General features: G+C 41.0%; 47 protein-coding genes, 2 tRNA genes and 5 pseudogenes (2 of these 54 only partly in view). 36 read left to right on the top strand and 18 right to left on the bottom strand.

What is annotated here, in order from left to right:
- The 9 genes from DTA23_RS14260 to DTA23_RS14225 all read left to right on the top strand — a co-directional run.
- On the top strand, positions 1-2,504 hold the 3' portion of the coding sequence (locus DTA23_RS14260) for a DUF8487 domain-containing protein (protein WP_112375097.1). It extends 280 nt beyond the left edge of the window; only the last 2,504 of its 2,784 coding nucleotides appear in the window; its start codon lies beyond the left edge, outside the window; the stop codon is at positions 2,502-2,504.
- Between the two features lie 131 nt (positions 2,505-2,635).
- Entirely contained in the window at positions 2,636-3,214 is a 579-nt protein-coding gene (locus tag DTA23_RS14255; RefSeq protein ID WP_112375096.1) for an RNA polymerase sigma factor, read from the top strand.
- A gap of 204 nt (positions 3,215-3,418) precedes the next feature.
- Positions 3,419-4,591 (top strand): FecR family protein, encoded by a 1,173-nt coding sequence (locus DTA23_RS14250; protein ID WP_112375095.1) that lies wholly within the window; start codon positions 3,419-3,421, stop codon positions 4,589-4,591.
- A gap of 180 nt (positions 4,592-4,771) precedes the next feature.
- On the top strand, positions 4,772-5,887 hold the full coding sequence (locus tag DTA23_RS14245) for a SusC/RagA family TonB-linked outer membrane protein (protein ID WP_172462421.1): 1,116 nt from the start codon (positions 4,772-4,774) through the stop codon (positions 5,885-5,887).
- Complete coding sequence (locus DTA23_RS14240; RefSeq protein WP_172462420.1) at positions 5,841-8,090, top strand: SusC/RagA family TonB-linked outer membrane protein; 2,250 nt, start codon at positions 5,841-5,843, stop codon at positions 8,088-8,090. Before DTA23_RS14245 ends, DTA23_RS14240 begins: the two co-directional genes overlap by 47 nt.
- Positions 8,091-8,104: 14 nt before the next feature.
- Positions 8,105-9,793, top strand: coding sequence for a RagB/SusD family nutrient uptake outer membrane protein (locus DTA23_RS14235; RefSeq protein WP_218565388.1), 1,689 nt, complete (start codon positions 8,105-8,107; stop codon positions 9,791-9,793).
- Entirely contained in the window at positions 9,771-9,944 is a 174-nt protein-coding gene (locus DTA23_RS27760; protein WP_218565387.1) for a RagB/SusD family nutrient uptake outer membrane protein, read from the top strand. The genes DTA23_RS14235 and DTA23_RS27760 overlap by 23 nt, the downstream gene beginning before the upstream one ends.
- Before the next feature lie 25 nt (positions 9,945-9,969).
- Complete coding sequence (locus DTA23_RS14230; RefSeq protein ID WP_112375092.1) at positions 9,970-11,313, top strand: BT_3987 domain-containing protein; 1,344 nt, start codon at positions 9,970-9,972, stop codon at positions 11,311-11,313.
- Positions 11,314-11,643: 330 nt separating this feature from the next.
- Positions 11,644-12,711, top strand: coding sequence for an IS110 family RNA-guided transposase (locus DTA23_RS14225; protein WP_112374335.1), 1,068 nt, complete (start codon positions 11,644-11,646; stop codon positions 12,709-12,711).
- A gap of 113 nt (positions 12,712-12,824) precedes the next feature.
- On the opposite strand, the gene DTA23_RS14220 is transcribed toward DTA23_RS14225, so the two are convergent.
- Positions 12,825-12,895: transfer RNA gene (locus DTA23_RS14220), tRNA-Glu, on the bottom strand.
- A 110-nt stretch (positions 12,896-13,005) separates the two neighbouring features.
- On the bottom strand, positions 13,006-13,647 hold the full coding sequence (locus DTA23_RS14215) for a 4'-phosphopantetheinyl transferase family protein (RefSeq protein ID WP_112375444.1): 642 nt from the start codon (positions 13,645-13,647) through the stop codon (positions 13,006-13,008).
- Positions 13,648-13,766: 119 nt separating this feature from the next.
- Here DTA23_RS14215 and dcd point away from each other — a divergent pair, with 119 nt between their 5' ends.
- The 3 genes from dcd to DTA23_RS14205 are packed head-to-tail and all read left to right on the top strand — an operon-like array spanning position 13,767 to position 15,372.
- The gene (dcd, locus tag DTA23_RS14210; protein WP_046673098.1) at positions 13,767-14,303 is read left to right on the top strand and encodes a dCTP deaminase; all 537 of its coding nucleotides are present in this window, start codon (positions 13,767-13,769) and stop codon (positions 14,301-14,303) included.
- Positions 14,303-14,587 carry a hypothetical protein gene (locus tag DTA23_RS29210; RefSeq protein ID WP_256603793.1) on the top strand — a complete coding sequence of 95 codons (285 nt, stop codon included), beginning with the start codon at positions 14,303-14,305 and terminating at the stop codon, positions 14,585-14,587. Before dcd ends, DTA23_RS29210 begins: the two co-directional genes overlap by 1 nt.
- On the top strand, positions 14,572-15,372 hold the full coding sequence (locus DTA23_RS14205) for an MBL fold metallo-hydrolase (RefSeq protein ID WP_256603791.1): 801 nt from the start codon (positions 14,572-14,574) through the stop codon (positions 15,370-15,372). Before DTA23_RS29210 ends, DTA23_RS14205 begins: the two co-directional genes overlap by 16 nt.
- A gap of 47 nt (positions 15,373-15,419) precedes the next feature.
- Here DTA23_RS14205 and DTA23_RS29205 read toward each other — a convergent pair whose 3' ends face one another.
- From DTA23_RS29205 to DTA23_RS29195, 3 genes are read right to left on the bottom strand one after another with little or no spacing between them, the layout of a single operon-like run.
- Entirely contained in the window at positions 15,420-15,722 is a 303-nt protein-coding gene (locus tag DTA23_RS29205; protein ID WP_256603789.1) for a hypothetical protein, read from the bottom strand.
- Positions 15,652-16,332, bottom strand: a complete 681-nt coding sequence (locus DTA23_RS29200) for a glycosyltransferase family 4 protein (RefSeq protein WP_256603788.1) — start codon at positions 16,330-16,332, stop codon at positions 15,652-15,654. Before DTA23_RS29200 ends, DTA23_RS29205 begins: the two co-directional genes overlap by 71 nt.
- Positions 16,274-16,657, bottom strand: a complete 384-nt coding sequence (locus DTA23_RS29195) for a hypothetical protein (protein ID WP_256603786.1) — start codon at positions 16,655-16,657, stop codon at positions 16,274-16,276. The genes DTA23_RS29200 and DTA23_RS29195 overlap by 59 nt, the downstream gene beginning before the upstream one ends.
- Positions 16,658-16,781: 124 nt before the next feature.
- On the opposite strand from DTA23_RS29195, the gene DTA23_RS14195 reads away from it, so the two are divergent.
- The 6 genes from DTA23_RS14195 to DTA23_RS14170 all read left to right on the top strand — a co-directional run bounded on the left by DTA23_RS14195 (position 16,782) and on the right by DTA23_RS14170 (position 23,846).
- On the top strand, positions 16,782-19,376 hold the full coding sequence (locus DTA23_RS14195) for a phosphatidylglycerol lysyltransferase domain-containing protein (protein WP_112375091.1): 2,595 nt from the start codon (positions 16,782-16,784) through the stop codon (positions 19,374-19,376).
- A 21-nt stretch (positions 19,377-19,397) separates the two neighbouring features.
- Positions 19,398-20,066 (top strand): AcvB/VirJ family lysyl-phosphatidylglycerol hydrolase, encoded by a 669-nt coding sequence (locus DTA23_RS14190; protein WP_112375090.1) that lies wholly within the window; start codon positions 19,398-19,400, stop codon positions 20,064-20,066.
- 171 nt (positions 20,067-20,237) lie between these two features.
- Positions 20,238-21,278 carry an LLM class flavin-dependent oxidoreductase gene (locus DTA23_RS14185; protein WP_112375089.1) on the top strand — a complete coding sequence of 347 codons (1,041 nt, stop codon included), beginning with the start codon at positions 20,238-20,240 and terminating at the stop codon, positions 21,276-21,278.
- Between the two features lie 71 nt (positions 21,279-21,349).
- Positions 21,350-21,931 (top strand): MiaE family protein, encoded by a 582-nt coding sequence (locus tag DTA23_RS14180; RefSeq protein ID WP_046673102.1) that lies wholly within the window; start codon positions 21,350-21,352, stop codon positions 21,929-21,931.
- Positions 21,932-22,005: 74 nt separating this feature from the next.
- Positions 22,006-23,106, top strand: a complete 1,101-nt coding sequence (gene rlmN / locus DTA23_RS14175) for a dual-specificity RNA methyltransferase RlmN (protein WP_370445105.1) — start codon at positions 22,006-22,008, stop codon at positions 23,104-23,106.
- 41 nt (positions 23,107-23,147) lie between these two features.
- Positions 23,148-23,846, top strand: a complete 699-nt coding sequence (locus tag DTA23_RS14170; RefSeq protein WP_112375087.1) for a ComF family protein — start codon at positions 23,148-23,150, stop codon at positions 23,844-23,846.
- A gap of 130 nt (positions 23,847-23,976) precedes the next feature.
- On the opposite strand, the gene DTA23_RS14165 is transcribed toward DTA23_RS14170, so the two are convergent.
- Positions 23,977-24,363 (bottom strand): VanZ family protein, encoded by a 387-nt coding sequence (locus DTA23_RS14165; RefSeq protein WP_083295776.1) that lies wholly within the window; start codon positions 24,361-24,363, stop codon positions 23,977-23,979.
- A 154-nt stretch (positions 24,364-24,517) separates the two neighbouring features.
- On the opposite strand from DTA23_RS14165, the gene DTA23_RS14160 reads away from it, so the two are divergent.
- The 3 genes from DTA23_RS14160 to DTA23_RS14150 all read left to right on the top strand — a co-directional run bounded on the left by DTA23_RS14160 (position 24,518) and on the right by DTA23_RS14150 (position 29,098).
- Positions 24,518-24,889 carry a PadR family transcriptional regulator gene (locus tag DTA23_RS14160; protein ID WP_046673104.1) on the top strand — a complete coding sequence of 124 codons (372 nt, stop codon included), beginning with the start codon at positions 24,518-24,520 and terminating at the stop codon, positions 24,887-24,889.
- Entirely contained in the window at positions 24,882-26,552 is a 1,671-nt protein-coding gene (locus tag DTA23_RS14155; protein ID WP_112375086.1) for a PspC domain-containing protein, read from the top strand. The genes DTA23_RS14160 and DTA23_RS14155 overlap by 8 nt, the downstream gene beginning before the upstream one ends.
- 137 nt (positions 26,553-26,689) lie before the next feature.
- On the top strand, positions 26,690-29,098 hold the full coding sequence (locus DTA23_RS14150) for a TonB-dependent receptor domain-containing protein (protein ID WP_112375085.1): 2,409 nt from the start codon (positions 26,690-26,692) through the stop codon (positions 29,096-29,098).
- A gap of 83 nt (positions 29,099-29,181) precedes the next feature.
- On the opposite strand, the pseudogene DTA23_RS14145 reads toward DTA23_RS14150, so the two are convergent.
- The 5 genes and pseudogenes from DTA23_RS14145 to uxaC form a co-directional block, all read right to left on the bottom strand.
- Positions 29,182-30,696, bottom strand: a pseudogene (locus DTA23_RS14145) (NADP-dependent glyceraldehyde-3-phosphate dehydrogenase).
- 176 nt (positions 30,697-30,872) lie between these two features.
- A pseudogene (locus DTA23_RS14140) lies at positions 30,873-32,314 on the bottom strand (MFS transporter).
- Positions 32,315-32,509: 195 nt separating this feature from the next.
- Positions 32,510-33,076 carry a bifunctional 4-hydroxy-2-oxoglutarate aldolase/2-dehydro-3-deoxy-phosphogluconate aldolase gene (locus DTA23_RS14135; RefSeq protein ID WP_256603781.1) on the bottom strand — a complete coding sequence of 189 codons (567 nt, stop codon included), beginning with the start codon at positions 33,074-33,076 and terminating at the stop codon, positions 32,510-32,512.
- Positions 33,073-34,098: a sugar kinase gene (locus DTA23_RS14130; RefSeq protein ID WP_239468776.1), complete on the bottom strand. Its 1,026-nt coding sequence runs from the start codon at positions 34,096-34,098 to the stop codon at positions 33,073-33,075. Before DTA23_RS14130 ends, DTA23_RS14135 begins: the two co-directional genes overlap by 4 nt.
- A 9-nt stretch (positions 34,099-34,107) precedes the next feature.
- Positions 34,108-35,508 carry a glucuronate isomerase gene (gene uxaC, locus DTA23_RS14125; RefSeq protein ID WP_070561475.1) on the bottom strand — a complete coding sequence of 467 codons (1,401 nt, stop codon included), beginning with the start codon at positions 35,506-35,508 and terminating at the stop codon, positions 34,108-34,110.
- 384 nt (positions 35,509-35,892) lie between these two features.
- Between uxaC and DTA23_RS14120 the strand changes: the two genes are divergently transcribed.
- The 3 genes from DTA23_RS14120 to DTA23_RS14110 all read left to right on the top strand — a co-directional run bounded on the left by DTA23_RS14120 (position 35,893) and on the right by DTA23_RS14110 (position 40,052).
- The gene (locus tag DTA23_RS14120) at positions 35,893-37,194 is read left to right on the top strand and encodes a UDP-N-acetylmuramoyl-tripeptide--D-alanyl-D-alanine ligase (protein ID WP_112375083.1); all 1,302 of its coding nucleotides are present in this window, start codon (positions 35,893-35,895) and stop codon (positions 37,192-37,194) included.
- 330 nt (positions 37,195-37,524) lie between these two features.
- On the top strand, positions 37,525-38,280 hold the full coding sequence (truA, locus tag DTA23_RS14115) for a tRNA pseudouridine(38-40) synthase TruA (protein ID WP_112375082.1): 756 nt from the start codon (positions 37,525-37,527) through the stop codon (positions 38,278-38,280).
- Positions 38,281-38,288: 8 nt separating this feature from the next.
- Positions 38,289-40,052 carry an ABC transporter ATP-binding protein gene (locus DTA23_RS14110; RefSeq protein WP_070561471.1) on the top strand — a complete coding sequence of 588 codons (1,764 nt, stop codon included), beginning with the start codon at positions 38,289-38,291 and terminating at the stop codon, positions 40,050-40,052.
- On the opposite strand, the gene DTA23_RS14105 is transcribed toward DTA23_RS14110, so the two are convergent.
- A complete protein-coding gene (locus tag DTA23_RS14105) occupies positions 40,053-40,574 on the bottom strand; it encodes a PglD-related sugar-binding protein (RefSeq protein ID WP_070561469.1) in 522 nt (173 codons plus the stop codon).
- 233 nt (positions 40,575-40,807) lie between these two features.
- Here DTA23_RS14105 and DTA23_RS14100 point away from each other — a divergent pair, with 233 nt between their 5' ends.
- From DTA23_RS14100 to DTA23_RS14090, 3 genes are all read left to right on the top strand, one after another.
- On the top strand, positions 40,808-41,983 hold the full coding sequence (locus DTA23_RS14100) for an IS4 family transposase (RefSeq protein WP_112374126.1): 1,176 nt from the start codon (positions 40,808-40,810) through the stop codon (positions 41,981-41,983).
- A 140-nt stretch (positions 41,984-42,123) separates the two neighbouring features.
- Positions 42,124-42,606 carry a DUF4293 domain-containing protein gene (locus tag DTA23_RS14095; RefSeq protein ID WP_112375080.1) on the top strand — a complete coding sequence of 161 codons (483 nt, stop codon included), beginning with the start codon at positions 42,124-42,126 and terminating at the stop codon, positions 42,604-42,606.
- A 67-nt stretch (positions 42,607-42,673) separates the two neighbouring features.
- On the top strand, positions 42,674-43,138 hold the full coding sequence (locus DTA23_RS14090; RefSeq protein ID WP_239468775.1) for a hypothetical protein: 465 nt from the start codon (positions 42,674-42,676) through the stop codon (positions 43,136-43,138).
- Between the two features lie 68 nt (positions 43,139-43,206).
- On the opposite strand, the gene DTA23_RS14085 is transcribed toward DTA23_RS14090, so the two are convergent.
- Positions 43,207-43,746, bottom strand: a complete 540-nt coding sequence (locus DTA23_RS14085) for a tetratricopeptide repeat protein (RefSeq protein ID WP_046673115.1) — start codon at positions 43,744-43,746, stop codon at positions 43,207-43,209.
- Between the two features lie 228 nt (positions 43,747-43,974).
- Here DTA23_RS14085 and ung point away from each other — a divergent pair, with 228 nt between their 5' ends.
- Positions 43,975-44,649 (top strand): uracil-DNA glycosylase, encoded by a 675-nt coding sequence (gene ung / locus DTA23_RS14080; protein WP_070561461.1) that lies wholly within the window; start codon positions 43,975-43,977, stop codon positions 44,647-44,649.
- Positions 44,650-44,797: 148 nt separating this feature from the next.
- Here ung and DTA23_RS14075 read toward each other — a convergent pair whose 3' ends face one another.
- Positions 44,798-45,268: an Lrp/AsnC family transcriptional regulator gene (locus tag DTA23_RS14075; protein WP_046673117.1), complete on the bottom strand. Its 471-nt coding sequence runs from the start codon at positions 45,266-45,268 to the stop codon at positions 44,798-44,800.
- 332 nt (positions 45,269-45,600) lie between these two features.
- Here DTA23_RS14075 and sufB point away from each other — a divergent pair.
- The 3 genes and pseudogenes from sufB (at position 45,601) to sufD (ending at position 49,238) form a co-directional block, all read left to right on the top strand.
- A pseudogene (gene sufB, locus DTA23_RS30440) lies at positions 45,601-47,050 on the top strand (Fe-S cluster assembly protein SufB).
- A 62-nt stretch (positions 47,051-47,112) separates the two neighbouring features.
- Positions 47,113-47,871: a Fe-S cluster assembly ATPase SufC gene (gene sufC / locus DTA23_RS14065; protein WP_046673119.1), complete on the top strand. Its 759-nt coding sequence runs from the start codon at positions 47,113-47,115 to the stop codon at positions 47,869-47,871.
- Between the two features lie 59 nt (positions 47,872-47,930).
- The gene (sufD, locus tag DTA23_RS14060; RefSeq protein ID WP_070561457.1) at positions 47,931-49,238 is read left to right on the top strand and encodes a Fe-S cluster assembly protein SufD; all 1,308 of its coding nucleotides are present in this window, start codon (positions 47,931-47,933) and stop codon (positions 49,236-49,238) included.
- A gap of 518 nt (positions 49,239-49,756) precedes the next feature.
- Here the strand turns inward: sufD and DTA23_RS14055 are convergent.
- Positions 49,757-49,829: transfer RNA gene (locus DTA23_RS14055), tRNA-Gly, on the bottom strand.
- 59 nt (positions 49,830-49,888) lie between these two features.
- A complete protein-coding gene (locus tag DTA23_RS14050) occupies positions 49,889-51,433 on the bottom strand; it encodes an NAD(P)/FAD-dependent oxidoreductase (RefSeq protein WP_070561455.1) in 1,545 nt (514 codons plus the stop codon).
- Positions 51,434-51,598: 165 nt separating this feature from the next.
- Between DTA23_RS14050 and DTA23_RS14045 the strand changes: the two genes are divergently transcribed.
- The 5 genes from DTA23_RS14045 (at position 51,599) to DTA23_RS14025 (ending at position 55,708) form a co-directional block, all read left to right on the top strand.
- On the top strand, positions 51,599-52,177 hold the full coding sequence (locus DTA23_RS14045; protein ID WP_046673163.1) for a LemA family protein: 579 nt from the start codon (positions 51,599-51,601) through the stop codon (positions 52,175-52,177).
- Positions 52,178-52,332: 155 nt separating this feature from the next.
- On the top strand, positions 52,333-52,761 hold the full coding sequence (locus DTA23_RS14040; RefSeq protein WP_070561453.1) for a TPM domain-containing protein: 429 nt from the start codon (positions 52,333-52,335) through the stop codon (positions 52,759-52,761).
- A gap of 199 nt (positions 52,762-52,960) precedes the next feature.
- On the top strand, positions 52,961-53,722 hold the full coding sequence (locus tag DTA23_RS14035; RefSeq protein ID WP_046673124.1) for a TPM domain-containing protein: 762 nt from the start codon (positions 52,961-52,963) through the stop codon (positions 53,720-53,722).
- A gap of 74 nt (positions 53,723-53,796) precedes the next feature.
- Positions 53,797-54,936 carry a TlpA disulfide reductase family protein gene (locus DTA23_RS14030; protein WP_070561522.1) on the top strand — a complete coding sequence of 380 codons (1,140 nt, stop codon included), beginning with the start codon at positions 53,797-53,799 and terminating at the stop codon, positions 54,934-54,936.
- Positions 54,937-55,261: 325 nt separating this feature from the next.
- On the top strand, positions 55,262-55,708 hold the full coding sequence (locus tag DTA23_RS14025) for a hypothetical protein (RefSeq protein ID WP_070561451.1): 447 nt from the start codon (positions 55,262-55,264) through the stop codon (positions 55,706-55,708).
- Positions 55,709-55,943: 235 nt separating this feature from the next.
- Here the strand turns inward: DTA23_RS14025 and DTA23_RS14020 are convergent.
- Positions 55,944-57,482: pseudogene (locus DTA23_RS14020) on the bottom strand (IS1182 family transposase).
- A gap of 140 nt (positions 57,483-57,622) precedes the next feature.
- Positions 57,623-57,671 (bottom strand): annotated as a pseudogene (gene pfkA / locus DTA23_RS14015) (6-phosphofructokinase) (it continues 926 nt past the right edge of the window).

The following is a 57,671-nucleotide window of genomic DNA, read 5'->3' as shown; positions in this document are numbered from 1 at the left end:
CATGGTATACGCGGGAACTTTCAATTCCGGCAGGTTGGGCTGGTAAGGAGATGATCTTAACCCTCGAGCGTGTTCTTTGGGAGTCCATGGTTTGGATCGACGGGGTAGCAGTGGTACAAAAGCAACGTAGCCTTGTCAGTCCGCATGAGTTTGACCTAAGCTCACTTCTGAAAACTGGGAAGAAACATCGGTTGACAATCCGCGTAGATAACAGAAAGAAGCTTCCAATCAGCGTTGATGATATGGCGCATGCTTATACCGATCACACCCAAATTATCTGGAATGGTATTCTTGGAAAGATTGCTATTCAGGCCTATGATGCGGTGCGTCTGAAGTCGGTGTACGCTAGCCCTAAACTAGCGAAGAAGGAAATCAATCTGCAGATCAATCTCCGTAATAAACTAGCAAAAGGCATTGTCGGTAAACTGAAAATAGCGGTAAAAGACAATAGGGGTTCCCTACCACCGGTTGAAAAAACTATTCAGCTCTCGCCAGGGGATTCAACGATCAACCTAAGCTACCTTCTTGGGGATAGACTGAAACTTTGGAGCGAATTTTCGCCGCATTTGTATGACATCGGTCTGGAATTGGAAGCTGCAGATGCCGTATCAACGTTGTGTACCTCAATAGGTATGCGTGAGCTTTCTACTGATGGGACAATCCTAAAAGTCAATGGTGAGCCTTTATTTTTGAGAGGAACATTGGAATGCAGTATTTTCCCGTTAACGGGACATCCGCCAATGGATAAGGCCGGTTGGCGGAAAGTCTTTCTGACAGCGCGCGAATGGGGACTAAATCATCTCCGGTTTCATTCATGGTGTCCTCCGGAGGCGGCCTTTGCTGTTGCCGACGAATTGGGATTCTATCTTCAAATTGAGTTGCCAATCTGGGAGAATAATATTGGTAAAGATGAAGGAGTGATGAGTTTTCTCTATGAAGAGGCCGATCGAATAATGCAGACTTACGGAAATCATCCGTCCTTTTGTTTTTGGAGTATGGGTAATGAGTTGAGTGGTGATTTCAATGCGCTGAATACTTTGGTAAAACACCTAAAGCAGAAAGACAGACGGCATCTTTATACGGCAACTTCTTTTACATTCCAGCAAGGGCATGGTGTGAAGGAAGAACCTTATGATGATTATCTGATTACCCAGTGGACAGCTAAGGGCTGGGTACGGGGACAAGGTGTATTTAATAGCGAAGCACCCACATTCAATAAAAATTACAGCAATTCTTTGGAAGGAATTTCGATTCCGGTCGTGACGCATGAAATTGGACAATATGCTGTCTATCCAAATCTCGCCGAAATCAAAAAATATAAAGGTGTTTTAAAACCGCTAAACTTCATTTCTGTAGCAGAAGATCTGAAACAAAAGGGATTATTACATAAGGCCAAAGCATATACGATGTCTTCAGGAAAATTGGCTGCTATTCTATATAAGGAGGAGATGGAAAGAGCGTTGAAGACACCTGGTATCAGCGGGTATCAGCTCCTTGATCTTCACGATTTCCCTGGTCAGGGAACGGCGCTGGTAGGCTTATTAGATGCTTTTTGGGACAGTAAAGATATACTTCCTGCGGCAGAATTTCGACAATTTAGCGCTCCAGTAGTGCCTTTGCTCCAGTTTGCGAAAGCTGTATATACCAACAATGAAACGTTCGAAGCTTCTATCGATGTGAGTAATTACGGCCAAGAGGTTTTGAAGAATCAGGGGATTAGCTGGTTCCTGAAGGATGGGGGGAAAATAATCGAACAAGGACATTTCCAGTCGACCATTGGAAAGGGACATCAAGGGCATGTGGGGCATTTAGAAGTGCCATTACAAGCAATTGGACAGGCGAAGAAATTGACAATTCAACTTAAACTGGAAGGTACATCCTATGAAAATCATTGGAATATTTGGGTATACCCTCAACAGCTCGCTGTTGATTTTGGGGACGTGAGTTATACGCGCGATCTGGCGGAAGCGATGCGCTTGCTGAAAGATGGGAAAAAGGTGCTTTTAAATCCCGATTGGAAGAAAATAAACGGTATTGAAGGGAAGTTCGTTCCTGTTTTTTGGAGCCCCGTACATTTTCCAAAACAGGCCGGTACCATGGGATTGCTTTGTGACCCTAAACACCCTGTATTTGCCGATTTCCCAACAGATAATCACACAGACTGGCAATGGTGGGATCTCCAAATTAAATCGACTACGCTAATTACGGATGAGATCAAAGGCGGAAATGCAATTGTAGAGCTCATTGACAACTTTGCTAATAATAGGAGATTAGCATCTCTTTTTGAAGGGACAGTCGGAGCGGGCAAACTGATGATTGCTTCGTTTGATCTGGAGGCAGATCTAGCCAACAGACCCGTTGCAAGACAGCTGTTGGGCTCTATCTTAACGTATATGAACAGTACAAAGTTTAGGCCTAAAGTGATCGAAAATCCAGCTATACTATCGCAGGTATTACGCTACAAAGAAGCACAGGAAAAATCCGAACCTAAAGCGATCTATTAACGATAAGATCGCTTTGGAAAAATTTAATATGCTTGATTAATATGTAGAAATAATTGTTAACTTGGCCTTGTAATCTAATTGTTACCTGAAAAGCACAATGACCAATAAACTGAAGATTGGGAGCTTTAGTTATGAGAAAAGAAAATGATGAAGCCAATTTGATCCAAGCGCTCTCTATAGGGAAGCAGGCTGTTTTACCAAAACTTTACGAACGATATGCAGACCGCATTTTCGATGTATCTTTTCACTTGCTTAAAGATACAGGTTGGAGCGAGGATGTTGTGCAGGAAGTTTTCGTGAAACTGTGGACCAATAGAGAAACTATAAAACAGGATGTGGATCTCTGGCCGTTCCTCTATGTATTGACTAAAAGAGAGTGTCTCAATAAACTAAGAAGCATCAAACGTTCTCATTCGGCCTTTGAGCTTCTATATTACCATATTGAACATCATTCGGATAGGGCCGATGGTTTAATAGAACGAAAGGAACTTGCCGATGAAATAGAAAATTACCTTGCTCAACTTCCTGAACAACAAAAACTTGTTTTTACATTAAGCCGAATTGAAGGAATACCCCACAATCAAATCGCAGCGGAACTCAATCTTTCTAAGAACACAGTAAAAAACCATCTTGCGAGAGCATCGAAACATTTAAAACAAGTCCGTTCTGGACGAAATCGGCTATTATCCTTATTTTTCTATTTTTTTTGAAAAGGATTTCATGGATTGATGGAATCCTCCTAACTGCTTATCGATATGCTAAACAGTTGGACTGAAGTTCCATTGGAAATTTTATACCTATAACAATTTCATAAGGATCTAAAAAAAAATAAAAAAAATATCTCTTCCTGTAGTCCTTTTCTGTTTTGGCGGTGTACTGAAATAAATACTTAGAAAGTACGAACCAATTTGACCATGCAAGAAGAAAGACTACGCTATTTGCTAACCCATTATTTTAGGAATACAATCTCTCGTTCGGAATTGAAAGAGATGCTCGATCAATTAGATCAGCTGGAAGAAGCTGAGTTCTCCGATCTTTTTGAACGTATGGGCGAAAGAGTTCCTGAACGCTCGGAGCTATTTAACAGGGATCAGGTTTTAAATCAGATCTCAAGTCGAATAGGCGGACATCATAAAGAGATAGGAGATGGAAGAAAATCAAAGCTGCGCTACATCAAATGGGGGGGGATTGCTGCCGCAATTGTTGTCTTTTGTTTTTCAATTCTGTTTCTGGTCCAACAAAGCGCGAAGGAAGGAACTTCTCAACAAGCCGTCTCACCAAGGGAAATCGCCTTGCCAGAAAACGGTGCGCCTATACTTAAACTTTCCAATGGTGACCAATATTCAATTTCAGAAGATCATCCTGAAACCTTGGATAAAAACGGTCTGAGCATCATTAAAGCAACAGATGGTACAGTGGTATATCAAGTTAAAAATAATGTCGAGGGCAAATCTGAGATGAGAACTTTCCTGAGTCCAAAAGGTAGCGCATTGACCGTGAAGTTGGTTGATGGCACACAGGTTCAACTAAACTCGGGCGCGAGCTTGACCTATCCAACACATTTTGATGAACATACCAGAACGGTATTCTTGGATGGTGAAGCTTATTTTGATGTCACTCATGACAGTAGAAAACCATTTATTGTTCAGACGAAACAAACCCAGGTCAAAGTGTTGGGAACACAATTCAATATTGCCTCTGATCTCAGCAAAACTAAAATCCTGACCACTTTAATCAAAGGTAAGGTTGCTGTAAGTGCGGGGCATAATCAGCAGATTTTAAGCCCTGGAATGCAAGCACAAACCAATCTGCATACGAAACAAATTTCCGTACAGGAAGCCGACCTAAAAGAGGTTCTCGCTTGGCGGGATGGCTTCTTCCGCTTTACAGAAGATAATATCGAGACTGTCTTGCAAAAAGTGGGCGAATGGTATGATATCAAAGAAGTGAAGGTGAATTCATCGTCCACCGATAAATTTACGGGGATGATAAAGCGGACCAAAAAGCTCTCGGATTTACTCCGGCAGCTGGAAAAAATATCCAATTATAAATTTAAAATTCAGGATGGGAGGGTCCTTGTTATGTAACAATGAGACTTTGAGCTAAAAGTAATCGGAAGTGCTCGCAACACTCCCGATCGTAGTTTAGCAATTAAATAAACCTAATTGAGTTATAAACCATTTAACACCAAACCTATACAAATGTATAAAAGGAATAGCAAAAGTTGCTTTTTTACACAAAAATTCTTTGTAAAAGCATTTATCAGGATGAAAGTATGCATACTAATCCTCATCATCTCCATGGTGCATGTTCATGCATCTAGCTTTGGTCAACAAGTGACATTGGATATAAAAAATGGACGTTTGGTGGACGTCCTGGATGAGATTCAAAAACAAACGGGGTACGAGTTTTTGTACAATAACAGTTTGATTAATAAACAGAAAAGAGTGACCATTAAAGCAAATCACAAAAACTTTAAAGAGGTCCTACAAGAGTTTCTGTCGGAAAGAAACCTGACTTACGAATTGAATCTGAACACGGTATTGATTATGGCCAAAGTGGGTTCTCCGCAAGTTGCTTCCAGCACCGCGGTGTTCTTGCAGCGGCGTAGAATAACAGGAGTTGTGTCTGATACGAAGGGAGCGCCATTGGAAAGTGTCACGGTTTCGGTTAAGGGGACAACTATTGGAACGAAGACCGATGCGCAGGGGCAATTTGCCTTGGAAATTGAAGATCAGCATAAGGTGCTGCAGTTTTCGCTCGTAGGATTTCAGTCGTTTGAGCGGAATATTAGTGCGTCAAATCAGCTGAAGATCACTTTGGAGCCTGCGGTAAGCGATCTGGAGGAAGCTGTAGTTGTTGCTTATGGAAAGCAACGTAAAATTAGCGTAGTGGGTGCAATTAGTAGCGTTTCCCCGCAACAATTAAAAACTCCCGTTGCTAAGATCAGCAGCGCATTGGCGGGACAGATGGCGGGCGTTGTTACGGTTCAAGGTTCGGGAGAGCCCGGCTCTGCAACGTCATTTTGGATACGTGGGGTGAGCAGTTTTGCGGGGGGGACCGGTCCACTGGTATTGGTGGACGGGATCGAACGTCCCATGGACCTCGTAGACCCCGAGGATGTCGAGTCATTCTCTGTCTTGAAAGATGCAACTGCCACAGCCGTGTATGGCGTAAGGGGAGCAAATGGTATTGTGATCATTACAACAAAAAGGGGAAAGAAAAGTGTTAAACCGAGTATCAATGCACGTGTTGAGCGCGGTATGTTGGAACCTGTTGTCCTACCGAAATTGGCAAATGCTGCTCAATGGTTAGATTATTATAACGATATCAATTTTGAAGCTTCTGGAAAAGCCCCCATTGACACAAGAAGAGATAAATAAATATGTGAATAAAGTAGATCCAGATGTTTATCCAAATGTGGATTGGATGCAAGAGATCTTTAAAAAGAGAACATCAAATGAACGTTTGAATGTAAATGTGACTGGAGGAGGAGATTTTATTAAATATTACGTTTCGGGTTCTTATATGAAAGAGAATGGGATCTTTCAGCCTCGAAAAACATCGAATTATGATCCATCTGTGAATTTCGACCGGATTAATTTTAGATCGAATGTTGATATTAGACTGTCTCGATCGACTGAAGTAAACCTAAACCTCTCCAATCAATACGAAACAAAAAACCGATTAGGTGTAAATTTGGGTGATATGTATGATATTGTGCTCCACACCACACCAGTGGCAACACCTACCCAGTTTTCAAATGGCGCCTATGCGCAGCCACAAGGAGGACAAAATCCCTATTATTCGCTCAATACTACTGGATTCTCGAAGGATTTCTGGAATAATGCGCAGTCGTTGATTGGTATCACTCAAGATTTTTCGGAGTTGATAACTCCCGGTTTAAAAGCGAATGTTAAATTTTCCTGGGATGCAAAGAACTCTTCGACATTAGACAAAAGAAAGGCACCAACCACCTATTATGTTGACAAAACAAAACCGCGGGACAGCGAAGGGAATCTTATTTTAAAAGATAACGGTAATGGCAGCGATTATCTTGCTTTAGCCGACTATCATTCGGGAGAGCGTGCGACTAATTTTGAAAGTTCCCTGATGTATGACCAGTTGTTTGGAAACAAGCATCGCGTCGGAGGACTATTTTTATTCTCCATGCGCGAGCGGACAAATAACTTTCCAGAACGGGATTATATCGCAGCATTCCCCTATCGTAATACGGGGATTGCTTCACGTTTGACCTATTCCTACCAGGACCGCTATTTTATCGAAGGTAACTTTGGCTACAATGGATCTGAGAACTTTGCGCCAAAGAAACGTTTTGGTTTCTTTCCTTCCCTGGCTATGGGCTATGTTATTAGTAATGAAGCGTTCTTTAAGTCGCTATTGCCTGTCGTTAACTTTCTGAAAATTCGGGGATCAATTGGTCGGATTGGTAGCGATAAAATCGGTGGTTCACGTCGATTTGCTTACAATTCAGAAATGAAGCTCGATGGTGGCTATTCTTTCGGCATTGGTGGCAAAAATTATCTTCAGGGTATAGCAACCGGTTATCCGGGGAATCCACTGGTTGCCTGGGAAAGTGCATTAAAGCGTAATATCGGGCTTGAGTTAAGCCTTTTCAACAAATTGACCATACAGGCCGATTATTTTGCGGAGAAACGTGATGGAATTTACATTCTTCAGGAAAGTGTGCCTTCCATCGTGGGAATTAATGTAAAACCCTATGTTAATATTGGACAGATGCAAAATAAAGGGGCCGAAGGATCCTTGGAGTTTAATCATCGCCAGGGAGAAGTTGGCATACAGGTCCGGGGTAATCTAACTTACAATCGAAATAAAAAATTATTTGATGACAAGCCGATTCCAAGATGGGCATATCAGTCTGAAATAGGACAACGCTGGGGACAACAGCGCGGATTAATTGCTTTGGGGCTGTTTGAGTCAGAAGAGGAAATCGCGCATAGCCCGATTCAACGCTATGGCGATGTGATACGTCCCGGTGATGTAAAATATCGGGACATCAATGGAGACGGCGAAATTACAGAAGAAGATAAAGTAGCGATAGGTGATACAGATATGCCGCAATGGAATTATGGATTTGGCGCCAGTGTATCTTGGAAAGGATTTGATCTATCGGCTTTTTTCCATGGCGTTGGACAAATATCCCGGATTATAGCGGGAGGACCTCTATATGGTCAAACTGGCAACATCTGGGGCTATGGACAGATCTATTCGGATGTCGCTGATCACCGCTGGAGTGCAGACAACCCTAACCCAAATGCAACTTATCCACGGCTCTCATTTAATATTGCCAATAACTCTCAGGCTTCCACTTTATGGCAACGCGATATGAGCTTTATCCGTTTGAAGAATCTAGAATTGGGCTATACGTTGCCAAAGCAGCTCACGGAAAAATGGAAAATGTCAATCGTGCGTATTTATGCACAAGGCGTAAATGTGTTCACATTCAGTAAGTTCAAGTTGTGGGATCCTGAACTGGAAACAGTTTCAGGAAGCAGCTATCCCCAAATGCGTGTATTTAATGTTGGTTTAAGTGTAACACTTTAATCTGAAAGATAATAATGAAAAAGTATATATACTCGATTTCCTGCCTATTACTGGTATTTTCCCTCGGGGCATGTAGCAAATATCTCGACGTGGATCTAGAAAATCAAATGACTTTAGAAGAGGTTTTTAATAAACGGAAAACCACGGAACAGTATCTGGCTCAGGTGTATGGCTATTTGCCTATAGAACATGATATGTTCAATGGTGAAGGCGGAAATGTTCCGCTGAGTGATGAAGCCTTATTTTCATGGGTAGCCTGGGTTCCATGGCTTAACTTTGCGAATGGGGCATGGGGCGTGACAACCCAGGATTATACAACTTGGGAACAGAATTATAAAGGGATTAATCAGGCAACCATTTTCATTGAAAATATTGATAGAAATGTGGAATTGAGTGCTGCTACTAAAGATATTATGAAAGCCGAAGCCCGTTTTTTAAGAGCCTATTTTTATTATCTGCTTTTAAAAAGATATGGACCTGTATTTGTATGGGGCGATCGTGCTCCCGATAGTAAAATTGATCCAACAACAGTAGATCGTATGTCTTTGCAGACAAATGTGGATTTCATAGTTTCTGAATTTGATAAAGCAAGTGCCGTATTGCCACAGGAAATAACTGATCAAGCCTGGTATGGTCGATTGACAAAAGGGGCTGTGATGGCCGCAAAATCTGAATTACTGCTGTATATGGCTAGGCCGCTATTTAACGGAGCGAAACTTTATATAGGAATAAGGAATAAAAGCGGTGAATTCTTATTTCCACAAACCGCAGATCCCAATAAATGGGAGCTTGCGGCCAAATCTGCCAAAGCGTTGATTGACCTGAATGTGTATGCACTTTACCAAGATAACAAAGAGACGAACTCTTTTCGACGTGCAATTAAATCCTACATGGGTATTTATTTTGATAAGTGGAATTCGGAAATTATTTGGGGAAGATGGTCTGATGACGGCTTCAATTATAACGTCCGTACGGCTCCACCGCGAGTTGTGACGATGGGCTGGGGCGGTTATGCACCTTCGCTAAAACTGGTCGACAGCTATCCGATGGCAAGTTCAGGACGCTACCCGATTACAGGTTACAGTAGCAATGGACAGCCTATAATTGATGAAAAATCAGGATACCAAGAAACGGGATTTACAGATAACTATGTACATCCGTTAGACAATTTTGCCGCCTTTAAGGCGCACAACAGTTGTGTCGGAAGGGATGCACGTTTCTACGCATCCATTTTGGCAAATGGAATGTATTGGACCAATCCAAAACCTCAACCCAGACAGGTGACATTCTTTGACGGCGGAACATCTTCGTATACGAAAACAGGGGACTGCGTAAAGTCAGGTTACTTGTGGCGGAGAATGAGTGATCCAACAAATGATATCGAAGCAGGTAACTGGGGGCAGTTTGCATGGCCATATTATCGTTTGGCTGAGATCTATCTAAACTACGCGGAGGCTTGCAATGAAAAACCTGCTCGTGATGAAGTGGAGGCGTTAAAATATATCAACCTGGTACGTAAACGGAGCGGCTTGAACGACTTGGAAGTTGCTTATCCAGAGGTTCGGGGAAATAAAGAACTCCTGCGGGTATTGCTGCGAAAAGAAAGAATGGTCGAATTGGCATTTGAAGGCCATCGTTACCCCGATCTGAGAACCTGGATGATTGCAGAGGAAGAAATGAATGAGCCCTATTTATACCCGTAATGTTGCCGCAACTTATTATGAATCCTCTTGGGAACGGAGCAAAGATGTTTTTCCTGGAAAGCGAAGTTTTCAGGCCAAACATTATTTCTTCCCGATACAGCAAAAGCAACTGAGCGAGATGATCAACATTACACAGAACTATGGATGGTAGTACTTATTAAATAATACTGAAAACGATGAGAAATTATATATCCTATTGTGTTCTCCTGTTGACACTTTTCCTGATGAATGGATGTCAAAAGGAGGATCGAATGAACAACATGGTCGACGACACCATTTATTTCAGAGATTTCAAAGAGAATAAAATAACGGTATTTGACTGGGGAAAATTTGATTATAATGTAACTGTTGTTAAGGCTGGAATTGGACAACAGGGAGCAAAGATAAACTTCAAGATTGACGAAGCGTACCTAGCAGCCTATAACGCGCAGCAAGGGACAAATTATAAGCTGCTTCCTGCTGACTGCTATAAAATTGTAAATACAACACTAGCCTTTGAAAAAAAGGATTATCTGCAGGATATTGCAGTTGCTTTTGATACTGAGCGCATAAAAGTGCTGCAAGGAAAATATAAGGAATTATATGTGCTTCCGTGCCGCATTGAAGCAGAGGGAGGGGTGTTACATGCGCTGAAACCTGAAATGGCAACGACATTGTTGATTCCTAACGTTAAAGACCCATTTTTGGAATTCACTTCACCGGGTCTGCAGCTTGATCAGATCAAACTGAGCCCCACAGGAGCTGAACAGGTCGTAGGAAAAGCGACATTGGTCACCAATTATCCCAATCAATGGAATCTTGACTATGAAATTGAAGTGGATCCCGTGATTTTGGATAATTACAACGGAACGGTATCAGACGATAAGAAGTTGAAATTACTACCAAAAGCGGCCTATCAGCTTCTGCCTGCACCGTATAAAATTGCTGCGAAGGAGAATAAAACGAGTTTTTCATACACTATTCTGAAAAAAGGACTTATTGATGGAACAACCAATTTATTTGGGGAGTATGCGTTGCCTTTACGGATTAAGTCTGTTTCAAAAAATGGTATTAACCCCGATGCTTCGACAATATTGGTTCCAGTGTCCTTTCAACCGCCAGATATCCCCCGTAGTGGCTGGAAAGTAATTGCGGCTTCTTCCGAATGGATTGGCGGTGGTGAAAAGGAAAATATATTGGACGGGAATCCCGATACCTACTGGCATAATGTCTGGATGGGAGGAGAACCCCCATTACCGCATTATGTCATAATAGATTTTGGAAAGGAATATAATGTGATGATGATTGAATTAACAAGAAGGTTATGGAATAATGACCTAAAAGTCGTTGAGTTTTCGACTAGTAATGACAATAAAACATATAATCCAATAGGGAAGATTGATTTCGGAACAAACAGTCCCAAATCGACTTTGGCCGTGAATGTTCCGACGACAAAAGCCCGTTATTTAAAATGTACGGTAACAGCAAGTAATCGTCCGCCTTCATCCGCTATAGCAGAAGTATATGTCAAAGGATTATAAAATGCATCCGAGATTAGACGTAATACAACTTCAAGTATAGTCTAGCTTGCAATCTGGTAGAGCTGAAAGTCACTCCATTTTCCGGAGTGCCTTTTATTTTTACTGAGAATTTTAAAAAGGTCATTATATTGTTGTTATGCAAAATATATTGGCTGTTCGTGTGAGGCCAGAAGTGGCTAGGTAAACTTTGAGTTATACCGTAAAAAAGGTTTCGCCCACACGATTTTATTCTCAGGAGTCTGAACAGTACTTAAGGCCGCGAAGCGAGCTTGAATAAAACAAAAGGATAGACGAAGGAGAATTGAGTCAATATGATTTAAATTCTTAATTATGGCTATTAGAAAGCAATGCATTGGGATAGATATCTCAAAATCAACCTTTACAGCTTGTTTATGTCAACAGGCGGAAGATGGCAAATTAACGTTCTCAAAGGTCCTGGACTTTGGTAATGATAGTAAAGGCTTCAATCAATTATTACGTTGGGTGAAAGGTCTGATTGTATCAGATTCGGAGCTAGTATTTCTCATGGAAGCCACAGGCGTTTATTATGAGAACCTGGCCCACCATCTATACAAAATCAAAAAAAGGGTTCATGTTGTGCTTCCCAACACCTCAAAACACTATTTCTCTAGTCTTAATGTGAAAACAAAAACAGATGCAGTTGATGCGCGAATTCTAAGTCAGTTTGGTATTGAGAGAGTTCATAAGTTGTGGTCCCCACCACCAAGCACACTCTTGCAGCTCAGGAATCTAACTCGTTACTATGTTCAGCTTCAGGAACAAAAGACAACACTTGGCAATATTAGTCACAGCAAGGACTGCGCACATGATATCCAAGTATTTATTACCAAGAGCAACAAAAAACTCATTACTGAGATAGATAAGGAAATCGAAAGATGCCTGAAAGAAATTAAGAAAGCTATCGAAAAGGAAGATGTACTGAAGGAGCATGTCAGAAAGGTTTTGACGATAAAAGGTGTAGGATTGATTACGGTAGCAACGATATTAGCTGAAACAATGGGTTTTGAGCAGTTTCATAGTTCAAAACAATTGGTTAGCTATTCAGGCTATGATGTAGTGCAAAGAGAATCTGGCACCTCGATTAAAGGCAAGACTAGGATCTCCAAGAAAGGAAACAGATATATCAGAAATGCACTTTATTTCCCAGCGATGGTGGCCTGTAGGTACAATGAAGCATTAAAAGAAACTTATATCAGAATCAATAAAAACAATAAGGCATCGAAAATGATTGGACAGGTGGCAATACAGCGGAAACTCTTAGTGTTGATTTATACGCTTTGGAAAAACGATACTGAATTTATTGAAAACTACCAAAGAGGTAGTCTCGATCCGAAAACCGAGACTACGCAAGATAGTTCAGTAGCTGAACTTCTTTAGAATACAAAAATACTTTTTTGTCTAAATATTTGGAATTTATAACAGTACCTTTTTTGCTTTTTTAATATTTGTTCCTAAAATAAAAAAAGCGACTCTTTTGAAGTCGCTTTTTGTAGCCCGTAGGGGAATCGAACCCCTGTTTCAAGAATGAAAATCTTGCGTCCTAACCCTAGACGAACGGGCCATATCGTTTTCGATGATGCAAATATAGAAGCTTTTTCAAAAAGCACAAAAAAAAAGTGCTGTCTGTGTGCTAATTCATTGAAATTGAGAAAAATTATTTTTTTAAAGGACCTATTCTACAGCGTAGGCGAGCATATATTCATTGAACTTCTCGTAATGTACGTCATATAGATGTGTATGTTGATCGCTGTGGAGTTCGAGTTTTAATATACCCTGCACCTGATAGTCGAATGGTTGTATGGTCATGTTATTCAAGAAGGAGACCCCTGCATTTCCCTGAAGTTTATAAATCGCTTCTTTAGCGCACCAGCAAGCATAAAGCTGCTCATATCGGTTCTCATCCTGTGCGATGAATGCAAGCTCCGCAGGTTTTAGAAACTTATGTTGGATACGCTCTACTTTTGTTTTGATGATTTCCATGTCGATACCCACCTCTCCTTTTGTACTGATCATAGCTGCGGCATAATCAAATGAGTGTGAAAGTGATATTTTTTGGGGGAAATTGGCGAGATAAGGCTTGCCATTTGCATCAGATGGACATTCTATATAACGGGATGTGTTTAATAAGGTGCGCAACAGCACACGGGTGGCAAGCCAATGTAACCGTCTTTTCCCTTTGTTGAAAGACCCTAATTTCGCTTTTTCACGTTCATCCAATTGAAGTTTCGACAGTAAATCGTCGTCCGATTCCTCAATTCGCCAAATTGCAAATTTGGTTTGGCTATCAATTTCACGTAGATACACTAGACTCATACCCAAATTTAAAAAACAAATCGCAGATTTTTGTTTTGAAAAATGAAGTAAAATTAGTGGGAGAACTGTATTTTTGAATTTGTATAGCATTGCCTGATGCTTTTGCTATTTTGATACACATGATTTTATCTGATAAAAGAATTCTCGAAGAGATTGAAAATGGCAGCATTGTCATTCAACCATTTGATCGTAAATGTTTAGGAACAAATTCCTACGATGTGCATTTGGGGAAATATTTGGCAACGTATGCAGACCGTGTACTTGATGCCAAGAAGCACAATGAAATTCAGCATTTTGAAATCCCGGAAGAAGGTTTCGTCTTGGAACCCAACACCCTTTATTTAGGTGTTACGCAAGAGTATACCGAAACGCATAAACATGTTCCTTTTTTAGAGGGCAAATCGAGTACTGGTCGCTTAGGGATAGATATTCATGCAACTGCAGGAAAGGGCGATGTCGGTTTCTGTAATACCTGGACCTTGGAAATTTCGGTTGCTCAGCCTGTTCGGGTTTACGCGGGAATGCCAATTGGACAATTGATCTATTTTGCTGTAGAAGGCGATATCGAGACATTTTATAACACCAAAGGTAACGCAAAATACAATGGCAAGACCATCCGTCCGGTGGAGTCGATGATGTGGAAGAATAACTTCTAATGAAAACGATTGGATGGATTGTATTAGCGACGCTATTGATTGCGCTCATCAGTAGCGTGCTTTATTATTTTGTTCATCCAATGTTTGGCGGAAGTTTCAAAGGAGCTCGGCTTGAACGTATGAAACAGTCCCCCAATTTTAAAAATGGTATTTTTCATAACCTCGAAGTAACGCCATCGTTGAAAGGCGATGTGAATATGGTCTCTTTGTTGTGGGATTTCCTTTTCAACAAGAATCCCCACTTAAACCTATCAGTGTATTGCCAGCTATGGAATGCGATTTAGCACATCTTCCCGCAGATGACGTACTGATTTGGTTTGGTCACTCCTCCTATCTATTGAAGTTAGATGGAAAATTAATAGTGGTAGATCCAGTATTCAGCTCAAATGCTTCTCCCATACCAGGTAGCAATAAAGCATTTAAGATGTCGGTCGACTATGCGGCGATGGTTTTTCCGAAAATTGACTATTTGTTTATCTCGCATGATCATTACGATCATCTGGACTATGAGACTGTTGTGAAATTGCGGGATAAAGTCGGTCAGGTGATCTGTGGTCTCGGAGTAGGGGCGCATTTTGAATCTTGGGGATACAAGGCCGATCAGATCATCGAGGGTGATTGGTATGACCCAGATAAAACTGGCGCCCGATTTTCAAGTAACCTTCACACCCCGCAAGGCACTTTTTCGGGACGTAGATTTACACGGAATAATACCTTGTGGACATCTTTTGTGTTAAAAACTTCTAAGTACAGCATTTTCTTGGGGGGAGATAGTGGGTATGGTAAGCACTTCAAAAAAATAGGTGACCAATTTGGTCCATTTGATTTAGCGATCTTGGAAAATGGCCAGTATAACGATGCCTGGCATTATATCCATTCTTTACCTGATGAATGGGCTGCTGAAACGAAGGATCTGAAGGCCAAAGCTATTTTACCCGTTCACTCTTCTAAATTCGCGTTGGCGATGGCACGATTGGAAAGAACCCATGGAGAAATTTTACGAGACGGCGAACAAAGAACAGATCACACTGCTTACGCCAAAAATAGGGGAAATGATCCATTTGAATAAATTAGATACCGTATACGCCCCTTGGTGGCGGGAAGTTAACTAAGGATCTATTTATTTTTTTCCTCGATCCATAAAGACATATATTTTGTGCTCTGCATCGTGTGGTGCAATAATATCTGACTAATAAAGTTTTGTTGACGATGCCTGTCAATCTGTACTTTTAATAAAGATAGATTAGTCATAAAATCGGACTGATACTTTCGTTTTTCATAACGTTCGTTGATAATACGGATACCATGTTCTTGGGCCGTTTTCCAAAGATCTTCATTTTCGTAGAGCTCAACAGTCTTTCGGCAGAACGTTTCGGGATCGTCTTCGATAAAGCCATTCCAGTCCAAATTGCCCTTCATGGCTTCTGCACCAACTTTCGTGGTGACAGATGGTGGTACCTGTCTGCATGGCGTCGATAAACTTCCCTTTCACACCGGCACCAAATTGAATTGGAGCCACCAGTAGACGGTAACTTTCCATGGTCAGACGAGCAGATTCCGCTCGGCCCTTGATCAGGAAATTCTCTTTTGGGTTGTTTAACTGAAGTACTTTTTGGGTTGCATAGGCGCCATAAATGTGTAATTCCACTTTGGGGAGCATCTTCCGTAATTGCGGCCAGATTTGTGTTTTTAGGTATTGTACCGTATGCCAGTTCGGCTCATGGATAAAATTTCCGATAAATAATAAGTTCTTGCGCTCTTCGAAGGTGTTCCATTGCTCCACATCTGCAGCAGTGATCTCATCTTCGAGAAAAGGGAGATAATAAAGGATATCGGGTGAAATGCGAAATTCTTCGATCAGAATCTTCATTTCGGATTCGGAAATGATCAACGAGAGGTCACTGCGCAATATCGCGGCAATTTCCCGTTTGGCCGTATCGGTAAATAACTCTTGAAAGGAAAAATCACCGTTATTTTTGACGGATGTCTGGTCTCGCCTGACGCAAAAAATGCAAATCTTCCGTGTCAAGTACGCGGAGTGCATTTGGACAATGCTGTGCAACACGCCAACCATATTGCTCTTCTACCATAAAGCGGTCAAATACAACAATGTCGGGCTTAAGTTGCGCAATAAATTCATCAAAGCTGTTGCTATTCAGCACGATGGTCTGTTCCTGGATCCCGAGAGACTGTAAAGGTGCACTATACGGCGATTTGGCAGCAGCAGAAGCAAATGTAATCTGATAAGAGCGATTAATAAACGTCTCAATTAATTGCATCATACGGAAGCCCGCTGCTGAAGATGTTGGCTCTGGCCACACCAGTCCGATGAACAAAACCTTTTTCTCTTTCATGCCGGAAAATTACTGATTAATGTGAAAAGAATTGACGAAAAATTAACAATTAGTCATTTTCAAACGATTAGCTTTATTTCGTGTTTATACTATATCTCAAGGTTATTCATCATTAAACGATTATATGGCCAAAACTATTGCGCAACGAATTCGACATTTTTCACCAAAGACCTATTGGAAGGAACTAATAGCTGTTTTGGTTATTTTGTTGGCCTTTGTATTTTTTAGAAATGAACGAAAAGAGCTTGCTGCCATCATTCCACATTTGTGTGCGGCCAATCTAACCTGGGTTTTGGTCGGCGTAGGAATTACTCTCGTCTATATTGTACTTCAGGGATTGATGTATGTGCAGAGTTTTAAAGCGATAGGCCTTTCTATTAACCTGAGAATCGCTATTGATCTTTTCCTCAAGCGAAATTTACTCAGTGTGTTTCTGCCTGCGGGTGGGATTAGTTCTTTGGCATATACAACGACGCAGTTGCGAAAAAGAAATTTGAATACGACGCAAATTCATCAAGCAGGGGCGCTGTATGGCTATGTCGGACTACTGACGGTCTTTCTGATCGGTGTACCTGTTATATTGTATACGATTTGGCACAATAAAAATTTTGGTGATGCCTGGATCTCATTGGTGGTTTTGGGGCTGCTTCTGGGCGTCGTATTTTGGCTCGTTTGGTCTTTTAGAACACACAAAGGCGTCTATCGCTGGGTTGAACTAAAATTTCCTGCTGTAGCCTCTAATATTGATGAAATATTCTCAGGAGAGGTCAAGCTAAAATATTTGTTGGGTACCATGCTGGCATCGATGGTCGTTGAATGCTGCGGTATTGCCCATGCTTTTGTAAGTATGTATGCCCTTGGTTTGGACCACTCTTTCGAGGCTGCGGCTATTGCCTATACTGTTTCGGTGGTATTGATGATTGTTTCTCCTTTTCTACGGGGGCTTGGGGCTGTAGAGTTGACTATGCTGTATATTTTTAAAGCGTACGGCTACTCGCAGGCAGAAGGATTGGGCATTACAATTCTCTACCGGGCATTCGAATTTTGGTTACCTTTAGTCCTGGGGCTTCTGGCTTTTGCATGGCGTGGGAAACAATTGCTGGCACGTATTGGCCCAGCGCTGCTTATCTTCTTCTTGGGCATGGTAAATCTCGTATCTGTATTGACGCCTCCTTTGGCCGACCGGATGAAACTTGATCGTTTCTATTTGCCTTTAGAAGCAATTCACGCGTCCAAATTTATGGTGTTAGTGTTAGGCTTAGGGCTGTTGGTGACCTCGGCGTACTTGATCAAAGGTTTCCGAATTGCATTTTGGATCGCCGTGGCGTTTAGCGCCTTGTCGCTTTTTGGGCACGTGTTTAAGGCATTGGACTATGAAGAAGCTTCGGTTGCTTTATTGACCTTGATTTTACTGGCCGTGAGCTATAAGCAATATCGGATCAAGAGTAATATTCGCTGGGTGCGAATCGGGTTTATCACATTTTTTGTTGCTCTCCTAGCCATATGCCTGTTTGACGTATTGAGCTTCTACTTCATTGATAAACAGCATTTCGGTGTCGACTTCACCTGGCGACAATCTATCTATCATACAGCACGAAGCTTCCTCTTGTTTGCTGATGATGACTTGATGCCCCAAACGGCATTTGGACAAGAATTCCTGCGGATTACGCAAGTACTTGGACTTTTTTGTTGGCTCCTACTAATCTACGCGTTAGCTCGTCCCCGTCTCCTCGCAGATGAAGACTCCAGCCAATCTGAATTGGAACGTGCAGAACAATTATTGATTGAGTTTGGTCAGTCTCCCATGGATTTCTTTAAATTGGGAAAAGATAAGAGTTTGTTTTTCTCAGAAGTCTCGGAGGGATTTACCGCTTATCGCTTGGCGAATGAATTTGCTATTGTATTGGATGAGCCTGTCTGTGAACAGGGGGATAAGGAAGAGTTGGTCCAGGAATTCGATCAATACTGTTATGCGAATGGTTTAAAGGCCATTTATTACCGTGTTGATGAAAATAGTTTGGTTCATTTTTCATCCCTACGTAAACAGAAGATCACCATTGGACAAGAGGCTGTATTAGAATTGGAAACATTCAAGCTCGAAGGAAAAGAACGTAAGTCATTACGCAATGGACTTAATGCAATTCAAAAAAAGGGTTTTACAACAGAAGTGTTGAAAGCGCCGCAGGAAAAGGCAATTATAGATCAGTTAAGGATAATTTCCAACGAATGGTTAAAAGAATTTGATAAAAAGGAAATGGTTTTTTCGCAAGGGATGTTTGATGAAAATGAGCTTATTTTGCAAGATATCATTGTACTGAAAAATGAGCAGAATACTATCGTAGCCTTTCTGAATATCATCCCCGACTATGCGAAAGATGAGTGCACCTACGATATGATTCGGAAGTCTCTTGATGCACCGGGTGGTAGCATGGATGCATTGATTGTTGAGCTTATTGCGTATGCTAAGGCCAAAAAGTACGTCTATCTAAATTTGGGCATGGTACCGATGACGGGGTTGGGGGCGACAGATAGTCCCGCAGAAAAGATTATGAAATTTGCCTCAACACGATTGGGTAACTTTAAACATTACCATAGCCTGCGCGACTTTAAAGAGAAGTATGCGACATTTTGGGAAAATAAATACCTTATATTTGATAATGATTTTGATCTCATACAACTTCCTGTAGCACTGGTCAAAGTCATGAAACCGAACGAATAGCTTCATGTAGATGCTGTACAGATGAAAAAAATAGCTACCTTATTAATAATTGCTGGCATGGCGTTTCATGCGTTTGCACAACAGCGTTTGATTGACATGAAATATTGGAACAATAAAGCTGCATTACCTTTGGTTCTCTATCTGAGTGGCGATGGTGGATTTAATTCATTCTCTAACAAGCTTTGTGAGCTGATTGCTGGAGTAGGATATACTGTGGCAGCGATCGATTCGAAAACCTATTTCTGGAAGAAGAAAAGCCCGAGTGAGATTGCTGCCGATGTTTCGAATACACTGAAAAACATACTCTTAGCACGGCAAAATATACATCTTTTTGTAGTGGGGTATTCATTTGGCGCAGACGCGGTTCCTTTTATTATTAATCGCCTGGATCCCGTCATTAAGAAGAACCTAAAGAGTGTTGTCCTGCTGGAACCATCTGTGTCAACAGATTTGGAGATCCATATAGCGGATATTTTGGGTCGGAGTAATACAAAACGGAGTCTTGACGTGATCGCGGAAATCAATCGAATGGGTGCAGTCAAAACGGGCGTTATTCTTGGTGATGATGAAGCTGATTTCCCGATACAGAAGATAACACTTAAGAATTTTACAAAAAAATACCTCTCCGGCGGGCATCATTTTAGTGGCAATGCAGACCAGGTCGCGAAGAATACTGTTGCACTCTTTTAGCCGAGGAGCCTAGTATAACTTTGTTGATGGCCAGATCAAGTAAGCGACCAAATAGACAGCTCTTTATTTTTTTGTGATCCAGGGTATGGTGCGGTATCATTTTCTTATCCTAGATCAAATAATTCAGGGAAAGAAGGTGTTACTTTTGAATGACTTATAAAATAGATAAAAATGGAATTAGGAATAGGAATGTTTGGCGACTCGAGGATAGATCCTGTTACAGGTCAAATCCAGGCAGCACAAGATAGAATGAAAGAAATTATTGAAGAGATCAAGCTTATGGATCAAGTAGGATTGGATTTCTTTGGAATAGGGGAGCATCACCGTGCAGATTATGCGGTTGCAGCACCCGAAATTATCTTGGCTGCGGCTTCTACCGTTACCAAAAATATTAAATTGGGCAGTGCAGTTTCGGTATTAAGTTCTGCCGATCCGGTTAAATTATTTCAGGATTTCGCAGCCGTCGATCTTTTATCCGATGGACGTGCTGAGCTCATGGCAGGAAGAGGATCCTTCATTGAATCTTTCCCTTTATTTGGTTATGATCTAAAAGATTATTCCGAGTTGTTTGAGGAAAAACTAGGGCTTTTGCTTCGTCTGAACAAGCAAAATCCAATTACTTGGCGCGGTAATTTTAGAGCACCATTAATCAATCAGGAAGTTTTCCCAAGACCTAAAAATGGATCACTACCGATTTGGGTTGCAGTAGGTGGCACAACATCTTCTGTGATCCGTGCCGGAAAGTTGGGCTTACCGGTTATGTTTGCCATCATCGGCGGGATGTATGAAAGCTTCGATCATTTATTTGACATGTACCGTCAAGCATATGAGGATAATGGGCATGATATGGCTAATTTTCAGGTCGGGGTACATATGCATGCGTTCTTTGGCGATAACAACGCGCAGGTAGCAGACTACTATTATCCGATTTATTCGGCACAGATGGATCGTATCGGTGCAAGTCGTGGATGGCCGCCATACCAACGCACACAATATGACTTCGGAAGATCTTCCAGAGGACACCTTATTGTTGGGGATGCTGCTTATGCCGTAGATAAAATATTGCAAATACAGGAGAAATTTGGATTGACACGCTTCTCTGCACATATGGATGTGGGCGCCCCTGGGCATAAAGAAATGCTGCGTTCTATTGAGATTTTTGGTGAGAAAATAGCACCTGAAATTCGAAAGGCTCTTCATAAAGATGCCTAAAGAGCGATTATCATTTTTTTAACGCTCAGATATTCGCTACCTTTGTGTCGTAAATCATTTTAGAGAGTAAGATGCTTGGATTAAAGTTGTTGACAGATCCGCGATGGGCAAACATTGCAGAAGGAAATTTAGAAGAGATTTTGACAGATCATGCCTGGTGTGAACAAAAGGCTGCTTCAAATGCCATATCCTTAATTACCAACAACTCAGAACACGAAGATTTGGTGCATGAGCTGACAGCAATCGCAATCGAAGAAATGGAACATTTTAAGATGGTTATTGATATCATCAAAGAACGTGGCTATACCTTGGGTCGTGAACGAAAAGATGATTATGTCGGTCAATTGATGAAATTCTCTAAAAAAGATGGCAGTAGAAATATGGCTTTTATTGACCGTTTATTATTCGCGGCGATGATTGAAGCCCGTAGCTGCGAACGTTTTAGAGTGCTTTCACAAAATATTCAAGATAAAGATCTTGCGAAGTTTTACTATGATTTAATGGTGTCTGAGGCAAATCATTATACCACATTTCTAAATTTTGCACGCAAATATTCCGTAGACGTCGACGTAGAAAAGCGTTGGAAGGAGTGGTTGGAATTTGAAGGGAAGCTAATTCAGTCGTACGGAAGTAAAGAAGCCATTCATGGCTAATTGAACCTCGCTCCTACCTATTTTAAAACACATACATAACAGTTGTCCCGTTCTATTTCTTAGAACGGGATTTTTTGTCACTTATTTATTCTTATCTTTGTACCGTGATTGAAAAAAGTAAAATAATAGATATCAGGAGTTTGTCTTTGGATGAGATCAAAGATCAACTTACCGCGTTGGGGGAGCAGGGCTTTCGTGCGAAGCAGATTTATGAATGGATTTGGGTGAAATCTTGCGTAGATTTTGATCAGATGAGTAATTTGAGTAAGCCCCTTCGTGAGAAGCTGAAAGCGAATTTTACGATCAATGCAGTTACAGTCAAAGAATCTCAGATCAGCTCAGATAAAACAATTAAAAGTAGTTTTTGGCTCTATGACAACAACATCATTGAAGGGGTGTTAATACCTGCTCCGGAACGAATGACCGCTTGTGTCAGCTCACAGGTGGGCTGTAGCTTGACCTGTAAGTTCTGTGCAACAGGTTATATGGATCGTAAACGTAACCTCAATGCCGATGAGATCTATGATCAAGTCGTTCTTATCAGCAAGCAAGCCGAAGAGCACTATGGGCAGCCACTGACAAATATCGTTTATATGGGGATGGGCGAGCCCTTGTTGAATTATGCCAATATGATGAAGTCTGTTGAGCGCATTACAGCGCCGGATGGATTGAATATGGCCGCCAAGCGGATCACGGTGTCCACAGCGGGTATCGCAAAAATGATTAAGAAATTGGGTGATGATCAGGTACGTTTTAACCTAGCACTTTCTTTGCATGCGGCAAATGACAAAAAACGGAATGAAATTATGCCTATCAATGAGCAGAACTCACTAAAGGCACTGGCCGAAGCACTCAAATATTTTTATGCGAAAACAAAGAACCCCATTACATTTGAATATATTGTCTTTAACAATTTCAATGATGAGCTGGAGGATGCAAAAGAACTGGCCAAGTTCTGTAAACATGTTCCTTGTAAGGTCAACCTGATTGAATACAACCCTATCGCATTGGCCGATTTCCTGAATGCTGAAGCAGATAAAATCGAGGTATTTGCAAATTATTTAAAAAGCCAAGGTATCATCACGAATGTGAGACGTAGCCGTGGTAAAGATATCGATGCAGCCTGCGGACAATTAGCAATCAAGGATAAGGAAAAAGAGGAATCCGAAGCATAATCTGAAGGATAGTTCCTATCTTTAATAGGGGAATTAACCAGATGAAATCCGAATTAAATAAGGTGTTTAGCGATTTTATAGCCATATTTTTTCCAAGGGAATGTGGCTGTTGCGGCTGTGTGCTAAAATATCAGGAAAAGTTTGTCTGTACAGCATGCGATTTCCATTTGCCCTATACTAACTTTCACGAATATTCGGATAATGATACCGCAAGACAGCTCTGGGGGAAAGCTCCGGTGGAAGAGGCCTGTTCATTCTTATTATTGCAAAAGGATAGTCGCGTAGAGCGCCTCATTTATCAGATTAAATACAACAACCAACCTTTTCTTGCAGAATATTTTGGTTATCTATACGGCTTAAAATTAATCAAAACAAAGGCCTATCAGGATATCAATTGTATTGTTCCTGTGCCATTGCACCGTAGCAAATTCCGAAAAAGAGGCTACAACCAATCCACTTACTTCGGAAGAGGGTTGTCCAGAGCAATGGGAATCCCCCTGCGGGAAGATATTTTGGTCAGGAAGAAAGCGACAATGAGCCAAACGGGTAAGGGGCGGATCGACCGGTACGACAATGTAAGTGATATTTTCGATTACAAAGGCACTATGTTGCCGGCTAACGTACATATCCTTGTGGTTGACGATGTATTGACCACGGGAGCAACGGTTGTTTCAGCAGCATTGACACTCTTAGATGCAGTTGATTGCAGGGTATCTGTTGCTACGCTGGCAAGAGCCTAGTTCGAAAGTCTATCCCATAACTTATACCCTTCTCCGTCCGGATAAAGCAAATTCAATAATTACGGTAACCACTATTACGAGCAGGCCATGCCTTCAATAGTAATGACCAGGTCAAAACGAATTCAACACGTTATTTGCGACGTCGGTTGACATAGTTTAGGAGATAGGCAAATCCTGCCATGCCGATTCCGATGCTGTCTGCAAATAAATCCCACCAGTCACCGCTGCGATACGTAAAAATATAAAGCTGAAGTAACTCTGTCAGTCCTGCAAATAAAAAACCAAGGATGGAAACGACAAAGATTGGAAGCCAACGGGTCGGTTTACCGTGGAATTGCTGGATTACACCGTTGTATAGCAATGTACAGAAAACAAAGAACATCCCACAATGGACTAATTTATCCATACCTGGATAGGCGGGAACTGCATCAAAATTATTGCCCGGGAGGGTGCATAAAACAATAACTATTATGGCCCAAATAAAACACCACTTATAGTCTAATAAGATTTTAATCATGGCGATAAATATCCAAAAATTTCCTGATAGAAATAAAAATATTATTTATTTAAAAATTATTTCACTGTAAATCAGTTGTTTAGTTGGATTGTTTTGTTTTGTATGGTACTATGTATTGCATGGTACCATAAAATACATATATCTTTGTATTGTTATGATAGCTGAAAATACACAAATCCAAATGAGGAAGGGGATACTTGAATATTGTATCCTATCCATAATTTCTCGAGGAGAAATTTATGCCTCCGATATTATCAGCGAACTGAAAAAAGCTCAATTATTGGTTGTGGAAGGAACCTTATATCCGCTTCTAACACGTCTAAAAAACAATGGACTGTTAAGCTATATATGGAAGGAGTCAACTTCAGGTCCGCCTAGAAAATATTATGAAATTACCCAAGAAGGGTTAGAAGTCCTTTCGCGACTAGATGTTACCTGGAATGAGCTCGTGTTTGCTGTAAACACGTCATTGGTGGGTAGAAACAATGATTCAACTAAACCAGTTAAAGATAATAACGATGAATAAGACAATAATTATCAACATAAATAGTATCGTCTTCCATATTGAAGAGGATGCTTATGAGGTGCTTCGCTCCTACATGATTGATATAAAGAAGCACTTTGGACAATCGGAAGATAGTAAGGAGATTTTGGAGGACATCGAAAATCGTATTTCTGAAATGTTTACCGAGAAGATTCAGGCTGGCAGCAAAGAAGTTCTGAATATGGACGATGTTAATGCCGTTATCGAGCAAATGGGGAGCGTCAGCGATTTCGAGTCTGAGGATCAGGATGGTTATGCGTCTTTTCAGCGCCAGCCAAATGCAGATGGTTTTAAAGTAGGGAAGAAGCTGATGCGCGATCCCGATGACAAAGTTTTCAGTGGAGTATGTAGTGGATTGGGGCACTTTTTTGGTATTGAGGCGAAATGGGTACGCTTACTCTTTGCTTTATTTGTTGTGATCGGTGGATCGGGCGTATTGGTCTATGTTATCCTATGGATCGTAATGCCGCTCGCTGTAACCCGTGCAGATAAGATGGAAATGCGTGGTGAAGCACCGAATATTCAGAACTTCAAACGTTCTTTTGATGAAGAAATGAGCGGGGTAAGGGACTCGTTCTCGAGGGGAATGGACCGCACCGGAGATGGTGTTGCTAAATTATTGCAGGTCTTTGTGAAAGTTATCGGCGTATTCTTTGTTATTATCGTCGGGTTAACGCTCATCGGATTGATCATTGGACTTATCTTCTTTGCACTGGCTATTGTGAACGTAATTCCTGACGTCATGGACGATTCTGGTCCTTTCTACCTCATGAATCCGAGCGATGTACCTTTCGCTTTGATCGCGGGTTTCTTGGCCATTTTTATCCCTTTCGCCGGCTTGTTCTATTTGCTTCTCCGTGTTCTCTTCGAGAAAAAACCAATGAACAATTATTTGACAACCACCTTGTTTTTAGTCTGGTTGGCATCGATAGGCGGTATCATCTACTACGCTACATCGGTAGCAAAGGAATTCAAAGAGTCTAGTACGATTGTTGAAGAGAAGCCACTGCAAAAACAGGCTGTTTATTACTTAAATGAAAATGATATTCGGGTAATCCGCTTAAAAAATGGTGTGAGAAGTGGTATCGGTATTAAAAATGAAAACGTTTCAACCTATTTGAGGCGTAATATCCGTATTCGAATTGAGCGTATTGACTCTTTGCAAGAACCATATGTACGTTATGAGTATTCGGCTAAAGGAAATTCTTATAAAGTCGCAACGGATAGAGCTGGTAAAATTAACTATGCATTGAGACAAGATAGTACATCATTAACATTTGACAATGCGTTCCAATTGAATGAAGGTGAGCTCTATCGGGATCAAGAAGTCAATATTACGTTGTTTCTCCCAGTAGGTACCAAGTTGATCATTAATGATAATTTGGAAGATAAATTAAGGGATATTTCATTTTACGAATGTCGTGACCGTTATAGTGAAGATCTAAGGGATATAAAAGAAGTCGAATTTGTAGTTACATCACTTGGGTTGAAATGTGCCTTGCCGCCCAAAAAGTCAGATGACAGTGACGAAACAGCCACTGAGGGGAATGAGGTAGTTGCACATGATACGTCTGTTGTCATCCGTCGGGATACCATTATTAATCTCAAAAAAGATGGTGTTACCATAGAGACAAAAAAGAAATAACATAAACCAATCTTCCGCCTGAAGGCGGAAGACAAATTATTACCGCTATAACCAATCGAAAATCAGTACTGACCTTCGTGTTATAAGCCTATTTAATACCATTAAAAGTAAATGCTATTACACCTATTTATAAACGAATGAAAAGATATTTTTACCTCTTACTCTTAAATTTTTTAATTACTTCATTTGCCTATGCGCAAGTGAAAGTTACAGGCAAAGTACATGTGGAAAATAATGTGCCTTTGGTCTCGGCAACTGCTTATCTGATGAAGGCAAAGACGACTGTCATTCTGAAAGCCGTTGTTACTGATGAAAATGGAGAATACCAATTTTCGGATATACAAGCTGGAAGTTATTATGTCGAGGCGAAAATGGTCGGGTATACCACCAATAAGAGCAATGTTTTTGATATCAGCAAATCAGACCACAAGGTCCCGGCGATCCTGCTGAACACGGATACACGAAAATTGCAAGAGGTCGCCGTAGAGGGTAAGCGGCCGATGGTTGAAAGCAAGCCTGGTAAACTGGTTTTAAATGTGGAAAATTCGCCTTTGGCCGCAGGGAATAATGCCTTAGATATTGTACAGCGGGCTCCTGGAGTGAGTTTAGATAACAATAATAACCTACAGTTGATGGGGCAATCTGGTGTATCCGTGACCATTGATGGTCGGCAGACCTATATGTCCGGTGAACAGTTGGTGAATTTTTTGAAGAGTACGGATGGCAATCAGATTAAGTCCGTCGAAGTGATTACTACGCGTGCAGCAAAAGATGACGCTGAGGGGGCAGTGGGTACAATTAATATTGTACTCAAAAAAAATCGGATGGAAGGTTTTAACGGAACCTTTAACATGACGGCAGGGAGGGGAGAAAAATTCAGAGGGAATAGCTCCTTATCCTTAAACTATAAGAAGAACAATACGACAGTATTTGGATCGTATGCGTGTTCGGATGAGAAAAGCCACCGGAAGCTTCTGCTTGATCGTGTTATTCAGAATAAAGGTGAAAAGACCTATTTTAAACAAAGGTCGATATTGGACGAAAAGGAACAGAACCATTCCTATCGCTTCGGTGTTGAGCAAAGGACATCGGCCAGAAACACCTTAACCCTGCAGTTTAATGGATCGAATAATATCGAATACAACGATAACGATAGTAAAACCAATGTAGGAAAGTCTTTTACAACATTGGATTCGCTTTTGATTTCAACATCGCAGTTCAAAGAATTATTTGATCGTTACTCCGCTAATTTAAACAATGAGTTTAGAATTGATTCGAATGGCAGAAAACTTACCCTTGACCTGGATTGGAGTAAATTCAAAAGCAGCAAACGCGTAGGTTATAATAACCAATATTTTGATGGTCAGATGGATGCGATTACGCCCGAAGAGATCCAACGCAGTAGAATGCCTATCGGAATCGATATCTATGTCGCCAAACTGGATTATGAACAACCGTTATCGAAGGTCTCCAAGCTTGAGATGGGGGCTAAATATTCTAACGTTACGTCGGATAACGATTTAACCTTTGAAGACTTTTTGAACAATTCCTGGATTAATAATGAAAAGCGTACGAATCATTTTGTGTATAAGGAGCAGATCGCCGCTGGATATATAGACTATAATAATACCATAGGGAAATGGGGCCTGAAGGTCGGCGCGAGGGGAGAATATACATTTTCTGACGGGAACTCGTTGACCTTAAATAAGCAAGTGAAACGGAATTACTTTAAACTTTTTCCGAATGCAAATCTGACGTATACACTCCATGAGAATCATATCCTTTCCTTAGGTTACGCAAGGAAGATCACGCGTCCTAATTACCGACAGTTGAATCCTTTTGATTATTTTATTGATAAACTAACCTTTGAACGTGGTAATCCTTATCTGAATCCGCAATTTTCCAATGAATTCACCCTAAACTATACCTTGATGCAACGTTATAATGTGACATTGGGTATTAACGATGTGCGGGATGCGATTGTAGAGAGCATGGGGCAAGATTCGGTGCTAAAACAAACGTGGGTTATACGTGAAAATTTAGGTAAAAATTTGACGGCTTATCTGAATCTGAACATCCCGGTTACGGTATCCAAGATTTGGAGCATGAATAACAATATTACAGGCATCCACTTTAACTTTGATGGCATGGTGAGTGGTTATCCGCTGAAAAGGACCTCCTTTCTTTTGCAGGCTACATCGATGCACAATTTAAAACTGGCGAAAAGTCTGTCCGCTAATGTCAATTTGAGGTATTTCTCGCCGTTCAACTATAATGTATACGATATGAAGGCCCGTTGGGATATGGAGGTAGGAGCGACCAAGACATTTAAAGATCAACGTAGTTCGTTGAAGCTGGCGGTGAGCGACTTGTTTAATACAGGGAATCAGAATCTGAAAACCAATTTCGGCGATTTTGACTCCAGTATCAGGCAATACCAAGATCGTCGCGTGGTTCGATTGACCTATTCGTATAAATTCGGAAATTTAAAAAACAACTATCGTAAGAAAGATACAAGTAATGAGGAGAAAGAAAGAGCGCTATAGGCCCTTGAATTTTCTAAAAAAAGCGACACCGCGAGATGATCTAAAATCATCCTGCGGTGTCGCTTTTTTTAGAGATAATGCTATTAGAAAATGTATTTGGTACTTAAAAAGTTCGATTCATTTTCACTAACAATGTCATTCAACAATTTCTTGTTTTCATCGGTGAACTTTGCCGCGACCAGCGATCGTATCGAGAATGAACGCAAAGCATCCACAACGGATAATGTTCCCTCAGCGCTATCTTTTCTTCCGGTGAAAGGGAAGGTATCTGGACCACGTTGACATTGGCAGTTGATATTGACACGACTTACCTGATTGACCAATGGATCGATTAAAGACGACACAACAGCCGCATTGTTACTAAAGATACTGACCTGTTGTCCATGCGAAGAGCCGATCAGGTACTCGATAGGTTCCTCAAGGTCATCAAATGGCACAACAGGGATAACTGGACCAAATTGTTCCTCTCTGTAAAGTTTCATTTGAGAATTGACCGGATAAACGATCGCTGGGTAGAAGAAAGATTCTGCTACTTGTCCACCATTTTCGTTAATCACCTTTGCACCATACGCTTTTGCATCTTCGATACATTCCGTCAGATAAGCTGGTTTGTTAACCTCTGGAAGAGGTGTCAAAGACACGCCTTTTTCCCAAGGCATACCATACTTTAGTTTAGCAACTTCCGCAGAAAGACGTTTTAGGAACTCTTGTGCCAAGCTGCGGTGTACATAGATAATTTTAAGTGCGGTACAGCGTTGGCCATTGAATGAAAGAGAACCCAGTACGGTTTCAGAAACAGCAAGATTTAAATCGGCATCCTTCGTGATGATTGCCGCATTTTTTTGCGTCAAGACCAAGAATTGCGCGTAGACGGTTAACTTTAGGATGTAATTTCTTAAGTTCGTCAGCAACACGGCTTGAACCGATCAACGTCAACACATTGATCTTCCAGACTGCATAAGACTTGGAACGATCTTGTTTCCACGACCATAAATTGTATTGACAACGCCTTTCGGGAAGCTTGTTTTGAAAGCCTCTAATAAAGGGTAATGTAATAATGTACCATGTTTAGGTGGTTTGAACAACATCGTGTTCCCCATGATCAAAGCAGGGATCAACGTTGTGAAGGTTTCATTCAATGGATAGTTGAATGGTCCCATACATAAAACAACTCCTAGTGGAGATCTTCTGATTTGGGCTATAATACCTTGTTCGATCTGAAAACGGGAAGAATCGCGGTCAATATCTTTCAATGCGTCGATCGTTGCGTAGATATACTCTACCGTACGGTCAAACTCCTTAACAGAGTCAGCATAGGATTTGCCAATTTCCCACATAATAAGCTTGACAACAATGTCCTTCTTGGCAATCATCTTTTGTGTGAAATTTTCAACACAAGTAATACGATCGGCAACGCTCATTGTCGGCCATTCTCCACGGCCATTGTCGTATGCTTTTACAGCAGCTTCCAAGGCTTCCATGGACTCTTTTTCAGTACAAACAGGGAAACTACCGATGCGCTTACGTTTCAAGCCGTCCTTAGTCTTTACACAGATAGGTGAAAATACTTCGTTTACTTGACCCGTCCAAGAAATCATTTCTCCATTGGAAAGGAACTCTCTTTGATCGACCTGTTCGTCTAGCGTAAATTCTGCGGGAATGTCTTTCTCCTCGTAGAAGATACCTTCTAAGTTTAAGCTCATTGTTTTTAAAAGTGGTTTAGATTGATATTTATAAAGATATTGCTAATATACTGTAAATATTACAATATTTGTTAATTTCTTATTAAAATAAGTTTAGGTACTAGTGTTTTCATTACAATCCATGCAATTAAATATGCGATTGAACAGAACGAAAAAATAATAAAATATCCCGCTTCTTCTCCCTTGAAACCCATAAAGACAAGTTGAGTCTCTTTGGCATAGTCGAATAGCCAGCCCGAAGTTTTATTGATAATAAAGGCTCCTACACCGCCCGCAAGCCCGCCGATTCCTGTAACAGTGGCAATGGCACGTTTTGGAAAAGAATCGCCAATAGTGGAAAAAATATTGGCCGACCACGATTGATGTGCCGCACCTGCAAAACCAATTAAAATAACGGGGATCCAATAGGAAATATGCCCCAAGGGTTGTGCAAAGAGTACGACCAACGGGACGAAAGCAAACAGCAACATAGCTTTCATTCGACCTTCATAGGCATTCATTCCCTTTTTCTCCACAAAATACGTCGGCAACCAGCCGCCGTAAATTGACAGCATGGTGATCGCATATAAAACAAATATGGCCAATTGCCCTTCTGTATCAGAAGACTTTATGTCGTAAACGGCTGATAGATAGGCTGGCATCCAGAATAAGAAGAACCACCAGACGCCGTCGGTCATGAATTTTCCGAAGACAAAAGCCCAGGTTTGTTTGTACTTAAGGCATTCTGCTATGGTGGTCTTGGGCTGTTTTGTTACGCTAGACTGCTCCGTTTGATGTTCATGATCATCTTTGTGAATGTAAGCCAATTCAGCCGCATTTACTTTTGGATTTTCGTGCGGTTTTTTATAAAGAAAGATCCAGAAACCCATCCAGACAAATCCAAGGGCACCTATAATGATGAAAGACATCTCCCAACCCCAATGTGCGGCGATAACTGGTATCGTCAGCGGTGCTGCTAGGGCGCCAATGGTCGCTCCAGAATTGAAGATACTCGTCGCTAAAGCACGATCTTTCTTTGGAAAATACTCTGCGGTCGCTTTAATGGCAGCTGGGAAATTTCCAGCTTCCCCGACCGCCAATACAAACCGGGCGAAAATAAATAAGTTTACACTAACGCTGATGATTAAACCGGCATTGTTCACATGAGAAATAGCTTCTTTTGCACCCTCAAATCCAACAAACCACTCGCCAGCGACAATTCCTGAGGTTGCAATACCACAAAAAGCATGTATATGGCGCCAATGGACCAAACAGCAATCGCCCATAGAAAACCTTTTTTTGTATCCATCCAATCGACAAAACGTCCCGCGAAAAGCATGCTGATGGCATAAAAAATAGAAAACAAAGCGGTAATATTTCCATAGTCCGTATTTGTCCAGTGGAATTCAGGGCTGATAAAATCTTTCCAGGTTAAGGATAATACCTGGCGATCCAAGTAATTGATTGTGGTAGCAAAAAATAGGAGGGCACAGATTACCCAACGGTAATTACCCTTTTTCTCTGTATTAATCATAATGGGTTTAATTGTTTATTTTTCTTGAACCTATCGCTTCAAATGACGAATAATGAACGCTGTATGCCTTCCTTTTACGATGCTCGTGGAAGGCATACAAGCAATCTTATTGTTTTTTAACGTGCTTTTGAGACAAGATCAAGTGCTTTTTGTGTATTTTCGAATAAATTGCTGGTGTCCTTTGGATCAATCAGTTTACTGGCCCATACCTACCGCACATACACCTGACCTGAACCATGCTTTTAGATTTTCTATTTCGATGTCTACACCCCCCGTTGGTATAAAGTTCTGACCTTTAAAAAGATCCCGAATAGATGACATAAATGCTGGTCCCAAAATATTTGCAGGGAATAATTTTATCAATGCGGCCTGTTGCTGTTGAGCCGTGTAGATTTCGGTCGGTGTCATGCAGCCTGGAATCCACAACTTATGGTGCTCATGTACAAGCGAGCCAACCAAAGGATTCACTAAGGGGGCCACAATAAAATCAGCACCGGCCTGGAGAAACTGTTGTGCATCGTCCACCGATTTGATGGTGCCAATACCCAAGTAGAGGTCTGGCATCTCAAGGTCCCTCGTTGCAACAAGGCGCTCAAAAACAGCCAACGCCTCGGGGCCACGATTTGTAAATTCAAAAACGCGTACACCCGCTCTGTATAATGTTCGTAGAATATCGATACTTTCTTCCTGATCATGATGGAAGAATAAAGGAAGTGTTCCTTGTTCGATAATTTTATTTAATACAATCTCTTTTAAATTCATGTTGTTAATCTCTTTTTAATATCGTCCACTGTACTTGTTGTTGCATCGCTGGCGATAAATAGTTTATCGAATGCCGCGCTTGTTGCAAATTCTAGCGTCTCCTGCGGCGAAAGGTTGGAATACAATCCATAAATCAGACCCGCCATAAAGCAGTCGCCACTTCCTACTTTATCCAAAATCTCTTCCGCTATATAGGTTGTGGATTTGATCAAACGGTCTTTATCAAATAATGTGCTGTAGTATTCTATCCCTTTGGTATGGTGGTCAAAACGGAAGGTATTGGCGACATACTGGCACATGGGGTTGGAAGCAATGATTTCTCGGCTGGTTCGATCTGCTTGCGCGAGTAACTCTTCTTCGGTGTATCCTGACGTGTTTGTTAAGAATTGTTCGTCAAGCGGCGTGCCCAGCATCTGATGCGCGGCCCATATATTGCCCATAATTAAATTGCAGTACTTGGCAATCCGAGGCATAACCTCTTTCGGTGCCTTTCCATACTTCCAGAGTTTAGCGCGGTAATTAAGGTCCAATGATACAAAGATTGCCTTCTCTTGTGCTTTTTTTACCGCCTCCAGGCATAGGTCTGCTATATCTTGGCTAATTGCAGAACAGATAGCTGAAAAATGAAACCATTTGACATCCTTCAAGGCTTTGTCCCAATCAATACTGCCGACTTTGAGGCTTGCAAAAGATGAATTGGCGCGATCGTAGATAACCCCCGCATTTTTTAGATCTTTACCTTTGGGGAGATAGTAAATGCCCAAGCGCTCTCCGCCCCATTGCATCGCCGATGTGTCTATGTTTCTACGTTTCAAATAGACATCTATACCTTCACAAATGGCATTTTGCGGTATCGCAGATAAGTAGGATGATGGCACGTTCCATAGGGCCAAAGCTGTAGCGACATTTAATTCTGCTCCTCCAACGTAGAAAGGCAATTGGTGCTGTTCAATCCAATTGTCTTCAATATCCGGACAGATCCGTAACAGCAATTCCCCAAAGCTTAAAACTTTACCCTGCATGTTCATTTATTAAAATTCAAAATATTCTTTTGCGTTATTGTAGCTGATATCCTGTATGATTTTCCCGACCCATTCGATATCATTTGGTATTTCTCCTTTTTCGATGTCCTGTCCAAAGATGTCACAGACCAATCTTCTGAAGTATTCATGTCTTGGAAAAGAAAGAAAACTTCTGGAATCGGTCAACATGCCTACAAGACGACTTAACAAACCCATATTCGACAAGGTATTAATCTGTTTTGTCATGCCGTCTTTTTGGTCCAAAAACCACCAAGCTGAACCAAACTGAATTTTTCCTTTGATAGAACCATCATTGAAATTCCCAATCATTGTCGCAATAAGTTCATTGTCGGCTGGATTGAGATTATAGATAATTGTCTTGGTTAGTTTATCTTGGTTATCTAATTTATTCAAAAACTTTGATAATGCACGTCCCTGACTAAAATCCCCAATGGAGTCCCAGCCTGTATCAGGACCGATCAAGCGATGCATGCGGGAGTTATTGTTACGTAAAGCGCCCAAATGGTATTGTTGCACCCAGCCTTTTTCATGATCCCATTCTGCAAAATAGACTAACATGGCCGATTTAAACTTCAGGCTCTCATCAAAAGTTATTTCTTTGCCTGCACGAATTTTATCAAAGATGAATGCGATTTCAGTTTCGGTGTAATCTTCAGCATAGATCTGTTCCAAACCATGATCTGAGACTTTACAGCCGTTGGTCGCAAAGAAGTCGTGCCTTGCCTTCAAGGCCTTGAGGTAGTCGCTTAAACTGCTTATCTGCATATTGCTGACTTCTTCAAGCTTATTGATGTATTGGTTCAATGCAGGCAGGTCATCGCAATTCATTGCTTTATCCGGACGAAATGCCGGAAGCATTTTAAATGATTCACGCTCTTTCGCAAACTGCTGATGAAATTCCAGACTATCGATTGGGTCGTCTGTTGTGCAAACGACTTCAACATGCATCATCTTGAGTAGTCCGCGGACAGAATGACTATCTTGTTGCAGTAAAGCACTGGTATCTGCATAGATCTTGGCCGCGGTTTTTGGAGACAATACATCTGTTATGCCAAAATAGCGTTGTAATTCAAGGTGTGTCCAATGGTGTAGTGGATTACGCAAGGTATAAGGGACAGTTTCTGCCCATTTGATGAATTTTTCTTCATCTGAAGCGTCTCCGGTCACATAATGTTCGTTGACACCGTTGGCACGCATGGCCCTCCATTTGTAATGATCACCATGTAACCAAACCTGACTAATATTATCAAACTTGACATTATTTGCAATCTGTTCCGGGATTAGGTGATTATGGTAATCAATAATCGGCAGATGTTTTGAATAATTATGGTACAGCTCTTCAGCCGTTTTTGTGTTCAATAAAAAGTTGTCGTCTAAAAAAGTTTTCATACAATGTATTGATTTGTAGGTTCATCTGTTTTCTATCCTCTTTTGCTTGTCAAACTTTTTATTGCTGAAGTAATCGGACATAAAAAATGCAAAAAGGGGTGAAAGTACGGTCGCCTGAATTTCCCAAACTGTTTAAATGGTCAATGAAATTACCAATATTCAGGTCATACTTAAAGGAAATTCAATAAAATAAATGCGCAAACGTTATCGGTAGCGTTTAAGGCAATCGGGTTATACCGCATTTTCTACGTTTTCTAAGCACGTTTTCGCTATCGCAGATTGCTTGAAATTTTGAATAAGTCGCGAATAATATGATCTGCTAAAGCGTAATTGTATTGCATATAAAAAGCAATTTCTCTAAGTTTGTTCAACAAATTGCTCAACATGGATATCCAATCACTTTATCAGATTTATAAACAGTATCCGAATATTACAACAGATACACGTAAAATTGAAAAAGATAGTCTATTTTTCGCCTTAAAAGGGGCCAATTTCAATGGGAATACTTTCGCCGAGAAAGCGCTTGAAATGGGTGCTAAATACGTTGTTATTGATGACGAGACCTACCGAAAAGGAGAAGCGTATATTCTTGTTGATGATGTTTTAAAAACATTACAGCAACTAGCGAATTACCACAGACAGCAATTGGATATTCCAGTTATTGGAGTGACGGGAACCAATGGAAAAACCACGACAAAGGAATTGTTGTACGCTGTTGTTTCGCAGAAATACAAGGCCTATGCAACAAAAGGAAATTTGAATAATCATATTGGTGTTCCATTGACATTATTGGCCATAGATAATTCTGTTGAGCTAGCAATCATCGAAATGGGGGCAAATCATTTGGAAGAAATTGCTTTTTTGTGTGGGATTGCCGAACCGACACATGGTTTGATTTCTAACGTTGGCAAAGCACATCTAGAAGGTTTTGGATCTTTTGAAGGAGTAAAGAAAACCAAGGGCGAGCTGTACGATTGGCTGCAGGACCATCAAGGGGTATTATTTTTGCAGGCAGATAACCCACATCTTAAAGAGATGGCTTCCGCCCGCAAGATAGCCAACATTGTCACTTATGGTTTTTCGGAAGGTAATGATGTGATTGGAAAGCTTCTTAGGGCAAATCCCCTTTTGCAAATTGAATGGCACAAGAAAGGCACGGCCGAATCTTATGTTGTCGATACCCATTTAACAGGATCTTATAATACCGAAAACTTTCTTGCAGCTATTGCAGTAGGTTTGCATTTTGGCGTTTCTTCTGCGTCAATCAATCGGGGTATTGAAGGATATACCCCTACGAACAATCGTTCGCAGGTTATGAAAACTGCCCACAATACGCTAATCTGCGATTATTATAATGCAAATGCAACAAGCATGGCTGCTGCATTGGATAATATTCGGATTATTGAAGCGGATAAGAAGGCTATTGTATTGGGTGATATGTTTGAATTGGGGACAGAATCATTTGAAGAACATAAAAAAATTGTCGAGAACGTAAGAGCTATTCCTGCAGATCGCAAAATTTTTGTAGGAAAAGAATTTTTCGCACATCGTTATGAAGGTGGAGCATTTTATGAAACTACTGCCGAAGCAAAACAGGCAATCAGCGGAAATCCTATTGTGGACAGCACGGTCTTATTGAAAGCGTCAAGGGGTATGGCCTTTGAAAATCTGGTCGAACTACTGTAGCCTTTTTAGCTTTATGCTATGCACAACGAGGGGATAAGTTCGGGGTGCGAACATATGGCGACCATGGTGCTCCCGCATTGAATGTACTTAAAAAGTTGGACTCAACGTGGACTCACTGTGGACTTACCGTGGTTGCGGGACGAAGTTGATAGGATGTTGCGGAAACCTTCGTTCCACTGAATCCCGAATGACTCGCCCAGTAGCATCGAGCGAAAGGAAGTGCAAAACAAACAGTTTTGTCATGTAAGGATTAAATAATAAGGAAAATGAGCAAATTCGTTCTACGGAGAAATGATGCTCATTTGGAAAAACGTACCTTTGTTGCATATAATGGATAAAAGACGTTTTTTTTTAGAAATAGCCTATTTTGGACAGGCTTATCATGGTTGGCAAATTCAGAATAATGCAATTTCCGTGCAGGAAGTGCTGAATAAGGCGCTTGAAACCCTGTTGCGGGAACCCATTGAAACAACTGGAGCTGGCCGTACAGATACAGGTGTTCATGCCAAGCAATTGTATGCACATTTCGATGCAGCCCCTGTGGGTATTCTACAAAAAGCTGATCGTTTTATTCATTCGCTCAATGCACTATTGCCCTTTGATGTGGCCGTAAAGCGCCTGATCGAAGTGGAACCCGAAGCACATGCTCGCTTCGATGCGACACAAAGATCCTATGAATACCATCTTCATTTTCATAAAGATCCTTTTATCTATCCCTATTCATGTTTTATGCGCGATCGTCCGGATGTTGAAAAGATGAATGAAGCTGCACAATTTTTATTGGGTAAACAAGATTTCGAATGCTTTAGTAAGTCTCATACGCAGGTGTTTACAAATATTTGCGATATTCGTAGAGCCGAGTGGGTATGGCATACCGAACAACATTTGGTCTTTCATATTACCGCTGATCGCTTTTTGCGCAATATGGTGCGTGCTATTGTGGGTACATCGTTGGAAATAGGCATAAAAGGCAAACCTGTTTCATTTATGCAAGAGGTTATCCAAAGCAAAAACCGGGGGAAGGCAGGTGTTTCCGTGCCGGCACATGGGTTGTATTTAACAGAAGTAGCATATCCTTATATATAGAATTTAACGTGAGTCAAGATAAAATAACTGGTAAAACCTACGATATCAATTTGGTGAAACGCATGAGTCGCTATATGCGTCCATATCATATGGCATTTTGGATATCGGTCGTCCTAACGATATTGCTGGCTGCAGTAGCCCCCGCTTTGCCTATGCTGATCCAGCATACGCTGGATAACTATATCCTAAACTTCGATACCAATGGATTGTCCCTCATGCTGATTGCAATGTTGGCATTGGTCATCCTGCAGACTTTGATCCGTTATTACCATACCTTAATGACAAATACTCTGGGGCAGTCGGTTATCCGTGATATTCGGATTCAGGTATTTAACCACATTGTTCAACTCAGGCTGAAGTATTTTGATCGCACAGCACTGGGAAAATTGATTACCCGTACCATCTCTGATTTGGAGACTCTTTCCAATATTTTTTCTGAAGGTTTGATTCAGATTATCGGCGATTTATTGCAGTTGGTCGTTATTCTGGTTGTGATGTTTTATTCCGATTGGAAGCTGACATTGATTGTTTTAATTCCGATGCCTTTGATGGTGGCAGCGACTTACGTATTTAAAGAGGCGATGAAGTCTGCCTTTATCGATGTGCGGAAATGGGTTTCTAACTTAAATACCTTTTTGCAGGAACACATTACGGGAGTCGGTATTATCCAATATTTTGCGCGTGAAAAGCAGGAAATGGATAAATTTAAGGAAATTAATGCGCAACATCGTAATGCCCATATTCGGACCAATTGGTATTTCTCCATCTTTTTCCCTGTTTTGGAAATTATCATGGCCATTGCTTTGGGATTGTTGGTCTGGTTCGGTTCCAAACAAATTATGGGTGATGTGATCTCTCCGGGTGTAGTGGTGGCCTTTATCATGTATATCAATATGATCTTTAGGCCCATTCGGGAGCTTATTGACAAATTCAATACGCTTCAAATGGGCATGGTTAGCGCTGAACGGATTTTTGAAGTGTTGGATACCGATGAAAAGACTCCAAATTTGGGTACATTGAAACCTGCACACATCAAAGGTGAAATTGCGTTTCGCGATGTTTGGTTCGCCTATAATGAGGAAAACTGGGTCCTAAAGGATGTAAACTTTAATGTTAATCCGGGTGAGACGCTGGCTTTAGTTGGGGCTACTGGTGCTGGAAAATCTTCTACCATCAATATTCTAAGCCGTTTTTATGAAATCAATAAAGGTGAAATTCTGTTGGACGGCCGTAATATCCGCGATTATGATCTCGATTATCTGAGAAATACCATTGCGACGGTATTGCAAGATGTATTCCTCTTCTCGGATAGCGTCATCAATAACATCACATTAGGTGATCCAGCGATATCTAGAGAACAGGTCATTGAAGCCGCAAAAGAAGTGGGGGCACATGATTTTATTATGCGACTACCTGGGGGCTATGATTATGATGTGAAAGAGCGGGGTGCAACCTTATCCGCGGGGCAGGCCCAATTGATTTCTTTTATACGAGCCTTGGTACACGATCCCCGGATTCTAATTTTAGACGAGGCGACATCTTCAGTAGATACCGAAACGGAAGAAATGATCCAGCATGCAATCGATAACCTCATGAAAGGAAGAACATCGATTGTTATTGCCCACCGCTTGTCCACCATTCAGAAGGCGGACAAGATTATTGTGTTGGATAAAGGCGAAATCAAGGAAATTGGAACGCATCAGGAATTGCTATCTTTTGATGGGTATTATAAAAAACTATACGACTTGCAATTTCACTCCGCGGGGATTTAATTAAGCGATTATACTCTCTTTGGGGATCGTTTCTTCATCTTCGATCCGTGTATTTGCTTTAATCTCTGAACCTCGCCCTACGAGAACGTTTGCTCCGATTGAGACATTTGGTCCGATGTTGACAAAATCTTCAATAATGGTATTGCTTTCAATAACAGCAGAACCGGCGATAACGCAATGGTTGCCTATCTGTACATCAGGGGCGATGGAAGCGCCGGGGAGGATAATGGTGCCTTCACCAATCTCCGCTCGTTTTGATACGTAGGCTTTGGGATGGATGAGGGTCTGGTAATTCCAGTCTGCATTTTCCGATACAATCCGTTGGCGAAGGCCTGGGTTCTTGACTGCAATAAAGAAATCTTCCTCCGTGCCTTTTACTTGATGGTGAAGTTGAACCTCATAATCGAATACATCTTCAATGAGCAATGATTTGTCAATAAGACCACCAATTTCAATCGCTAAATCTTCTGCTACATCTACCGCAGTTTTAGCGTGAGCAGTTGCACCGTATATATATAACATGGTATTTTTTTTCGCAAAGATAAAACTTTCTAAAATGAAGCCCTTTAGTATCGTGTAAAAAAATGCAACAAAATATAGGGTTTGATTGTTTTGCTGTTTAATGAGCTGTAAGGTTGATTGTTTTTTCGATCGCAATTATATTGCATCACTTGCGTCCTAAACGTTAAAAAAGCGGCGGTGTTTTGATATAGCAAAGTTGCTATATTTAAATCGCTAAATTTTATTACACCGCCATGGTAAATTTAAACGTTTTTAGTCAGATTTTATCGCTTATCGACCGCGAATTATTCAAGGATTTGGTGGCTAAACATAAGAGTGATAAACATTGCAAAGGGATCAACAGTTGGACGCATCTTGCGAGCATGATATTCTGCCATTTTTCCTCGGCAGATTCAGTTCGGGATATCAGTAATGGCTTGCGCAGTACAACTGGTAATCTGAATCATTTAGGTGTGATTAGAGCTCCTAGTAAGTCTAATATTTCTTATATCAACAAGCATCGCCCCCATGAACTCTTTAAAGATCTATACTTTGCTCTTTTGGACAAGCTCTGGCAAAAGGATACGCATTTTCGCAAAGATCTTACCCAATTGAAGCGAAAGGTTTATCTGATGGATGCCAGCGTGATCCCATTATGTCTATCTCTATTTGACTGGGCTAAATTCAGGAGCACCAAAGGTGCGGTAAAACTTCATACCGTTCTGGATTATGATGGATGCCTACCTGTCTTTATGCAGATTACGGATGGAAAAGTGCATGAGAGCCAGCGTGCGGGTAGCTACAGTTTTCCAAAAGGAAGCGTCGTGGTCGTGGATCGCGGTTACGTGGATTATAGCTGGCTTGGGGATTTGGACAGCACCGGCTGTTACTTCGTTACCAGGAGTAAAACTGGCATGAAGTACAAGGTTATCAAATCATATCAGAGTGAAGCGCTCCTGGAAAAGGGAATCATTAAAGATGAGCTCATTGAGCTTTCTGGCCCTGCCTGCAATAAATACAACGGCAAGCCGCTACGCCTGGTTCACTTTTGGGACAGCACCACGGGCAATGAGTACCATTTTTTGACCAATAATACTGCGTGGAAGGCTTCTGTGGTGGCTAATATATATAAACAGCGCTGGCATATCGAAGTCTTCTTCAAGCATCTAAAGCAGCGCTTAAAAGTATCGACATTCATAGGGACTTCTGAAAATGCAGTGATGATCCAGATCTGGACTTCCCTGATCGGTATATTACTGCTAAAATATCTGCAAAAGAAGGCCAGATATGATTGGAACCTCTCCAATCTGGTGGCATTTATCAGAATGAATATCTTCGTAAAAATTAATATCTGGCAATGGATAGATGATCCCTTTGTAAGGCCTCCGGTCAAAGGGAAAAATGGACAGCTGCACATCTTCCAGGAATGAAAAGTAGGGTCAAAATTCAAATGAGGAAAAAATCTATGTTGGGAACACAGAAACAGCTCCCTAAAATTTATTTAGGACACATGTGATATTGCATATAAAAATCAATTTATCTAAGTTTGTTGGTATACAAAAATTAAACTATGATTCAACGTATCCAAACTGTTTATCTGCTGATAGCAGGATTAGTCATATTCGGCTTGTTTCTATTTCCCTATGTTAATTATAGCGATTTAGTTGGTTTAGGAAAGAATGTGAAGGTGACCGGTGTGTATAGTGTTGCTGCGGGTCAGCCGGTACACGAGGGGGGATTTGGTTATATTCTCCAGACTGTGGCCACCGTATTATTAGGCGGGCTTCCCCTGTTCACGATATTTAAATTTAAAAAGCGTAAAGTCCAACTTTTGCTTATTTGGGTAGAGGTTGTCGCAATTATCTTATTTGCAGTGTGGCTATATTCTTCTGCAAGTACTCATCTCGCTACGGTGAACCAATTTTTGGGTGCTGGGAATATCGGCGTAGGATTCTTTTTGTTGCCTATCTCGATTATTTTCTGTGCGTTAGCCATGGGAGGTGTACGTAAAGATGAAAAGTTGATCCGGTCTGCCGATCGATTGAGGGCATAAATTTGAAAGAATAATCCAATAATAGTTAAAGCCACGAAGACCGTGGCTTTTTTAAATATAATATGATATGAACGTTTTTTTTAGATATGTTGTTGTCTTGATGCTCTTCCTTGTCAGTGGGTTTGTAAAGGCGCAGTCGGCAGATTCATTGTTGGTTGTTGACGATATCCAATTCGATGTAAAGGAATTTCACGTAGATGAGCCTAAGCATGAATTGGTGATCAATTTGTTTGCTATATCGTATAGTAAGAATCCTCGGGAATATAAAATGAACACCTTTTCCACGCAAGTGTTGGATCAGAAGAAACAGCCCCATTTCTTTTCCACGATTCAGATGGGAAATGTATTGGTTAAATTTGAAGATAAGCAGAATTATCTGCACTATTTGCTAGAAGAAGATAAGCCTGTGGATATACAGGTCGTTGTAAAGGATTGGAAGAAAACGGATAAACCGGTTATGGTTAAACTGGTCTTTGAGAGCAGTACAGAAGAGGGGGAGTTTTTGGAGGTTCCTATTTCATTAAAGAAATAATTGATTTTGTCTCTTGACAAAAAAAGCTTCGAAGTTATAACTTCGAAGCTTTTTTTGATTATTCAATATTATCGATTGTATCTGATCTGCTGTTTGTCCATCATGCCCATCTGGTCTTTCATCATTTTGATCTGATCAGCTAACAACTTATTTTTATCTGCTTTTTTAGCTTCTTGAAGAAGTTTTTCGGCTTCACGTTTATTGCGCTTCGCCATGGCTACACCGGCTAGGCTCAATTTTGCTAAGGCGATGTTATGGTCCATATGTAGACCCAATGCCAATGCTTTCTTAAAATATTTTTCAGATTGCATAGGTGCACGTTGTGATTCGATCAGTCCGATCAGCATGTTGTAGTAACCATGCTGTTGTGGGATCAATTGCTTTTCGTAGTTGGTGATTTTACCTAGCCATTTTTCAGCTGCGGCCATATTTTGTTTACGCATATGCCATTGCGCAATCAGCATATATTCATGGAAAAATACAGTAACGAAGCCTAAGATCGTGATCAAGATCCCTAAAATTCCCCATCCCCAATTTCCGGTCCAGAATAAGGCAACTGTTCCGATAAGCAATGCACTGCAAATAATGATTCTAACGAGATTTGACATAAATCTTTGTTTAAAATATTTGTATTCAATTTAATTCTGCAAATATCCGTTAATTTCACCGTTTAAGCAACTCGTTCAGGTTGTTATTTTGTAAAAATGTGTTTTTCTAGAAAATGGTAGCTTTTATGTTAATCGATGTGTTCTGATAATCTTGCTTTGGTATAACGCCGAATAGGTGGGCAGCCGGATAAATTTGCCTTTATATGCAACTTTGTCTATGTTTGAATTATGGAAAAGCAATACGATGATTCTTGGGCTCCTGTGTTAAGGCCTTTGTTCGCTCAGCCCTACATGAAACAGTTATCTACTTTTGTGCAAGCAGAGCGTCAGAAAACGAAAGTGTTTCCACCGGCAGATCTGGTGATGAATGCTTTTAAGCTGACGCCATTGGATCAGGTGAAAGTGGTTATTTTAGGGCAGGATCCTTACCACAATGACGGGCAGGCACATGGGCTGTCTTTTTCAGTTCCGGCAGGGATTGCCTTGCCCCCATCTTTAAAAAATATTTTTAAGGAATTGCAAGATGATATCCCTGGTTTTGTTGCGCCGCATGCTGGCGATTTGACTTCTTGGGCCAAGCAGGGGGTATTATTGTTAAATGCGACCTTGACAGTTCAGGCGCATTTGGCTGGTTCTCATCAAAAGAAAGGCTGGGAGATTTTTACAGACAGTATTATTCATGCCATTTCGGAGCGTTGTGAACATGTGGTGTTTTTGTTGTGGGGAAGTTATGCCCAAAAGAAAAGTGTGCTCATTGATGCGAAGAAGCATCTTATTCTAACGGCGGTTCATCCCTCACCGTTGTCTGTCTATCGTGGTTTTTTTGGTAGTAAGCATTTTTCACGCGCAAACCAGTATTTGACGGCACATGGTAAAACCCCAATTGATTGGCGCCTGATTTAAGTTGTGGCTTGGGTTAAATTTTGCGAAGCGTTTGCTGTCCAATAGCTAAAGTAGATAAACATCATTGCCGGTGATTCGCGCATGGCGCAAATGCGTCCAAGAGCGAGATTCCGGTAATGATATTTTTGATTGGGCTTAATTCCCTCGCTTAATATTCTAAAGGAATAATGGGTTCTTTTTTGCTGGTCGACATAATCATCATGGTTTGGAATGTCTTTACAAAAGGTATTTTGGATATTTTTTCCATGATGACGCCTTCATAAGCTTTGATATCTTTTACGTAAACCTTGAGGATGAAATCACAATTGCCTGTAACGTGATGGCATTCGGTTACTTCAGGTATCATTTTGACTGCAGCTACAAATTCAGGAATAGCGTTGTGGGTATGGAAATCGAGTGAGATCTGTATGAACGACTTGATCCCAAGCCCCAGTTTCTCCTCGTCCACAAAGGCATGGTAACTTTTGATGAAGCCTGAGTTTTCCAGTTTTCGCACACGCTCTAAGGTTGGCGCGGGGGACAGTCCGATGCTAGATGCGAGTTGCAAATTAGTTATACGACCATTCTCTTGTAATAGTTTAAGAATTTTTAAATCTGTTTTATCCGGTGCAAAGGGCATATCTTAAGTCTTAATAATCAATAGTATTTGTAAATATACAAAATTATATTTGGAAATTTAAAAATATACAAAATTATTGGTGATAAATAGATTTTAGTTATATCGTGTTTTTATAATTATAATTTTAATCGATGCAAAATCATTTGACTGTCATAATCGATTGAAATGTGCTCATTTTAATGAAATGGAGTGATAAATGTCATTTTTTTATTAAAAATGCCTTCGTAAGGTGCTATTAAATGCTGTTTTATTGGCTTTGAAATTGTAACTTTGCAGTTCGATAGGTGCGGAGGTGAAGCCCTCCCAAATTAGTTAAACCGTGAGAGCGCAATATGAGTACTAAAGACGACGATTTGTTAAAAGAGCTAGAGCTCGAAGAATATAAATACGGGTTCACGACAGATATCGAAATGGAAATTGCAGCCAAAGGCCTTACTGAGGATACGGTTCGTTTTATTTCGGCAAAAAAGAATGAACCTGAATGGCTATTGGAATGGAGGTTAAAAGCTTTCCGTCATTTCTTGACGTTAAGAATGCCTACTTGGCAGAATTTCAAAGCTCCCGAGATTGATTTTCAAGAGATTTCCTACTATGCAGCCCCGAAAGCAAAACCGCAGCTTAATTCGATGGATGAGGTTGACCCTGAGTTGATTTCCACTTTCGAAAAGTTGGGAATTCCTTTGGATGAGCAAAAAATATTGGCGGGAGTTGTGGCTGTAGATGCTGTCTTCGATTCGGTATCTGTAAAAACAACGTTTCGTGAGAAATTAAAAGAGCAAGGAGTTATTTTCTGTTCATTTGGTGAGGCCGTGCAAGAGCATCCTGACCTGGTGAAAAAATATTTGGGTACAGTGGTTCCGCAGACAGATAACATTTATGCAGCATTAAATTCTGCAGTGTTTTCGGATGGATCCTTTGTTTACGTTCCAAAAGGCGTTAGATGTCCAATGGAATTGTCTACCTATTTCCGTATCAATGCACAGAATACTGGGCAATTCGAACGCACGTTGATCATTGCGGATGAGGGGGCTTATGTTTCTTATTTGGAGGGATGTACTGCACCTATGCGTGATGAAAACCAGCTGCATGCGGCAGTGGTTGAATTGATTGCCGAACGTGATGCTGATATTAAATATTCTACCGTTCAAAACTGGTACCCTGGTGATAAGAAGGAAAAGGTGGTATTTATAACTTTGTAACCAAGCGTGGAATCTGTAAGGGCGATAACAGTAAAATCTCCTGGACACAGGTAGAAACCGGTTCTGCAATTACATGGAAATACCCGGGTGTGATTTTAAAGGGTGATAACTCTATTGGTGAGTTTTACTCTGTAGCCATGACGCGTAATCATCAGGTAGCTGATACAGGAACGAAGATGGTTCATTTGGGTAAAAACACAAAATCTAAAATTATTTCTAAAGGTATCTCCGCCGGTAAGAGCCACAACAGTTATAGAGGTTTAGTGAAATCGGTCCAAATGCCGACAACTCGCGTAACTTTACACAATGTGACTCCTTATTGATCGGTGATAAATGTGGGGCACATACATTCCCTTACATCGAAAATAGAAATAAGACGGCCAAATTAGAGCATGAGGCGACTACTTCCAAAATCGGTGAGGACCAGGTATTCTATTTGAATCAACGGGGTATCGATTCTGAGAAAGCTGTTGGTTTAATTGTCAACGGGTATGCAAAAGAAGTATTAAATCAATTGCCGATGGAGTTTGCTGTAGAGGCTCAAAAATTATTGGCAATTTCATTAGAAGGTTCAGTAGGATAGATAAAAAATCATTGGGAATGTAGTTTAAGTCGCTACATTATACCATACTCAATACGAATAAAATGTTAAGCATTAAAAATTTACATGCGTCTGTAGAAGACAAACAAATATTAAAAGGGTTAAACCTAGAAGTAAAAGCTGGCGAAGTTCATGCGATTATGGGACCAAATGGTGCTGGTAAAAGTACATTAGGGAATGTATTAGCAGGACGTGAATCCTATGAGGTAAGTGAAGGTTCCGCACTATTGGACGGTGTGGATTTATTGGATCTTTCCCCTGAAGACCGTGCGCGTGAAGGGCTGTTTTTGGCTTTTCAATATCCTGTTGAGATTCCGGGCGTATCGAATATCAATTTCTTGAAAACGGCTGTAAATGATATTCGTGAGTACAAAGGTCTTCCGCCAATGGAAGCGAAGGAATTTTTACAAATGGTAAAAGACAAGCAAAAATTGGTTGAGTTTTCAGCTAATTTGGCTAACCGCTCTTTAAATGAAGGATTCTCCGGTGGTGAGAAAAAGCGTAACGAAATTTTTCAATTGGCGATGTTGAACCCGAAATTATCTATTTTGGATGAGACAGATTCTGGTTTGGATATCGATGCACTTCGTATCGTTGCAAATGGTGTGAATCAATTGCGCTCTAAAGACAATGCTTTTATTGTTATTACACACTACCAACGTTTGTTGGATTATATCGTTCCAGATTTTGTTCACGTATTGTATAATGGCCGTATCGTGAAATCGGGACCTAAAGAATTAGCTTTGGAGCTCGAAGAAAAAGGATACGATTGGTTAAAAGAATATGATACACAAAACGCCTAATCTTTTACCTGAGTAAATAGGATTAGAGGAGAATTTTGGCGATTTGATTAAAAAATAACATGAGTACATTAGTTTCAGAATCATTACTTCAACAAGTGTTGGGAGCTTTCAAAGAGCAAGGCGTTTCAGACGAACCTTCGTTTTTCGTGGAAGCCCGCCAACTTGCATTCGAGCGTTTCGAAGCAGCAGGCTTTCCCACCGTTAAGAATGAAGAATGGAAATATACAAACATCCACAGTATTATCAATAAGCCTTATGCGCTTGATGTCGATGTGGATATCGAAGGCTTAGACTTTAGTGCAGGTGAGATTCCGCAGTTGGATGCCTACCGCATTATTTTGGTGAATGGTCAGTATGTATTAGCAGTAAGTGAATTAGAAAATGTAAAGGGACTGTCGGTTATTCCAATGGATGAAGCCACTTCAGAGCCTGCATTTGAGTCCCATTTTGCTAAATATGCGGATAAGTCAGACAATATTATGGTCGCTTTGAATACGGCTGCTTTTACCAATGGTGTTTTTATCCATTTGAAAAAGGGAGTTGTACTTGATAAACCAATACAGATTATTCACGTCGCTACAGGGAAAGAGGATTTCTTTGCACAAACACGTAATTTGATCGTTGTCGAGCCAAATGCAGAACTTGAATTGATCGAAAGCTTTATCACTGCAGAAGGTACCGCAAATAATGTGCACAATAAGGTCTCTGAGATTATCGTCAAAGAGAATGCTAAAGTACAACATTATTATTTGCAGCTCGCGGAATCTGTAAGCCGTTACTTTAATCATACAGAGGTATATCAAGAAAAATACAGTCTTTACAATAATTACAACTGTAATTTTCCAGGCGCTTCGTTTATCCGTAACAATATCAACGTCCGTTTGGATGCCGAGCATGTGGAGAGCCATTTATATGGAATCAACTTAACGGCTGCCGATCAATTGGTCGATAATCATACCATCGTAGACCACCTGAAACCACATTGTGAGTCCTATGAATGGTATAAAAATATTACACAGGACAAGTCCGTTGCGGTTTTCAATGGAAAAATCTTTGTGCGCGAGGATGCGCAGAAAACGAATGCTTTTCAACAGAATAATAATATGTTGATGTCAGACAATTCGGCGGTTTATACCAAACCACAGTTGGAAATCTTTGCCGATGACGTAAAATGTTCACACGGGTGTACCATCGGTCAGTTTGATAATGAAGCGCTGTTTTATCTGAGAGCAAGAGGAATTGGCGAAGAGTCTGCCCGTATCCTGTTGGTGCACGCATTTGCATTTGACGTAACGACACGTTTCTCAAATGAGGTTGTTCGCAAATATGTTGAAGAGCTTGTAGAAGAAAACCTAAGAACAAATTAAATCCATTTAGGATCATATAGCTTTTAAATATGGCGTTTACTGAATAGGTAAACGCCATTTTTTTTCATAGACCAATACATCATAGCCTTCGTATCAAGCGCCAAGTTGCGTCTTGTTGCTCTTGCTTGGACGGAAGAGCGTTTAATCGTATTGGGAGAAGCGCTTAAAGTTATCATTGTTTGCTGTAGGGTAGACCCTAGTAATTTTGGATATCAACTTCGTCATTTTCACGGTATAACAACGGATCTTAATCGGAGCTACAACGCTATTTGTTCGCTCACAACCGAAGAAGCACCGAACAAGTACCGAACAAGCTCCGAAGAAGCACCGAGGAAGCTTCGAATGGAACCAACGTTGAAACTAATCCGTTCTTGGTACTTGCTTTAAATTGTGCTAATAATTTTTTCGGCAATTTTAGTTAAAATCAAACAAAGATAAAGGTGATGAAGGGCTGAAATGTAGGGAATAACAGAGCACTATTAAACGAAAAAAGCTTCCAAATTTTGGAAGCTTTTTTGAGCGAAAGACGAGATTCGAACTCGCGACCCCAACCTTGGCAAGGTTGTGCTCTACCAACTGAGCTACTTTCGCGTTGATGTTACAAAAGTAAGGCATTTATTCGTATTCTGCAAGAGGAAAAGCAAAAAATATTAACTTAAATTGATCGCATCAACACAATTAATACCGTCTATAGCCGCCGAAATGATACCGCCGGCATAACCTGCCCCTTCACCACAAGGGTAAAGTCCTTTGACCTGAGGGTGTTGTAAATCTTCTTTATTTCTAGGAATCCGAATCGGTGAAGATGTACGTGACTCTACACCGACTAAAATGGCTTCATTGGTATAATACCCTTTCATCTTTTTGCCAAAGATGGGCAACGCACCGCGTAATGCTTCGTGAACAAAAACAGGTAGCACTTCGGTGAGATCTGCAGATGCTGTTCCGGGCTTGTACGAGTTTTCTGGCAGATCCATAGATACACGTCCTTCGACAAAGTCGACCATGCGTTGCGCCGGAGCAACGAGCTTACCGCCACCTACGGCAAAAGCCTTTCGTTCGATCTCTTTCTGAAAATTCAGTAATGCAAATGGATCCTTATGTGCATTGGCAACGTCCTCAAGGTTGATCTGAATAACGGTGCCTGAATTGGCGTGCGGATTATTTCGTTTGGATGGTGACCATCCGTTGACAACGATTTCATCTAAATCTGTTGCACAGGGAGCAATGACGCCGCCTGGGCACATGCAGAATGAAAATACACCACGGTCATTCACCTGTTCAACCAGGCTATAATAGGCTGGCGGCAAATGCTCGCTTCTTACCTGGCAGTGGTATTGCGCCTGATCAATGATTGCCTGCGGGTGCTCGATACGCACGCCCAAAGCAAATGCTTTGGCTTCGATCAGCCAATTGTTGCGATGAAAAAGCTCGAAAATATCCCGCGCAGAGTGCCCTGTTGCTACAATGACATGATCTGCCTTAATTTCTTCACCATTGGCTAATTTGACACCGCGTACTTGACCGAAGGATTCTAAAATGTCATCGACACGTTGGTCAAAATGAAATTCGCCCCCAAATTCAAGGACGCTCTCGCGCATGGCTTCAATAATATGCGGCAATTTATTTGTACCGATATGTGGGCGCGCATTGACCAGAATATCCGTCGTTGCCCCATGGGAAACGAAAAGTCTGAGTACTTTGTCTACGTCACCTCGCTTATTGGAACGTGTATATAATTTTCCGTCTGAGTACGTTCCAGCTCCACCTTCGCCAAAGCAGTAGTTTGACTCAGGGTTTACGATGCCTTCCCGGTTCAACTTAGCTAGATCGCGTCTACGGTCTTGGACCTTTTTACCGCGTTCGATTACAATTGGTTTGAGACCACGTTCAATACAGCGTATTGCTGCAAACAGGCCGGCAGGGCCCGCGCCAATAATAATAACGGGTTTTCCGTCTTTAACGGACTTAAAATTATTTTCGTAGATTTCTGGAACAGGAAGCTCGTCAATGTAGTAAATAACCCGAGCTCGATAAACAACCTGCTTGCTTCGGGCATCAATGGAACGTTTGCGGATTTTATAACCTTTGACTTGTTGAGGTTGGACTTTCAGGGCTTTGATCCCTTGCTGTAGAATATACTGATCGTCCTCGATTCTTTCTGGAAGTATCGCAATTTCAATTTCTTTTTGCATAGTATAAGGGCTGGGTTTTTATCCCAAAACCGGGACAAAGTTAATGAATATTGGCTATTTGGAGATTTGGAAATAAAAATATTCTTATCTTAGTAAGAGCTTGGTATATGCTTTGATAGTGTAACCGTATAATTTGAATAGTATTTAATTCTTTGAACAATGAAAATTAAAAGATTTTTGGTCGCCCTATGTGGTTTATTTGCATTAGTATCATTAAACTCCTGTGGCTACAATACGATGGTCTCACAAGATGAGAATGTTAAAGGAAAATGGGCACAAGTTGAAAATGCGTATCAACGTCGTGCGGATCTAGTTCCAAATTTGGTTAATACGGTAAAAGGAGCGGCAAAACACGAAGAAAGTACATTGACAGCTGTTGTAGAGGCACGAGCTAAAGCTACTTCGGTGACGATTAATGCCGATGACTTGTCTGAGGAGAATATTGCCAAGTTTCAAAAAGTTCAGGATGAATTCAGCGGTTCGTTGAGTCGTCTTTTGGCGTCTGTTGAAGCTTATCCTGATTTGAAAGCCAATCAGAACTTTTTGGAATTACAAGCACAGCTGGAAGGTACTGAAAATCGTATTTCAACAGAACGTAGATCTTACAATGAAGCGGTACAGCAATATAATACCACCGTACGTAGCTTCCCGAATAATTTAATGGCGGGGATGTTCGGATTTAAGGCAAAAGGTACATTTACTGCGGCCCCAGGTTCGGATAAAGCGCCAACGGTATCATTCTAACAGCAAATTGTTAGGAATGAACAGGATGATGGATGATGCGGCTTTCGTAGAAGCACATCATCCATTTTTTTATCGTGTTTTAATTAGTTTAGACCCTTTGAATCTGGAATAACCGGTATGGTAATCTAGTTTTGGAGTGCAAACGTATACAAACTATGGCATTAAATTCTGAAGAACAAGAGAAGATCGTTCACGCTATTAATGTAGCTGAAAATGAGACTTCTGGTGAGATTCGTGTAGTGGTCGAAAATCATTGCCCCGACGAGGTACATGATCGTGCAACCTATTATTTTTCCAAATTGGGCATGCATAAGACTACATTGAAAAATGGTGTTCTTATCTATATCGCGCTGGAAGACCATAAATTTTCCATTATCGGCGATAAGGGAATTCACCAACGTGTAGAAGGTGATTTTTGGAACAGTACCAAAGATCTAATGGTGGCGGAGTTTCGGGTGGATCGCATTGTTGAGGGCTTGGTCAAGGGGATCGAACATGCGGGTAAACAATTGGCAAAATTCTTCCCGCGTGAACACGATGACATCAACGAGCTTCCAAATGATATTGTTTTTGGAGACCGTTAGTTGTTAAGTGACTAGAAACAGTCCCGAAAAGCTATTTCCTGTCTCACAAATAAACTGATAAAGATCGTGATAAACCCGATTTCGGGATTCACCGAACGCCATTTGCATGAAAACTGCTCAAGGCAAATAAAAATGAATAAAAGAGAATTATAGGATGAAATTTGTATCGAGATTATTTTCTCGGGTTCGGATCCCTGCTATGGCTATGTTGCTTTGTTTGCTGTCGGTAGCCACAGTATTGGGTCAAGATTTCCCAGAAACATCAAATAGGCTTGTCAATGATTATACAAACACATTGACCGCAAGTCAGAAGCAATTATTGGAGCAGAAGCTATTGGCATTTGAGGATTCCGCATCTACGCAGATTGCAGTGGTTATGATGAATTCTACCGGTGGCTATGATATTTCTGATTATGCGGTTCGTTTAGCGAAAAAATGGGGTATTGGGAATAAAAAGTATAATAACGGTATTCTGTTGTTGGTCGCTCTGGGAGATCGGGCGGTGACTATTCAAACAGGTTATGGCATAGAGGGCGCTGTCCCGGATGCCATTGCATATCGTATTATTGAAAATGATATCAAGCCGGCTTTTCGTCAGGGCGATTACTACAAAGGAGTGGACGATGCGACCAGTTCCTTAATTTCCTACACAAAAGGTGAGTACAAAGCTGATCCAAAACAACCGAAAGGAAAGGGATCAGGTTCGGTGATGTTTGTTGTTATTATTGTGATAGTCTTGGTTGTTCTTTTCTCCAATCGCGGTGGACGAGGTGGTGGCGGTGGTGGCCGTGTGATGAATGGACGCGGCGCTTCTGATATCTTTTGGTGGACATTGCTGAATGGTCTTGGCGGCGGTGGCGGCCGAGGTGGCGGCGGTGGCTTCGGCGGAGGCTCTGGTGGCGGATTTGGCGGTTTCGGTGGCGGTGATTTTGGTGGTGGCGGTGCTTCCGGACGTTGGTAACATCTTTGCTAAATAATGTTAAATAGGACGACAGTGAAACGGAAATGTTTTACATTTATGGGAAGTATATAATTATGAAAAAGGGAATATTAATGGGTTTAAGCTTTTTACCAGCCTTGTTAATGGCACAAGAAAGCTTCACGGTTACAGGAAAAGTAAACACGACGTCAGACAAAGCGAAAGTGTTTATGCAGTATGCTGCGAATGGCACTCGTCAGACTGATTCAGCAACGGTCGTAAAAGGCGAATTTAAGTTCAACGGACAGGTAGCTACACCAACAAAAGGTATGATGATCTATTCGCCGGAGGGCTTAACTTTTGCAGAACTTAGAAATAGTCAAAAGCAACCTGAGACAGCACAGTTATATCTTTCTAAAGGCGTTATCAAAGTCGATGCTACCAAAGGGTTTAAAAATGCAACGGTCTCAGGTACGGCGCTTAATGACGATCTGACGCAGTACAAGGCTTTTGTGAAACCGCATACGGATGCGTTCGAGGCATTGAACCAACAATATTATGCGGCTTCGGAGACGCAAAAACAGGATCCTAAATTCATCGAAGGCTTACAAAAACAAGCTGGTGAGATTTCCGAAAAAATGGAAAAAGCAGATGCTGAATTTATTAACAAAAACCCAAAAAGCTGGTATACGTTGGATTTGTTGTCTGAGAATGTCAGCGGTGAAAACGTCAATGAATATGTAGCTTCTTTTGAGAAAATGTCTCCTGAACTGAAAGATTCTGAAAAAGGGAAGGAATTGGCTGAGCGTATCCAGAAATTGAAAGCAGTAGCTGTTGGTTCGGTAGCTCCTGATTTCACATTGCCAGACACAACAGGAAAGAATATTTCCTTATCTTCCTTAAGAGGAAAATATGTTTTGTTGGATTTTTGGGCAAGTTGGTGTGGTCCTTGTCGTCATGAGAACCCGAATGTCGTTGCGGCTTTCAATAAATTTAAAGATAAAGGATTTACCGTGTTTGGTGTTTCTTTAGACAATCCCGGTAAAAAAGATGCTTGGGTGAAAGCTATCCATGATGATAATTTACAACAATGGCCACACGTTTCAGATCTACAGGGCTGGAAATCAGCTCCGGTAAAATTGTACGAAGTACGTGGTATTCCGCAAAACTTCCTCATTGATCCTTCTGGTAAAATTGTCGCATCAAATTTAAGAGGTGAGGCTTTGGATGCGAAGTTAGCTGAATTGCTAAAGTAAACTGATATTTAGTTGCCATTGGGCATGAATAACCCCTAATTGTTATACTCATGTGAACTGAGTCTGCAATTAGGGGTTTCTTTTTATAGTCGTCCTCATCCAATCGCTTTTTGGCGCCGCGACTAATTGACGACTCTAAAAGGGGAATAGCGTGACGACTGCAAAACATTGAATGAATTCGCTAACTTCGTCTGCTGCTCTAGCGAATGATTTCATGAAACCGCCATATCCTCGTAACAGCGGGATTAGGGATGATGAATCCTAGGTATTTAAACATGGTGATCAATGGGATTTCTAGCGCTATTGGGGTTATAAAATTGTAAAGATGAAGAAAACAGTAATTTTGGGTATATTCTTGGGGACGGTGATTGCTTCCTGCGGTGGCGATCAAGATAAGGGAATTCCTGTTGTCAACCTAGAGGCGTTGCATGCCATACCTTTGGATCACCCGATTGATCAATTGGCTAAAGACACGACATTTATCGATGTTACGTTGCCGCCTAATGCCCGGATCGATCAGTTGTCACAACAGGAGCTGGGTCAACTAAAGGCTGCGGCATATCGTTTTTATCAGCATGTTACACTGGAAAATAATCAATACCGTGTTGATCTTAAAGATCCAAAGGTCCTACACCTATCGGAACAGGTTATTAAGGCATATGAACAGGCGATCAGCAATACGAATCATTTTGCGGACTCGATGGCCAAAGCTGGTCAGGCCATTCAGTTGCCGCCGGTATCTGAAGAATACCGCAATAATTTGCTTAAATAACAACTGGGATTGATATGGAGCTCATGTACGCTTATGGAATATGACCGTTCGGGTATCAGGCCTTTACAAAGAATTTGAACAAATCAAGAAACACAAGGCATAAAAAAAGAAGCTGTCTCAAATTTATTGAGGCAGCTTTTTTATTAAATATGGCTATGCGATAGATTTGTGAGTTGTTTGTTGATTATTTCACAGAACTGTTCATTTGGGAAGAAAAAGAACAAAAAGTAGCTTTTTAAGCTGCTTTTTTCCTTAGATTTTGCGCTATAGCCAATAACCCCCATTCTATGGACACTTTTTCCTTACCGCGGAGCATAAATCTTCGGAACCCGTGGTTCTGTTTTATGTTTCCAAAGACTGGTTCGACATCGTGACATCGCTGTTTTCTTTTGGCTATACCGACATCGCTGTTAAGCAATCCGTATGCTCTATCTTTATAAGCCTCAAGCTGTTCATTTATCTGGATGATTCTATTGCCCTGTGATTTGTGGCAAGCACCGTTCAATGGGCAGTTTGTGCAGTTTTTTGCCTGATATCTTTTTATTTTTTGCTCGAAACCTGTGGAGGTCTTTTGTGTAAATAGACCTATGCAGTTCATTTCCTGTCCCATTGGACAGATATAGCAATCTTTTGCAGGGTTATAATGTAGTTTATCAACGGAGAATGGCTTCTTGCCCGAATAACTCTTTTTCTGCTCCTTGTCAAACATACCATATTTCACATAGGCCCCAATGTTTTTCCCTTCTAGTAACGCATAGTTCTCCTGGCTGCCATAGCCAGCATCTGCGGTAATGGTTTCAGTATTTCCCCAAAGCTCGCCTCATGTTGTGCCAGATGACCGGGTAGCGTTGTGGTATCTGTGGGGTTGGGATGTATGGTGTAATTGACGATGTATTGATTGGAAGTAGATATCTGAATGTTATAACCTGGTTTTGAGCTGGCCATTTTTCATATGATCCTCTTTCATGCGCATAAAAGTAGCATCGGGATCTGTCTTGCTATAACTATTTCTATCTCCAAGCGTTACTTCCTGCTCTTCATATTGAACAATCTTGGCCGGGTAGTTTTTAGTCGCATAGCGCAACTTTGCCCTCATCTTCTTGCTTACCGAAGGTTTATCGGACAAGACCCGGTTCAGGTTATCGACCGTAGCCTGAACTTTTTCGCGGTCAATTGTTGTCAGATCGGGAGGTTCCGGAAGGTTGTCCTCTGCTTTGGCGATACTTTGGGCGTATTCCCAAATATCTTTTTAAGGCAGCTTTCATCTTCTCCTTATTGGTCTGGATAGCTTTTTTCCAGACAAAGGTGTATTTGTTAGCATTGGCTTCAATCTTGGTGCCATCGGTGTAAACATCTTCTATACTCAGCAGACCTTCTTCGGATAGGAGTTTGACAACTTCTTCAAATACACTACGAAGTGCTTCTTTCAAACGAACGCCTCGAAATCTGTTGATGGTATTGTGGTCGGGATAGCTCATGCCGCTCAGCCACATGAAATTGATGTTCTCCCGGCACGCCGTTTCCAATTTGCGACTGCTGTAGACATTGCTTACGTAGCCAAACACCAAAACTTTCAACAACATCTGCGGATGATAACTGGGAGCAGCCTTTTATCTTATAAGCGTCCAATAGGGACTGGGATGTTGATCCGGTTGATTACATCGTTAACGATACGTACCGGATGACCTTTGGACACCAGTTCGTCCAAAGTTGGAGGAATGGCCATGATCTGGTCCTGATAGTAAGGCTTAAAAGTAGCTCTTTGAGATGGCATATATCCTTTTTGTTTACACTATAAATATATGAAAATCAAACAGTTAAAACAAATAATAAACCTTAGATAATGCAAAAAAAGAGACTGCCTTTTTGAGACAGCCTCTTTTTTTATTGTTAGTCAAGAATAAACTAGATCATTTACAACGAAAGGATTTCAATGATACGAAGCAGATCTTCATTCATTTTT

The sequence above is a fragment of the Sphingobacterium multivorum genome (genome assembly GCF_900457465.1).
Lineage (GTDB): Bacteria > Bacteroidota > Bacteroidia > Sphingobacteriales > Sphingobacteriaceae > Sphingobacterium > Sphingobacterium multivorum.
The sequence above is the reverse complement of the archived record's forward strand: the minus strand, read 5'-3'. Positions and strand labels throughout refer to the sequence as shown.

Excerpts from the sequence above, each read along its gene's own strand:
- DTA23_RS14105 (WP_070561469.1), bottom strand. The coding sequence starts at position 40,574 with ATGTTATATATATACGGTGCAACTGCTCACGCTAAAACTGCGGTAGAT.
- DTA23_RS29210 (WP_256603793.1), top strand. The coding sequence starts at position 14,303 with ATGAAAACGATTGGATGGATTGTATTAGCGACGCTATTGATTGCGCTC.
- DTA23_RS14195 (WP_112375091.1), top strand. The coding sequence starts at position 16,782 with ATGGCCAAAACTATTGCGCAACGAATTCGACATTTTTCACCAAAGACC.
- DTA23_RS14040 (WP_070561453.1), top strand. The coding sequence starts at position 52,333 with ATGGCATTAAATTCTGAAGAACAAGAGAAGATCGTTCACGCTATTAAT.
- DTA23_RS14035 (WP_046673124.1), top strand. The coding sequence starts at position 52,961 with ATGGCTATGTTGCTTTGTTTGCTGTCGGTAGCCACAGTATTGGGTCAA.
- DTA23_RS14085 (WP_046673115.1), bottom strand. The coding sequence starts at position 43,746 with ATGTCAAATCTCGTTAGAATCATTATTTGCAGTGCATTGCTTATCGGA.
- DTA23_RS14225 (WP_112374335.1), top strand. The coding sequence starts at position 11,644 with ATGGCTATTAGAAAGCAATGCATTGGGATAGATATCTCAAAATCAACC.
- DTA23_RS14160 (WP_046673104.1), top strand. The coding sequence starts at position 24,518 with ATGATAGCTGAAAATACACAAATCCAAATGAGGAAGGGGATACTTGAA.
- truA (WP_112375082.1), top strand. The coding sequence starts at position 37,525 with ATGGATAAAAGACGTTTTTTTTTAGAAATAGCCTATTTTGGACAGGCT.
- DTA23_RS29205 (WP_256603789.1), bottom strand. The coding sequence starts at position 15,722 with ATGAAGGGCAATTTGGACTGGAATGGCTTTATCGAAGACGATCCCGAA.
- DTA23_RS14165 (WP_083295776.1), bottom strand. The coding sequence starts at position 24,363 with ATGATTAAAATCTTATTAGACTATAAGTGGTGTTTTATTTGGGCCATA.
- sufC (WP_046673119.1), top strand. The coding sequence starts at position 47,113 with ATGTTAAGCATTAAAAATTTACATGCGTCTGTAGAAGACAAACAAATA.
- DTA23_RS14180 (WP_046673102.1), top strand. The coding sequence starts at position 21,350 with ATGCTTGGATTAAAGTTGTTGACAGATCCGCGATGGGCAAACATTGCA.
- DTA23_RS14215 (WP_112375444.1), bottom strand. The coding sequence starts at position 13,647 with ATGAGTCTAGTGTATCTACGTGAAATTGATAGCCAAACCAAATTTGCA.
- dcd (WP_046673098.1), top strand. The coding sequence starts at position 13,767 with ATGATTTTATCTGATAAAAGAATTCTCGAAGAGATTGAAAATGGCAGC.
- DTA23_RS14095 (WP_112375080.1), top strand. The coding sequence starts at position 42,124 with ATGATTCAACGTATCCAAACTGTTTATCTGCTGATAGCAGGATTAGTC.
- DTA23_RS14155 (WP_112375086.1), top strand. The coding sequence starts at position 24,882 with ATGAATAAGACAATAATTATCAACATAAATAGTATCGTCTTCCATATT.
- DTA23_RS14100 (WP_112374126.1), top strand. The coding sequence starts at position 40,808 with ATGGTAAATTTAAACGTTTTTAGTCAGATTTTATCGCTTATCGACCGC.
- DTA23_RS14245 (WP_172462421.1), top strand. The coding sequence starts at position 4,772 with ATGAAAGTATGCATACTAATCCTCATCATCTCCATGGTGCATGTTCAT.
- DTA23_RS14030 (WP_070561522.1), top strand. The coding sequence starts at position 53,797 with ATGAAAAAGGGAATATTAATGGGTTTAAGCTTTTTACCAGCCTTGTTA.
- uxaC (WP_070561475.1), bottom strand. The coding sequence starts at position 35,508 with ATGAAAACTTTTTTAGACGACAACTTTTTATTGAACACAAAAACGGCT.
- DTA23_RS14025 (WP_070561451.1), top strand. The coding sequence starts at position 55,262 with ATGAAGAAAACAGTAATTTTGGGTATATTCTTGGGGACGGTGATTGCT.
- DTA23_RS14185 (WP_112375089.1), top strand. The coding sequence starts at position 20,238 with ATGGAATTAGGAATAGGAATGTTTGGCGACTCGAGGATAGATCCTGTT.
- DTA23_RS14255 (WP_112375096.1), top strand. The coding sequence starts at position 2,636 with ATGAGAAAAGAAAATGATGAAGCCAATTTGATCCAAGCGCTCTCTATA.
- DTA23_RS14150 (WP_112375085.1), top strand. The coding sequence starts at position 26,690 with ATGAAAAGATATTTTTACCTCTTACTCTTAAATTTTTTAATTACTTCA.
- DTA23_RS14190 (WP_112375090.1), top strand. The coding sequence starts at position 19,398 with ATGAAAAAAATAGCTACCTTATTAATAATTGCTGGCATGGCGTTTCAT.
- DTA23_RS14250 (WP_112375095.1), top strand. The coding sequence starts at position 3,419 with ATGCAAGAAGAAAGACTACGCTATTTGCTAACCCATTATTTTAGGAAT.
- DTA23_RS29195 (WP_256603786.1), bottom strand. The coding sequence starts at position 16,657 with ATGAAAGAGAAAAAGGTTTTGTTCATCGGACTGGTGTGGCCAGAGCCA.
- DTA23_RS14230 (WP_112375092.1), top strand. The coding sequence starts at position 9,970 with ATGAGAAATTATATATCCTATTGTGTTCTCCTGTTGACACTTTTCCTG.
- DTA23_RS14090 (WP_239468775.1), top strand. The coding sequence starts at position 42,674 with ATGAACGTTTTTTTTAGATATGTTGTTGTCTTGATGCTCTTCCTTGTC.
- DTA23_RS14120 (WP_112375083.1), top strand. The coding sequence starts at position 35,893 with ATGGATATCCAATCACTTTATCAGATTTATAAACAGTATCCGAATATT.
- DTA23_RS14130 (WP_239468776.1), bottom strand. The coding sequence starts at position 34,098 with ATGCAGGGTAAAGTTTTAAGCTTTGGGGAATTGCTGTTACGGATCTGT.
- DTA23_RS14205 (WP_256603791.1), top strand. The coding sequence starts at position 14,572 with ATGGAATGCGATTTAGCACATCTTCCCGCAGATGACGTACTGATTTGG.
- DTA23_RS14050 (WP_070561455.1), bottom strand. The coding sequence starts at position 51,433 with ATGCAAAAAGAAATTGAAATTGCGATACTTCCAGAAAGAATCGAGGAC.
- DTA23_RS14235 (WP_218565388.1), top strand. The coding sequence starts at position 8,105 with ATGAAAAAGTATATATACTCGATTTCCTGCCTATTACTGGTATTTTCC.
- DTA23_RS27760 (WP_218565387.1), top strand. The coding sequence starts at position 9,771 with ATGAGCCCTATTTATACCCGTAATGTTGCCGCAACTTATTATGAATCC.
- DTA23_RS14135 (WP_256603781.1), bottom strand. The coding sequence starts at position 33,076 with ATGAATTTAAAAGAGATTGTATTAAATAAAATTATCGAACAAGGAACA.
- DTA23_RS14170 (WP_112375087.1), top strand. The coding sequence starts at position 23,148 with ATGAAATCCGAATTAAATAAGGTGTTTAGCGATTTTATAGCCATATTT.
- ung (WP_070561461.1), top strand. The coding sequence starts at position 43,975 with ATGGAAAAGCAATACGATGATTCTTGGGCTCCTGTGTTAAGGCCTTTG.
- sufD (WP_070561457.1), top strand. The coding sequence starts at position 47,931 with ATGAGTACATTAGTTTCAGAATCATTACTTCAACAAGTGTTGGGAGCT.
- DTA23_RS14075 (WP_046673117.1), bottom strand. The coding sequence starts at position 45,268 with ATGCCCTTTGCACCGGATAAAACAGATTTAAAAATTCTTAAACTATTA.